Raw genomic sequence first — 57,671 nt, 5'->3', positions numbered from 1 at the left:
GTATTGTTTGTTAGCTTCTATATTGGCTATATTTTTCTGCTTACTGAGAATTTATATACAACAATTACTGCCCATTTTGTCGTAGATTTCCTTCTGGGAGCAGTTATCCGTTTTAAAAAGTGAGGTGCACAACATGCGGGAAGAAACGAAGAATCACGAAGATCAAGCAGAAGAACTGCGTAAATTATTTAATGAAGTGGAGAGTCAGGGGGAAGATAATCGTCCACTCATAGAAGACACAGAAATAAAAGAGGAAGGGAAACAGGACCGGGATGTGGATATATTGAATTTGCCACCACGCAAAGAAGTGCATGGTGGCAAAAATACCGGTACCAGGTTTAAAGTAAGCCGGGCGTCACTCCGGCTGGTAACAGTTATTGTTATTCTATTTCTTGTCATTGCTGGGGCATACTATTTATGGGGGCCTGAGCTTTCCGAAATCATTAATGGTCTGTAGGTTTTTATTCCAAAATAAAAGGTGTCTAGTAACAGACACCCTTCAGACTTCAGAATATTTTTTTCTTATCCCGTTCCTCCTTCAGAATTTCCACAGCTTCCCTGAAACGGAGTGAATGGACTACTTCTCGTTCGCGCAGGTATTTGAGGCCGTCGTTAAGTTCAGGGTCATCTGACAGATTAATGATCCATTGATAGGTGGCACGGGCTTTTTCTTCGGCGGCAATGTCTTCATAAAGATCAGCAATTGGGTCGCCTTTTGCTTGAATATATTCAGCCGTCCATGGATTCCCGGCTGCATTATGATAGAATAATGCATTGTCATGGTTTGCATAATGGGCACCTAGCCCAGCAGCATCCATTTGTTCAGCAGTAGCATCTTTTGTGAGTTTGTAAACCATTGTGGCAATCATTTCCAAATGAGCGAATTCTTCCGTTCCGATGTCTGTCAGAAGCCCAATGACTTTATCTGGAATGGTATACCGCTGGTTTAAGTACCGGAGTGCTGCAGCAAGCTCTCCGTCCGCACCGCCGTATTGTTCTATCAGAAATTTGGCAAGGTGAGGGTTACACTCACGGACTCTCACCGGGTATTCAAGTTTCTTTTCGTAATACCACAAATTATCTCCTCCTCTAGAAACAGGTATTTCCTGCCATTAAACCTGCCATGGCCATGGGGTGTCATCCCAGTTCCATGGATAATTGGAATAACTCCGTCCATATTGCATGAGCGGACCGAACTTTTTCTCGAATTTTACTTTCAGTTCTTTACTTTGCTTTGCGAATAAATTAAATTGTTCGATTGCATCATAATCTTGAGGATGGGTGTCTAAATAAAGGGTCAGTTCAACTAACACGAAATCGACTGCCTGTATTTCTTCCATCAACTGATAATATTCCTTTGGAACGGTTTTAGGCATCCTCATCACCTCTTTTAGATGGGGCGGGATATGGACTGAAGAGAAGAGGCCATAGAGTTCCACGGTACAGGGCTTCCTTTGGCCTGTACTGCTCGAGTCCCTGGGGCTGAAAGTTAACGTATAATTCTGGTGGAGTACTATAGCTTTTCACCCTAATAGGGGGGCAGGGGTCATATGGGCTTACATACGGCTCCCAGTATTTATATTGTGTAAACATAAAATCCTCCTTCCAATAAAGATATACACTCCTTTCATGCTTATGAGTCTTATTGGATGTCCTATTCGGCAATTTTAGGGAAAGTTTTCTTTTAATCAAGGTTAAATTGATATACCGTAGACTCGGATGAACATCCGCATAGGGTATTTGCGAGAGGAAGATCGGTAAATGGTTTATTTATTTTTTGTTTTAGTACTGTTATCATTGGTATTACTCTTATATATGGTGTTTAAAGCCCATCACGATAAAATTGGTCATCATCGGATTACGAGTGAAAAGATTGATAAAGAATTCAGCCTGTTTTTTATTTCCGATGTTCATCGCCGTAAGATAAAAACTGAAACTCTGGAGCAGATACCTCAGGATATTAGTTTTGTGGTAATTGGTGGGGATCTGACAGAAAGCGGTGTACCTTCAGCAAGGACAAGGGAGAATATTCGCAAGCTGAAACGCTGGGGGGCGCCGATTATTTTTATCTGGGGCAATAATGATTATGACGGTGATCCTAATGAATTGTACAGTCTTTTGCAGGAAGAGGATGTAACCATTCTTGCCAATCGTAACTGTGCAATCCCAGTTAATGGTAACAAAATAAGTCTTATTGGACTGGATTGCTGTCATCGTAGTGAAGCGCTGTTTGATGTCGCAAGTGAGGGTGCTGAAGGTACATATAAAATTTTGCTTACGCATGCACCGAGCGCATTTTATGAACTAGACAGGGAAGAACAGGACAAGGTAGATATGGTACTAGCAGGACATACTCACGGTGGACAAATCCGCATTTTAGGGTTCGGCTTTTTTAAACGTGGTGGTTTGGAGAGAATAGGCAATACAGACGTCCTTGTCAGCGAAGGGTATGGTTATACAAGACTTCCTATGCGCCTTGGGACGAATGCTGAATGTCAGATAATTACGTTCGGGAATAAAATGTAATGTTCAACAATCATCGTTGCGGCATATAGTATAGTAAAGAAAATTGTTAAGAATACAAATTAATAACACGATCAGTACACCGAGTTAATGTTTTTTAAAATCGGGTATATAAAGGAGGATGCTTTATGCGAATTGAACGAGTGTCCGATAACCAATTTACAATTTTTCTGACATTTGATGATCTGATCGACCGCGGCTTTACAAAAGAAGATTTGTGGAGTGACGCGGGAAATGTCAGAAATTTGTTCAGTGAAATGATGTATGAAGCAAGTTCGGAACTTGATTTTGAATTGGAAGGTGTCCTGCTCGTACAGGTTCATTTGATGCAGGCACAGGGAATGCATGTTATTGTTACACAAAAAACAGAAACTTCAAGTTGGGATGAGGATTTCATTGAGATGAAAGTAACATTGGATGAAAGCAAAGAACTGATTTTCTCGTTCGTGGAATTTGAGGATGTCATTCGGGTTTCCTCCAGCCTGGCCGCAATAGGAGTGGATGGTGGGCAGGTATTTTATATGAACAACTGCTACTATATGCTGTTCCATGAAAATGAACTCGGTTTACTAAATAAGGAAAATCTTATAGCTGTTATGTCTGAGTTTTCCTCGCCTAGTATCATTACTTCCTACCGGCTTAAAGAATACGGAAAAATTATCATGAGGGAAAATGCTGTTAGCCAGATTATAGAATACTTCTATCATTAAGGCTAATCCCCTTGCGCCCGGCAGCTGTTGTTTAACAAGTCAGATTTTGTGTAATATCAATACAAAACGGCTGCTCAGGCCGCAAATTATTTCCGCTTCACCTTTCTGGAGAAAATAAATTTATATTATTGCATATTTATCACGAAGGTGTATACTAATTGCTGAGTACTGCTATAATAAAAATATTTTTTGGATAATCTAGGAGGTAAATTCATGGTAGCCGACAAAGCAGCAGATTCTACCAAAGAAGAAAATAACAAAATGGATGTGTTGAGTTCAACACGAACTGTTGTAAAAAACGCCCTTGAGAAATTGGGTTACCCTGACGAAGTGTTTGAATTACTGAAAGAGCCCGTTCGCATGATGACTGTACGAATTCCTGTCAGGATGGATGATGGTTCCATAAAAGTCTTCACAGGATATCGTGCTCAACATAATGATGCAGTTGGCCCGACTAAAGGAGGCATCCGGTTCCATCCGGATGTAACGGAGAAGGAAGTTAAAGCCCTGTCTATTTGGATGAGTCTGAAAGCAGGTATTGTTGACTTGCCATACGGTGGGGGTAAAGGCGGAATTGTGTGTGACCCGCGTGAAATGTCATTCCGTGAACTGGAAGGTGTGAGCCGCGGTTATGTCCGTGCAATTAGCCAAATCGTTGGTCCTACTAAAGATATTCCTGCTCCTGACGTATTTACAAATTCACAGATTATGGCTTGGATGATGGATGAATACAGCCGTATTGACGAATTCAATAATCCAGGATTCATAACAGGGAAACCGATTGTACTGGGTGGTTCACATGGAAGAGAATCTGCAACTGCAAAAGGTGTAACTATTTGTATTAATGAAGCTGCCAAAAAGAAAGGGATCAATGTAAAAGGTGCAAGGGTGGTTGTACAGGGGTTTGGTAATGCGGGAAGCTTCCTGTCTAAATTTTTGTATGATGCCGGCGCAAAAGTTGTAGGCATTTCCGATGCTTACGGTGGTTTGTATGATCCAGAAGGTTTAGATATTGATTACCTGCTTGATCGTCGTGACAGCTTTGGAACAGTAACAAAACTGTTTGATAGCACTATTTCAAATCAGGAATTACTTGAACTGGACTGTGATATTCTTGTACCGGCTGCAGTAGAGAATCAGATAACGGAGGAAAATGCTCACAAGATTAAGGCAAGTATTGTGGTGGAAGCGGCTAATGGACCTACAACATTGGAAGCAACCAAAATCCTTTCTGAGCGTGGAATCCTTCTTGTACCGGATGTAATTGCATCTGCTGGTGGTGTAACCGTATCCTATTTTGAATGGGTACAGAATAACCAGGGGTATTACTGGACGGAAGAAGAGGTTGCTGAAAAGCTTGAAGCGATTATGGTCAAATCGTTTAATAATATTTATAATACTGCAGAAACCAGGCGGGTTGATATGCGTTTAGCTGCATATATGGTTGGTGTACGCAAAATGGCTGAGGCCTCCAGATTCCGTGGCTGGGTATAAGCAGGTTAATTAATTCTAAAACGAAAAAAATGACGAAAAAACTCTTATCATGTATAGTAGGATAGGAGTTTTTTTATATGGAAAAAGGAAGTGCGAGAGTATGCAAAAAGAGAACACCATTATTGTAGGTGGTGGACCCTGTGGAATGTCGTGTGCAATCGAACTCCAGAACCTGGGTATCAAGCCGCTTATTATTGAAAAAGAAAATATAGTTAATACTGTTTATAACTTTCCTACACATCAGACGTTTTTCAGCTCAAGTGACAAACTGGAAATTGGGGATGTACCGTTTATTACGGAAAAACAAAAACCCGTCCGTAATCAGGCACTTGCATATTATCGGGCTGTTGCTGTTCGGAAAGAATTACGGATTCATACATTCGAACAAGTTTTCTCCATCTCTTCAGAGGAAGGCAAGTTCCAGGTGGAAACGGAAAAAGAAGACGGGGAAGTTGCCGAATATGAGGCGAAAAACGTAATTATTGCAACAGGTTATTATGACCAGCCTAATATGATGGGGATTCCAGGAGAGGGACTTTCTAAAGTAATGCACTATTTTAAGGAAGCGCATCCTTACTTTAATACGAATGTAGCTGTAATTGGCGGTAAGAATTCTGCTGTGGATGCGACATTGGAGCTATATAAAGCAGGAGCGCGTGTGACAGTGCTCTATCGTGGAGATAGTTATTCCAAAAGCATCAAGCCTTGGATTCTGCCTGAATTCGATTCCCTTGTTCGTAAAGAAAAAGTAAAGATGGAATTCAATGCTTCAGTAAACGAGATAACGCATGATAATCTGACATATACCGTAAATGGCGAAGTTAAACAGATTGATAATGACTTTGTGTTTGCTATGACAGGATACCGACCGGACTATAACTTCCTGAAAAGTGCAGGTGTTTCAGTTGATGAGGTAAATGGTAGACCAGACTATAATAGAGAAACTTATGAAACAAATATACCTGGCATTTATGTTGCCGGTGTGGTCGCAGCCGGTAATAACAATAACGCCATTTTTATTGAGAATGGCAGGCACCATGGCAAGATCATAGCAGAACATATAAAAAATAAGAAAAGATAACAGCTAAGCGGCTGTTATCTTTTCTTTTGCTAGTATTCGTTTTCAAATATCTGCCTCAATGTTTCCTGGTTTTCCGTTTCTTCAAGGGCAATAAGCATTTTAATCCGGGCTTTTGGTCCTGTTAATCCGTTTGAGAAAATTACGCCCAATTCCTTCAGTTGTCTACCCCCACCGTCATATCCGTACGTAGGTTGAACGATCCCCTGGTAACATCGTGATACCAATACAACAGGGATATTATCATCCAACAATTTTTTAAGAGGAGTGACAGTTGCATCTGGCAGGTTTCCCTGTCCAAGACCCTCTATTACTATCCCATCAGGCTTCGCTGAATGCAATAGGGTCAGCATCCCATCATCCATCCCCGCATAAGCTTTCAATAGAAAAACATTTTTGGTAATTTGGTTTGCCGGATGTCGGTGTTTAGTCAAAACGGTATGATGAAAGATAATCGACTCTTTAGTTATAATTCCAATCGGTCCATACTGCGGGCTTTGGAATGTGGCAATATTACTTGTTGATGTTTTTGTTACATTGCTTGCTGTATGAATTTCATCATTCATCACAACCAGGACACCTTTTTCGACCGCGTCATTTTCGATGGCCACCCGCAACGAACTGATCAGATTATAAAGTGCATCCGATCCGATTTCGTTACTGGAACGCATTGCCCCCGTGAGAATCACCGGTTTGTCCGTCTCCAGAACCAAATCAAGGAAATATGCCGTTTCTTCAAGGGTATCTGTCCCATGTGTAATTACAAATCCATCGTAATCATTAACCCGTTCCTTAATCACCCTTGCTAACTGAAGCATGTGCTGCGGAGTTATCTGCGGAGAAGGAAGTGAGAACGCAACAGTCTCCTCAATTTCCGCATAAGCAGTAAGATGAAATGATAAAGCGGATAGCGGGTGTTTTGCGGTCGTTGACACCTCACCGGTTTCTTTATTTTCAAGCATGGAAATTGTTCCGCCTGTATGTACAATCAGTATTTTTTTCATAAAATCACCCAACTTAATTTCTATTTTCATTCCTGTAACTTAATGATACGATGAAACTACCATAATTGGAAAGAGGTCCGTCTTATGATTGCAATTTTCTCGGCGGGAATAGCACCTGCTTTTGCCCTGCTTTCGTTTTTTTATTTAAAAGACAGGTTTACAGAACCAATAGCTTTAATCGTAAAAACATTCCTGTTCGGAGCTCTTCTTGTTTTTCCGATTATGTTTATTCAGTATGCATTTACTGCAGAGAATCTTACCGACAGCACATTCATTCAGTCATTCGCCCTAATTGGCTTTACGGAAGAATTTTTTAAATGGTTCATCTTTGTTTATCTCATATATAATCACACCGAGTTTGATGCGCATTATGATGGTATTGTGTATGCTGTTTCCATCAGTCTGGGTTTTGCAACTGTAGAAAATCTTCTGTACTTGCTAAGCCATGGTATCGAATATGCTTTTGTGCGAGCATTGTTTCCTGTATCGTCCCATGCCTTATTTGGTGTAATTATGGGTTATCACTTTGGTAAGGCCAAGATTAAAGAGAAACATAAGAAAAGGAACATTACGCTTGCTTTGTTATTTCCGTTTTTACTCCATGGCAGTTATGATTATATCCTGACTACAGTTACTAGTGAGTGGTTGGCCTTGTTAATCCCTTTTATGATACTACTCTGGTTTATGGGGATTAGACGAGTTAAAACCGCAAACCAGCCATTGTTAGCTGATATAGATCAAATCAGGCATAAAAAGGCCTGATTCCCTTCGTATGAATTTATACGAAGGGTTTTTAAATTTATCAGATCATACGGTTATAAGCTGGTCGCTTGTGCTTTTTTAATAGCTTGAGCCCCGATCCTCCACCTGCTTATTAAATCTTCATGAATAAAAAGGTCGTTTAGTTAAAAAATACTTGTTACATGACAATGTATAGCAGGAGGATAACTAAATGACTTATAAAAAAATGCTTCTATTCATTTTCATTATATGTTTCCTGGCAGTCGGGCTTCAAATGTCACAACAGGCAAAACCGGTTGATGCATTCAGTCCTCAGGTGATACAGCACGGCTCCACCGGAGAGGACGTTATTGAACTGCAAGCAAGGCTTCAGTATCTGGGATTCTATAATGGAGAGATTGATGGGGTTTTCGGTTGGGGAACCTACTGGGCACTTCGTAACTTCCAATACGAATTCGGCCTGAAAATAGACGGGCTGGCAGGACCTGAAACAAAACAAAAACTGGTCGATGCAAGCGAATATGATGAACAATATGTTAAACAGCAGATACGGCAAGGGAAAGACTTCACACACTATGGAGGAACAGAACGAAATAGGGGTGAAGGTCAAGCAAATCAAGGAAATCGCGGTGGAGGCAGAAATAATAATCAACCGGCCGAAGCGACACCTACTGCTGTCAATGTGCCACAGGGATTTTCTCAAAATGATATCCAGCTGATGGCAAACGCGGTCCACGGGGAAGCAAGAGGAGAATCATATGTCGGCCAAGTTGCAGTAGCGGCGGTAATTTTGAATCGTGTGGAGAACGCTTCATTTCCAAATAGTGTTGCTGGGGTTATTTTTGAACCCAGAGCGTTCACCGCTGTCGCAGATGGACAAATATGGCTTACTCCTAATGAAACAGCAAAACAGGCAGTACTAGATGCAATTAACGGCTGGGATCCTACTGGGGAAGCAATTTATTACTTCAACCCTAACACAGCGACATCGGATTGGATTTGGTCACGGCCGCAAATTAAGAAAATCGGAAAACACATATTCTGTAAATAGCAGGGAGTGATGAACATGATACGATGGATTTTAATAGGTGTTCTGACAGTAGGTATAGCTGCAACAGGTTTTTGGGGCTATCAGGAGCATCAGGAAAAAAATGCAGTTCTAATTCAAGCAGAAAACACTTATCAGCGTGCGTTCCATGAATTAACATATCATATGGATCTATTGCACGATAAAATTGGCACCTCACTGGCAATGAATTCAAGAGAACAGCTATCACCGCAGATGGTTGAAATTTGGCGACTGACATCCCAGTCGATTTCCGATGTGGGTCAATTGCCCCTGACTTTGCTGCCTTTTAACAAAACAGAGGAGTTTCTATCCGAAATAGGTGATTTTACTTACCGTACTGCGGTGAGGGATCTTGAAAAGAAACCATTGACTGATAAGGAGACCCAAAAACTAGAAGAGCTGTACAAACAGTCAGGAGAATTGAAAAGTGAACTTCGGCAGCTGCAGCATGTTGTTATGGAAGAAAATCTCCGTTGGATGGATGTACAGCTAGCCCTCGCTACACAAGATGAGCAGGCAGATAATACCATTGTCGATGGCTTTAAAACAGTTGAAAAAAAGGTTGAAGGTTATACTGAGAGTAATGTGGATTCAGCGATTATTGGCACTTCCTCCGGAGAACATCAGTATAAAGCCCTGAATGGTGAAAAGCTTAGTAAGCAGAAGGCCATTGAACGTGGCAAGGAGATGCTCAATGTAAAAAACTCGGATAATCTTACAATAACTAAAACCGGGAAAGGTGCAGAAATTCCTACGTACAGTATTTCATATGATAATGGCAATAAATCAGCATATATGGACATGTCCCAAAAGGGAGGACATCCAATTACACTTTTGGTAAACAGACCGGTCAACGAACAGAAAATCAGCTTAAACGAAGGACTTCAAAAGGCTAAAAACTATCTTGACAAGTATGGTTTTGAAGATCTGATAACTTTCCAGAGCAATCAGTATGAAAACATTGGAGTCTATTCATTTCTTGCAAGTCAGGATGACGTAAGGATTTATTCCGATGCTGTTGAAGTAAAAGTTGCACTTGATAATGGTGAACTGCTGGGCTTTACTGCAAGGAATTACTGGATGAATCATACAAAACGGGATATTCCGGAACCTAAGCTATCCCTGAAAGAAGCTAAAAATAAAGTTAATCCGGAAGTAAAGATAAATGAAAATCATATGGCGATTGTCGATAACGACCTTGGTGAAGAAGTTCTGGTATACGAATTCCTGGGCGTTCTAGGTAATGAAACATATCGTATATTCATAAACGCCATGGATGGAACCGAAGAGAAAGTCGATAAACTGGGTGGTACTGAATTGAATTTTGCTGCAGTAAATTAGGGAAGGACTAGGTCTTTCCCTTTTTTCACTTTTCTGTGATAATGGAGATACAGAGGAAATAATTGGGGGCAAAAAAAGTGAAAATCGGTACATTACTCAGCCTGGAAATCAAGGATCGCGAAAAGGGGGAAATTGTCAGGTTTCGTTGCAAAGTCGCAGAGAAAAATGAACATTATTTGTTTATCGATCATCCAATCGAGGTAAAAACCAATAAGTCTGTTTTTCTGCCTGAAGGAACACATCTTATTGCATCGTATGTCGGAAAGGATCAGTCGGTATATCAGTTTCATACGAAAATAGCAGCCCAGATAAAAATGAATGTTCCAGTTTTAGCAATACATATCCCGAATAAAGATAAAATAAAAAGAATTCAGCGCCGGGAATATGTCCGGGTTGAGACCGCTGTCGATGTGGCCATCCATTCTGTAGAACTTTCTTTTACAACAGTTACTTCAGATATAAGTGGCGGGGGAATGGCTATTATCATTCCTTCTAACAAACTAATTGAGGCAGAGGACGAAATGGATATCTGCCTGGTATTACCATTGGATTCAGGTGATTATCAGTATGTCAACGCTCTTGCCGAAGTGGTCCGGGTGAAGGAAGATAAAAGTTCTGCCAGGATAGCCTCAATGAAATTCACCAAAATTTCGAAGTATGCTCGGCAGGGGATTATTCGGTATTGTTTCGAGCGCCAGCGGGAAGCGCGCAATAAGGAATTACTGTAGCATTTGTTCCTTACAGCCAGATTAGACCATGATTTTATACTTATGTTATTATTTTTACAGGTATTTAACTTGGGCTTGGCTGAACGCCAAGTTTTTCATTTGCAGGCAAGAAAACATAAAAAATTCCTGCCTGGACATTGTCCAAAAGGGCTTTAATGTCAGGTTTTTAATATATGATGAATGGATATGAGAGGAATGGAAGATTTAAATGAGTAAACCAATCGCTATAGCAATTGATGGACCAGCTGCTGCTGGAAAAAGCACGGTAGCTAAGATTGTAGCAAGAGAACTGTCTTATATTTATATTGATACTGGAGCAATGTACCGGTCCATAACGCTGAAAGCACTCGAGAATAGGATCTCTCTTGAGGATGAGAAAATGCTTTCCGGGCTTCTCGATGATACCTCGATTGAACTTATTCAAGGAGAAGACGGCCAGCGTGTTCTGGTGGATGGTAAGGACGTCACCGATGAAATACGTACTGAAAGAGTAACAAACAATGTATCGGACGTTGCTAAACATCCAACTATTAGAAAAGAAATGGTCGGAAGGCAGCAACTTCTTGCTACGAAGCGGGGAGTAGTTATGGATGGAAGAGATATTGGGACCCACGTCATTCCTGATGCAGAGGTGAAAATTTTCCTGATTGCCACCGTGGAAGAACGGGCAAAGAGAAGGTATGAAGAAAACTTGCGAAAAGGCTTTAATCCTGACCTTGAAACGTTAAAAAAGGAAATTGAGCGGAGGGATATGATAGACTCCGAGCGCGAGGCGGCACCATTGCTGAAAGCAGAGGATGCAATCGAAATTGATACGACATCATTAACAATTGATCAGGTTGCACAAGCTATTCTTACTGAGGTTCGTAAACTGGACAAGGAATAGGGGGGAGAATATGAGTCTTTATAAATTTGCGAAGTCTGTAGTGGCTGCACTTCTCTTCCCGCTCTATCGGATTCAAGTTTTGGGAAAAGAAAATGTACCCAAGTCTGGGCCGGTCATTATCTGTACCAATCATATTTCCAACTTGGACCCGCCTGTTGTAGGAATTACTTCGCCAAGGGATATTTCGTTTATGGCCAAAGGGGAATTGTTCGACAAACCGGTTCTTGGGAGGTTATTAGTGGGTATCCGGGCATTTCCGGTAAAGCGCGGTCTTAGCGATCGGAACGCTTTGCGCAGAGGACTGGAAATTCTAGCTAATGGTGAAACGCTTGGATTATTTCCAGAAGGGACCCGCAGCAAGACAGGTGAGCTTGGAAAACCACTTTCCGGTGTCGGATTTTTTGCCCTTCGTTCCAACGCAACTGTTATTCCATGTGCGATTATCGGTCCGTATAAGCCTGGCAAAAAACTGAAGGTTGTGTATGGAGAACCGTTAAATATGGAAGCATACCGAGCAGCAAAGGCTTCTGCCAAAGACACTTCTGAAGCAATCATGGCTGAAATAGGTAATCTTATCGAAAAACATAAATCTCAGCCTGCATCACTTGACAAATAATTGTAAATATTAGAAGTTATATAAAAGAGTATATTAGTGTACTGCTGTTTGTAACTTAAGGAGGGCTATAGAATGAGTGAATCTAATGAAACACAACCATTGAATGTAGGAGATGTTATTACCGGGATTGTTATTAAAGTGGAGGAGAAGCAGGTTCTGGTGGATATTGGCTATAAGTCGGAAGGGATTTTGCCGATTAGTGAATTATCAAGCCTGCATGTTGAACAGGCAAGTGATGTTGTCAATGAAAATGACGAGGTTACTGTTAAAGTAAAGAAAATGGATGACGATGAAATTATCCTTTCTAAGAAAGATTTGGATGCAGAAGAAGCATGGGAAACACTGGAAGATAAATATAACAGTGGTGAGATTTTTGAGGCAGAGGTAAAAGAAATTGTGAAAGGCGGCCTTGTAGTCGATGTCGGCTTGCGCGGGTTCATCCCGGCTTCATTGGTTGAAACCTATTACGTAGAGGACTTTTCCGATTACAAAAATAAGACACTTACCGTTAAGGTGGTTGACCTGGACCGTGAACAAAATCGTGTGATTCTATCCCATAAAGATGTAGTGCAAGAAGAAGAGAACACTCGTAAACAGCAACTTCTTCAGACTCTTGAAGAAGGACAGGTCATTGAAGGTACCGTTCAACGGCTAACAAGCTTCGGGGTGTTCGTGGATTTAGGAGGAATTGACGGTCTGGTTCATATATCCCAGCTTGCTCACGAGCATGTCGAAAAGGCATCAGATGTAGTATCTGAAGGCGATAAAATTAAAGTTGAAATTCTTTCAGTTGACCGAGATAACGAGAGAATTTCCCTGTCTCATAAGAAAACCCTGCCTGGTCCATGGGCCAATATTGAAGAGCGTGTGTCAAAAGGAGACGTACTGGAAGGAACCGTTAAACGCCTTGTCAACTTTGGTGCGTTCGTTGAAGTATTTACTGGTGTAGAAGGCCTTGTCCATATCTCACAGATTGCCAACCGTCATATTGGAACACCCCAGGAAGTTCTTGAAGTTGGTCAGCAGGTAAAAGTTAAAGTGCTTGATGTAAGTGAAAGCGACGAACGGATGTCACTTACTATTAAGGAATTGGAACAAGAGCAGGCGGCTGCAGAGTATAAGCAATATGAAAGAGATGAGGAGCAATCCGGCTTCCAACTTGGAGACTTTATTGGTGACAAACTGAACAAATATAAAAAGTAGTTTTATTTTGAAGCGGCTGTTTCTATAAGAAGCAGCCGCTTTTTTTACAAAACAAAAGACCAATGGCTTTTAAGCAAGTTGCCTGTTTAAAAGGTAGCTTATTCAGCTATACTGCTAATGGCAGGTGATGAGGATGGCTAATGGTCTGATATTTTATTGGTTGAGTTGGATGCTGTGGATTGTAATCACATTTTTCTTGAATAAATCTTTTATCCGTACAATGGCAGCTTGTTTTACACTTGCGATGATTTTTTTGGCCGAAACGTATATAAATTTAATGTCATTAAAGATTTCTTTAAGTTATATCTTGCTCCTAGGGTTATTGATCGTTTTCCAGGCAAAAAAGAAACAATTGCTCCTCCATACTTTTACAGCATTCTCAGTGGCAGTTGGATATATGGGGACATTAATCTGGGTGAATTTCACTCCATTAAACCTGTTTTTTCCTTCAGATGCAGTGATTTTTGTCGTTCTGCTACTCCTGATTTCTAATATTATCAGCAAACCAAAAAGCAGACTGGTCGCAGGGAGTCTGGGAATCACTGTTGGGGAAATAGGATACAGCTTAATTTCAATTTATTACGGGTATAAGGATATTGTTGGGGACATGGGATTTTTTGACCTACTCACTCCTGTTGTCGGGGTTATATTCATACATACGTACATTATTGAAGCCAGACGGAAGGCAAATAAAAGCAATATTATAACCCGGCAAAAGCTAAGAAAGAACGCATAGCCTTCAGTCTATAATAATAATTGTTTATACTGCGTTCTTTTGCTAGAATTAGTAAAAGCTGGTTCGGGAACGATAAGCGAATAATCGAGACATGTACAGAGAGGATGTTCCTTTCATGAGGAAATCTGTTGTTGCAATTGTCGGAAGACCCAATGTGGGTAAATCGACCATTTTTAATAGACTTGTTGGAGAAAGAATTTCAATTGTAGAAGACGTACCTGGCGTAACACGCGACAGGATATACGCACAGGCTGAATGGCTGACCTCAACTTTCAATCTGATCGACACGGGTGGTATTGAGATAGGGGATGAGCCTTTGCTGGTGAAAATGCGGCAGCAGGCAGAAATCGCCATTGATGAAGCCGATGTGATTATTTTTCTACTTAATGGACGTGAAGGTATTACGGCAGCCGATGAAGAGGTTGCCAAAATGTTGTTTAAATCAAATAAGCCTGTAGTACTTGCAGTCAATAAGATGGACAATCCGGAAATGCGCGAAGAAATATATGAATACTATTCACTTGGGTTTGGAGAACCTTATCCTATATCAGGGTCACATGGACTTGGGCTTGGGGATATGCTGGATGCGGTAGTCAGCAAGTTTCCAACTGATGATACGGAAGAGGTTGAGGAAGATACAATCTATTTCAGCCTGATAGGACGACCCAATGTGGGGAAATCCTCGCTGGTTAATTCACTTTTGAATGAAGAACGGGTTATTGTAAGTGAGATTGAGGGAACTACACGTGATGCTATCGACACACGGTTACGAAAAGATGATCAGGATTTTGTGATTATTGACACGGCTGGGATGCGGAAACGTGGAAAGGTTTATGAATCAACCGAAAAATACAGTGTTCTCCGGGCGCTAAAGGCTATTGAGCGTTCTGATGTAGTTCTTGTCTTAATTGATGCAGAAACAGGCATCAGGGAGCAGGATAAAAAGATTGCGGGCTATGCGCACGATGCTGGCAGGGCAATTATAATCGTGGTCAATAAGTGGGATACGGTAGAATCAGATGAAAAGGCTATGAAACAGTTTGAAACCAAGGTGAGATCGCATTTTCAGTTTCTTGACTATGCCCCGGTTGTTTTCCTGTCAGCAAAAACAAAGAAACGAATTCACACATTGATTCCTGCTATTAAAGTGGCAAGTGAAAACCATGCTAAGCGAATTAAAACCAATGTATTGAATGATGTAATTATGGACGCATTAGCAGTTAACCCAACACCAACGGTAAAAGGAAGACGGCTTAAGGTCCTTTATGCAACACAAGTTAGTGTTAAGCCTCCAAGTTTTGCTGTCTTTGTGAATGATCCTGATCTTATGCATTTTTCCTATGCACGTTTTCTGGAAAACAAAATCAGGGAAGCATTTGGATTCGTTGGTACGCCAATAAAAATATTCCCGAGGAGACGCCAATAAGGAGGAAAAGAAATTGAGTAAAGTAGCAGTCTTAGGAGCCGGCAGCTGGGGGACAGCACTTAGTATTGTGCTGGCAGACAATGGCCATGATGTCCGTTTATGGACACATCGTAAAGAGCAGGCGGAAATAATCAACTCAACACATAAGAACGAGAAATACCTGGAGATTATGGTCCCGGAGCAGATTAAAGCTTTCAGCAATCTTGAAGAAGCGATTGATGATGTCACCGCCATAGTGCTGGTGGTTCCATCTAAAGCAATTCGGGAAGTCTGCAGTGAGTTGAATAAGGTACAAAAAAATAAACCGACACTTATTCATGCCTCTAAAGGAATTGAGCCAGGATCACTTAAACGCGTGTCTCAGGTAATCAGCGAGGAAATGGATGCATATTCCGAAGAGGATATTGTTGTGCTGTCCGGACCAAGTCATGCAGAGGAGGTCGGCAAACGGCAACCTACCACCGTTACTGTATCATCGCTGAATATGAGTAACGCCGAGATCGCTCAGGATCTGTTTATCAATGAGAATTTTCGTGTGTACACAAGTCCGGATATCATCGGCATTGAACTGGGCGGTGCGCTCAAAAATATTATAGCTCTCGGTGCTGGTATTTCAGATGGCTTAGGATATGGGGATAATGCAAAGGCAGCGCTAATCACCCGTGGTCTAGCTGAAATTACCAGGCTTGGTGCTTCACTCGGTGCTAATCCACTTACATTCCTTGGACTCCCGGGTGTAGGAGACCTTATTGTCACCTGTACTAGTGTTCATAGCCGTAACTGGCGTGCAGGAAATTTGCTTGGTAAGGGAAAAAAGCTTGATACGGTGCTTGAACAAATGGGAATGGTAGTTGAGGGCGTCCGTACAGCAAAAGCTGCTTATCAGTTTGCCGAGGAACAAGGGATAGAGATGCCGATCACTAACGGAATACATCAGATCCTGTTTGAGGACATGCAACCAAAGGATGTTGTCGAGCAGCTGATGAGCCGTACCAAAAAAGAAGAAATGAATGATCTTGCAATTCTAATAAGTACAAACTATGGTAAATAACACGTAAATGCTCCCCATGCATATAATATGTTGTATTAATCATGCAAGGAGGAGAGTTTGTGAGTGATAGCCAGGAAAATCTGTTTGACAAATTACAGCAACAGTCCAATGTAAGTCCTGATGAGATTTTTAAGGTTGCTGATTCGGTGAAAGACGCTGACTTCTCTGATGAAGAAACTATCAGGGGGCTGGTTCACCACTTATCCAAAATAGCGAATACACCGATATCCAGGGCGAAGGAAGATAAAATTGTTGAGTCGATTTTGAATAACAACATGCCAATGGATATGCAATCGCTTAATCAAATTTTTAAAAAGTGACCGAATCTGGGCAAGTGAGGATACATTAATACGGATGTTTGCATAAACTGAATCGCACAAGCATTCATGGATAGATCTGCTGTGGGTATTATTTAGTCACCCCGGAATGGAGCCAGCCCCCTCCATTCCGGATTTTTGATTTTCAACAAAATTCTTTACATAAATTGTGGAGCTCTATAACCCTCGTAGTTGATGTAAAAACTGCAAAATAACTCGTAGCTTCGCTCCGGAAATACCTTCCGCTTTCATCACTCCGGGTGCAAGCACGACATCTGCTCATAAATTCGCAGTGTCTCCTTTGCCGCCTGGCAACGCTTCAACTGCCTCGGAACAAAACCACTTCCTGCGGGATTTTCAGCTGTTGCTTCGATGACCAGGACGTTCTAGTACCGACATTGGTCACAGGACGTAACTGTTTTTAGCCGGTGATCCGCTGGAGTCAACTTCCCTAGCGTAAGCAATACGCGTAGACTCCTGCGGAAAAACGAGCCTAAGAGACCCCACAGGGAGCGGTTTTTGCGACCGAGGAGGCTCGTGGGGAGTCCGCGGAAAGCGAAGTGTATTGCTGAAGCGAAGCTTAAGCTATTCCTAAAGCCATTTGTTCACAGTCTATACATTTTTTGTCCAAAACGAATTTTTTTAATAAAACAGTCTTCAAACAAGAAAGAATTGACAAGCGTTTGTTCCATTTTTGTCAAAGTTCGTTCGAAAATGGTATGTTATAATACGTAGAGCGTAAGTACGGAAAATAGGAGTGAACAGAATGTCGGAATCAATGCTTAAGATGTACATATCATTCGGTGGCATGGCTTTACTGTTGGTGGCTATCGGGCTAATTTTACTTAGTAGATATAAACTGAAGGGAATCTTTGCCGGAATTGTAGCAGTATTGGCCTATCTATCGCTGTTTACAGGTGGACTAATTATCTTATATATAGTTTTCAGCGGCCCGACCGCTTAGGAGGCAACATGATGAAAAACAGATTTATAAAATCTTTTGTTCTTTTAATTTTAGTGACTTTACTTAGTGGCTGTCTTTATCCTGAAAATCAGCTTTCCAAAAATAAAGTGCCAAATGAAGTACAACTAAAACAAATGCAGTCAGCAATAGATACATATCAGAAAGAAACCCAAGGTCTTCTTCCTATCAAGACAAAACCCCAGGGTACACCTATCTTCCAGAAATACCTGGTTGATTTTAATGCACTAAAGGAACGAAACCTCATTTCCTCAATCCCAGGAACTGCATATGAGAATGGCGGGGTTTATCAGTACACTATCATTAAACCTGAAGAAGATCCCACTGTTAAGTTGCTTGACCTGCGTGTTACAGATGCATTAAGGGAAGTTAATGTGAGACTTGAAATGTACCGTAATGAACATCTCTATCCACCTTTTGGTGAAGAAATAACGGACGATGTGTATACAGTGGACTATAAAAAACTTGGGTATGAAGCCCCTCCACATGTAGTTAGCCCTTATTCGCAGAAAAATCTTCCGTTTGTTATGGATACCAACGGGAAGCTCTATGTGGATTATCGGATAGATTTAACCAATGCACTGAAGGAGTACGAGCATAACTATAAATCAGGCGATGATATACGTTATTTACTTACGGAAAACACGCCTTTTGTACCAGCATATTCACTACCTTATACTATAAAAGACGGTGAACCGGTTTTTATGAAGCAAAATTAATATCATATTTAATCCCTTGTAACATATATTGTGTTGCAAGGGATTTTTTTGCATATATCATGCATCTGAGCGGGCAATAGAAAGTTATATACGAATATTTTCTTTTAGTCATAATTTGAGTCATATTTTGATAGGACAACATCATAGACTTGTAATGTCAATTATTCGTAGTATGTTCATCATTATCTGGAATAGGAGATCGGGAGGGGATCGTTTGGAAAGAGTGGATATTTTCAAAGATATTTCGAAACGGACGAATGGGGATATTTATTTAGGGATTGTAGGTGCTGTCCGAACCGGTAAATCAACTTTCATAAAGCGTTTTATGGAATTGGTTGTACTGCCGAATATCGAGGATGAAAGCGAACGGGGAAGAGCACATGATGAATTGCCGCAGAGCGCTGCAGGCAAAACAATCATGACAACTGAACCTAAGTTCATCCCAAATCAGGCTGTATCGGTTCATGTGGATGAAGGGCTCGATGTAAATGTACGTCTGGTGGATTGTGTAGGATATGCTGTAGATGGGGCAAAAGGGTTTGAGGATGAGAACGGCCCCCGAATGATTAACACACCATGGTATGAGGATCCGATTCCATTCCATGATGCAGCAGAGATTGGCACACGCAAAGTAATCCAGGAGCATTCAACTATCGGAGTAGTCGTGACCACCGACGGCACAATCGGCGAGATTGAACGTGCCGATTACCGTGATGCTGAAGCCAAAGTTGTTGAGGAGCTAAAAGAAGTTGGAAAGCCATTTATAATGGTGGTCAACTCGGTTCGGCCGACGAGCCAGGAAACTGAGCTTTTGCGGCAGGAGTTAACGGAGGAGTACGATATACCAGTACTGGCAATGAGTATTGAGAATATGACCGAGCATGACGTTTACAATGTACTGCGAGAGTCTTTATACGAATTTCCGGTACTTGAAGTAAATGTAAACCTTCCAAGCTGGGTGATGGTACTGAAAGAAGATCACTGGCTTCGGAAGAGTTACCAGGAAGCAATTCAGTCAACTGTTAAGGATATCAGGCGGCTGCGGGATGTTGACCACATAGTTGGAAATTTCTCCGAATATGAGTACATCGAAAGTGCAAATCTTGCTGGTATGGAGATGGGTGAAGGGGTTGCAGAGATTGACCTTCACGCACCTGACTATCTGTACGATGAAGTGCTAAAAGAAATTGTCGGAGAAGAAATCCGAGGCAAAGACCATTTGCTCGAACTCATGCAGGACTTTGCTCATGCCAAGAAGGAGTACGATCAGGTGGCCAGTGCTATTCAGATGGTTAAACAGACTGGTTATGGAATCGCTGCACCATCACTGGAGGATATGGCGCTTGATGAGCCAGAAATTATCCGACAGGGATCTAGATTCGGTGTTCGTCTTAAAGCAGTAGCGCCATCCATTCATATGATTAGAGTTGAGGTCGAGTCAGAGTTTGCACCTATTATCGGAACTGAAAAACAGAGCGAAGAACTTGTCCGTTACCTGATGCAGGACTTTGAAGAGGACCCACTGTCAATTTGGGAGTCCGATATCTTTGGAAGGTCTTTAAGTTCCATTGTACGAGAAGGGATTCAGGCAAAAATTGCCCTAATGCCAGAGAATGCCCGATATAAATTAAAAGATACACTAGAGCGGATTATCAACGAAGGCTCCGGTGGTTTAATAGCAATTATTCTATAGCAGCTGAAACTAGTTGCTATTTTTTTTGCTTTTTTTCTTTGCAACAGCAGGATTTTGAAGTCCTATGTCGTATATCTTTTAGAAAGGTGTTATACTTAGCGGTCTGGCAACGATTTGACCGGGATATGGTATATTTTTTCCTGGCGGGTCCAGTTTTGGATAAAAGATGGGAAAAAATAGCTAAATCTCTAATAAAATCCTTTAAAATAGGCAATTATTGTTGAAATTTGTTTCAATCTCGGTTAATATAAGCCTTGTCATCATGAATCTGGTGGCACTAAGTATAAATACTTGGAAATTGGTAACAAATGTAACTAACTTTAGTTTGTACCAATGAATTTTTGGGAGGAGGTGAATGTCATGAACAAAACAGACCTAATTAATGCAGTTGCTGAAAAGAGTGAGCTATCTAAAAAGGATGCCACAAAAGCAGTAGATGCAGTATTCGATTCTGTCATGGATTCACTTAAAAATGGTGAAAAAGTACAGTTGATCGGATTCGGAAACTTTGAAGTGCGTGAGCGTTCAGAGCGTAAAGGCCGTAATCCACAAACTGGAGAAGAAATCAAAATTCCAGCAAGCAAAGTTCCTGCTTTTAAACCAGGAAAGGCCCTAAAAGATAGTGTTAAATAATTTTTACATAGGGCAAAAAAAGGGCACGTTAAATACGTGTCCTTTTTTCTTTGTTTCATTTATGAATTATGATAATTGAGGAGGGATATCATGAGTCAAAACGATTTTTTTGTAATTAAAGCACTCGAAGACGGGGTTAATGTCATTGGTCTTACCCGGGGGACAGACACACGTTTTCATCATTCGGAGAAATTGGACAAGAATGAGGTAATGATTGCTCAGTTTACAGAGCACACTTCAGCTGTTAAAGTCAGAGGAAAAGCAACCATTCAAACAGGTCATGGAGAAATGACAACAGAGTAAGTGCAGATTGTTCGCTTCCGCACAACCGCCTGGATAACATTTTTTTATGGAACGAAACAATAGTATGCTATAATGACTATATTATTCAGGAATGTATGAAAGGGTACAGGTGGTTCTTTTGCTGACATCCAGTTTAGATACGGATCAATTAAGAAAATTAATTGAGAAGAAGATGCATAACTCCTATATTGAAAAATATGTTCATATACCGCAGATTGATGATAATAAGCTAAAACTGGTGACCCTCCTGTTAAAAGAGACAGCTAAATCTGTGCCAGAATATAATAGTAATATTGTGTCAGCAATGCTGGTACAATTGGCGCTGGATACGCATGATTTGGTACCTAGCACGAACACTAGAGAGAAGACAGCTTCCGATATGAAGACGAAGCAGTTGTCTGTATTGGCAGGAGATTACTATAGTGGACTCTACTATCTCCTTCTCGCAGAGACAGAAGACATAGAAATGGTACATATTCTGGCTGGAGCGATTAAGGAAATAAATGAGTATAAGATGCAATTATATTATCTGGAGAAGGGTTCACCTTCTGAGTTTTTGAAACTTGTAAAAAACATCGAGTCCCTTTTGTTTGTCCGGGTTGCAGCGTATGCAGATGCAGCAGTAATCAGTGAGGTTGTAGCGGAATGGCTATTATTAAATAAGCTGAAGAAAGAGCGGACGCATCTGACAGGCAAAGGTGTATCGGCCTTTTTCTCTGTATGGTCTGAAAAACTTTCAATTGAAGACGCTGATGATTTTTTACATATAATGGATAATAGTATTGATAAGACTATTAAGTCTTTGACAACCTTACTGGACAACATCCCGCAAGAACATAATACAGTCCGGAAGTTAATCGAGGAAACACTGGAATAAGACGGAAATTAAGACATAACAGCTGTGGAAGAAGGGTAACAAAATGCAGGAGCAATCAAAAGAAGAGCGTGTACATAACGTATTTCAAAAGATATATGATAACTATGATTCGATGAATTCCATCATATCTTTTCAAAGACATAAAGCCTGGCGAAAAGATGTCATGCATCGGATGAGTGTCCAACCTGGATCCGCCGCACTGGATGTTTGTTGTGGCACTGGTGACTGGTCCATTGCGCTTGCAGAATCCACCGGTCCATCAGGTGAAGTGGTTGGACTTGATTTCAGTGATAATATGCTTTCAGTTGCTGAAGAAAAGAATGAAGTCCTGAAATATGAACACTTACGTTTTGTTCAGGGAAATGCAATGGAACTTCCATTTGATGATAACTCCTTCGATCATGTGACAATCGGGTTCGGTCTCCGCAATGTTCCGGATTATATGGAAGTGCTAAAAGAGATGCACCGGGTCGTAAAGCCTGGGGGAAAAGTAGTATGCCTTGAAACTTCTCAGCCAACCATGATTGGATTCAGGCAAGGATATTATTTTTATTTCCGGTTTATTATGCCTTTACTGGGCAGATTTTTTGCTAAAAGCTACAAAGAATATGCATGGTTACATGAGTCTGCAAAGGACTTTCCTGATAAAAATAGGCTTAAGAGCATGTTTTTTGCTGCAGGTTTCGATGCTGTAGAGGTGAAAAGTTATACTGGAGGCGTGGCGGCAATGCATATGGGTATTAAAAGGAAATTCTAGACTAACTGAATCAGGAAATTATAGTAAAAGGTGACATGCATGAAACTTACGAAAACATATGGTTATTTAAAAAAAGAATTGGATATCATAGAGCATGCCTTGAACAACGCCATCCAGGCCGACCACGATGTTCTGCGACAGGCTTCCACACAGCTGCTACGGGCAGGGGGGAAGAGAATCCGCCCTGTTTTTGTATTGTTAAGCGGCCAGTTTGGAAATTCTGATGTTAACCGGATTAAAACAGTAGCCGTTTCTCTGGAATTAATTCATATGGCATCACTTGTCCATGATGATGTGATCGATAATGCTGAGTTGCGCCGCGGTAAACCCACCATTAAAAAGCTATATGGAAATCGGGTGGCAATGTATACAGGCGACTATATTTTAGCTCGCGCACTAGAAAACATCACCACGATTGACAAGCCTTCTGCTCACCGTGTGCTTTCCAGGACAATGGTTCAGGTTGCAAAGGGTGAAATAGAGCAGATCAGGGATAAATATAACTGGAATCAGAATTTGCGTAACTACCTACGGAGAATAAAACGAAAAACAGCCCTGCTTATCGCTACAAGTTGCAAGCTGGGAGCAATAGCTGCTGATGTGCCGAATGATGAGGCTGAAAAGCTATTCAAGTATGGGTACTATATAGGCATGTCTTATCAGATTATCGATGATATTCTGGATTTCACTTCGTCTGAAACTGTGCTTGGTAAACCTGCAGGGAATGATTTGCTTCAGGGGAATGTCACATTGCCGGTGCTGATTGCGATGCAGGACGAGAGTTTCCGCAAGCTGCTGGAGGAGACATTCAAGGACCCGGAAAAGGTTTCCGAATCGGAAATGGCCCAATTGCTGGGCGAATTGAAAAAAACAGGAGCTATTGCAGAATCTTATCGAATTAGTGACCTTTACCTGGAAAAAGCTTTAAATTCCCTGAATTCACTCCCTAATCAGAAAGCTAAACAGACATTACAGACAATTGCTAAGTATATCGGGAAAAGACGTTCCTAGATTATTTGTTATTTTGGTAAAAATTTGTTAAGATTTGAACGGTTACAGATAAATACATAATGAAGAGGTGTAAAAGATGGAGAAAACATTTTTAATGGTAAAACCTGACGGTGTTCAACGTAATTTGGTAGGAGAAATCGTTAGTCTTTTTGAGCGTAAAGGATTTAAACTTGCGGGTGCCAAACTTATGCAGATTCCTAATGATCTTGCAGAAAATCATTATGGGGAGCATAAAGAACGTCCATTCTTTGGCGAACTGGTGGAATTTATTACTTCCGGTCCTGTATTCGCAATGGTTTGGGAAGGTGAAAATGTTATTGCCACCGCACGTGAAATGATGGGTAAAACCAATCCACAAGATGCTGCCCCAGGCACAATTCGCGGTGATTACGGTGTAACAGTTGGCAAAAACGTAATTCACGGTTCTGATTCCCCTGAAAGTGCTGAGAGGGAAATTAATCTGTTCTTTGATGAAAGCGATGTATTATCTTATTCCAAGCAGGATAGTTCCTGGATTTATTAATAGACTAAGCCTCCGTTCTGACGGAGGTTTTTTACATAGAGAGAGGCGTTAATCAATGTCTGAGGAGTATCTTGATTTTATAGCAAAAGTCCGTGAAAAATCTGGAATCGATTTAAGTTCCTATAAAGAGGCGCAAATGAAGCGTCGGCTTACTTCACTCCGGGACAAACGTGGTTTTACGAGTTTTCGGGATTATTTTTTGGCGATTAACCGGGACAAACTGCTATTCGAGGAGTTTATGGACCGCCTTACGATTAATGTGTCCGGATTCTATCGTAATTCGAAGCGATGGGAGGTACTTAAGGATGAAGTAATTCCACATCTGCTTCGATCCAGAACAAAACTTTCGATTTGGAGCGCAGCCTGTTCTTCAGGTGAAGAACCATACAGCGTTGCGTTACTGATGAAGGAACACTTTCCAACGGTCGACTTTCAAGTTATGGCAACTGATATTGATAGTACTATACTTCAGAAGGCTGAGAGAGGGATTTACCGGGGCGAATCACTGAAGGAGCTCCCAGAGAATTTGAAGTTAAAGTATTTCAGAATGCAGAATGGGCTGTATTATATTAACGAAACTGTCAAGAACCATATTAATTATAAGCGGCATAATCTGCTTGCAGATAGGTACCCTAGGAATGTCGATTTGATTATTTGCCGAAATGTACTGATTTACTTTACCGATCAGGCTAAAAATGAGATCTATCATCGCTTCTCGGAATCTCTCCGTTCAGATGGAGTGTTGTTTGTAGGGAGTACTGAGCAAATTTTTACACCGAATAATTATAACCTTTCATTAGTTGATACATTCTTTTATAGAAAAACTAGCCTATAATAAGTTTGTTGCCTTCAACAGGCGTACGTTTTACAGTAAGGCTCTTTTCTTAAATTTTGTTGCTCTTTAACCCTAGTAGTTGATTAAAATTGCGATGTAACAGTCAGCGTAGCTTCGCTCCAGAAATACATTTCGTTTTCCGCGGGCACGGCTTCAGTCTCCTCGCGGAAAATCACCGCTGCGGGTTCTTCAGACGCGTGCTGTTCCCGCAGGAGTCTCCATGTATTTCCTACGCTGGTATTCTTATTTTGCTATTACGCTAGAATAATACATCGTTATGGTTGATTGGAGCATAGGACAGTCGACTCCGGCGGGTCACCAGCTAAAAACGGTCACGTCCTGTAGCCAACACCGGTACTAGAACGTCATGTTCGTAGAAGCAATAGCTGAAAATCCCGCAGGAAGTGGTCTTCCTCCGAGGAAGTTGAAGAGTTGTCCGGCGGCAAAGGAGACACTGCGAAAGTATGAGCAGATGTCGCACTTGTTCCCGGAGTGGTGAAAGTGACTGCCTGAAGCGGAGTTCAACATCGCTGTAACATCGCAGTCAATATTTTTTACCATAAACAGCGCTTTTTTAAAAAACAGTCTAAAAAAATCAAAGTCCAGTTTTCCAAATTTATTTTTATACAAAATTTTTGTATAAAATACAACACAATTAAATTAAGTTATGATATAGTTATTAAAAAATTCTGGGATGGAAATGGAGGAAGTGTAATGCGGTACTTAACAGCAGGTGAATCACACGGTAAACAATTAACTACAATTATTGAAGGTGTTCCATCAAATATGCCTCTCTTAAAAGAGGATATCAATAATTCCTTATTGCGGAGGCAGAAAGGACACGGCCGAGGAAAACGCATGCAAATAGAAAAAGATCTTGCTGAAATTACCAGCGGCGTTCGCCATGGCTATACACTTGGCTCACCTATTTCATTAGTTATACATAATGACGATTTTAAACATTGGACAGACATTATGGGAGAAGATCCATTAGAAGAAGAAAAGAAAATCCGCCGCACTGTATCCCGTCCAAGGCCTGGACATGCAGATTTGAATGGTGCGCTAAAATATGGACATCGTGATATGCGGAATGTGCTGGAACGTTCATCGGCCCGGGAAACTGCAGCACGAGTTGCGGCAGGAGCAGTCGCTAAAACCCTACTGAAACATCTTGGAATAGAGGTAGCGGGTTATGTAAAAGAAATAGCCGGAATTGTGGCTAAAGAAGATAACTCACTTTCAATACAGGAGAGAGTTTCAGTATCCGAAGACTCACCAGTACGTACACTTGATAAAGACGTGGAGAAAGACATGATGGATGCAATCGATAAAGCTAAAAAAGACGGCGATTCTATTGGTGGTGTAGTAGAAGTTTACGTCGAAGGTATGCCTGCTGGAGTAGGCTCGTATGTACACTATGACCGGAAACTAGACAGTAGAATCGCTGGGAGTGTAATGAGTATCAACGCTTTTAAGGGAGTGGAATTTGGTCTTGGTTTCGAAGCCGCCCGCCGAAATGGTAGCGAAGTTCATGACGAAATTGCCTGGAGTGAAACGGATGGTTACTATCGCAAAACGAATCGCCTCGGGGGATTTGAGGGTGGCATGACAACCGGAATGCCACTAGTTGTTAAAGGGGTCATGAAACCTATTCCAACATTGTACAAGCCACTTCAGAGTGTTGATATAGAGACGAAGGAACCATTTAATGCAAGTATCGAGCGTTCGGACTCCTGCGCGGTGCCAGCTGCATCAGTCGTTATGGAACACGTTGTTGCTTTTGAACTTGCCAAGGCAATCACAGAACAGTTCCCAAGTGACCAGTTTCCCAAGCTTAAAGAAGCGATAGATGTGTACCGTGAAGAAATAAGGTGCTTTTAATGAATGTAACGAAAGTCAGGTCCTCCACCAATACTTATAAGGTATATATAGGAGAGGGCCTTCTCGAAGATCTGAAAAGCTATCTGCCTAAAAAATATACATCAATTATGATTGTTACAGACTCGATGGCCGGCAGTTATTATCTGGATAAAGCAAAGAAGGGTCTGGCTGGGGAGAAAGTAGTTGCAACAACCATCCCGGCAGGGGAAAAGTCAAAAAGCATTCAGACCTTTTACAACCTTCATACCGACGCACTTAACTATGGACTTGATCGTCAATCGTTAATTCTAGCGCTTGGTGGAGGGGTTGTTGGAGACCTTGCCGGGTTTGTTGCAGCAACCTATATGCGGGGGATTGACTTTATCCAGGTTCCAACCACCATTCTTGCCCATGACAGCAGTGTTGGGGGGAAGGTGGCCATTAACCATGAACAGGGGAAAAATATGATCGGCAGCTTTTATCCGCCGATTAATGTCGTGTACGATGTGTCGACACTCTTTACTCTTGAAAGAAAAGAAATTCGCTCCGGATATGCGGAAATTGCCAAAGAGGCATTAATTGCTGACCGTATTTTTTTCCAATCGCTTATGGAAATAGATTTATTTGATTTATCCAATGATCAGCTCGCATCTCAAATCGGCAGAGGAGTTGAGATTAAGGCTTCCATTGTGGAGGCGGATGAACGGGAATCGGGAGTAAGAAAACATTTGAATTTTGGACATACGCTTGGCCATGCCCTTGAATCGATGCTTGGTTATGGAGAATGGACACACGGAGAACTTGTAGCAATTGGTATGCTGTTTGCACTCCGGGTCAGTGAGGATGTTTTCGGAACGACTCTGCCATATACCCAACTTCATTCATGGCTTCGAAAAAACGACTATCCGTTGAACCTCCCGGATTTTGAGGTTCAACAAATAATAGAGAAAATGAAAATCGATAAAAAGACCATCGGCCGTTCGATTCAGATGGTTCTTCTCAGGGATGTTGGAGCCCCTGTAACAGTGCAAGTGGATGATAACGACATGGTAAGGTATCTTAAATCATTTATGAACGATTTAAAAAAGATATAAACAGGTAAATAAAGTCGGGGGGAGTAAGAAATGGATGGAAAACAAGTACTAAATGAATTAACTCCATATAAGCCTGGGAAACAAATAGAGGAAGTAAAGAAGGCGTACGGATTAACCCGTATTGTAAAGCTAGCATCTAATGAGAATCCATTTGGTTACTCATCTTCGGTAAAGCAATTTTTAAAAGAATTAGACCCGTCACTGGAGATTTATCCTGATGGATATACGACAGAATTACGGGAAGCAATGGCCGAAAAATTGAATATTAAGGAAACACAGCTTATTTTCGGAAGCGGGTCAGACGAAATTGTACAAATGATCGGACGAGCTTTTCTCTATCCTGGTGTAAATACGGTGATGGCCACGCCAACATTTCCACAGTATAAGCATAATGCTTTAGTGGAAGGAGCCGAAATAAGAGAAGTTTCGACAGTTAATGGCTATCATGACCTCAAGGCAATGCTTGGAGCAATTGATGAGCAAACGAAAGTAGTATGGCTATGCTCACCAAACAATCCTACTGGTTCTTTGATTCCTCGCGAGGATTTTTACTCATTTATGAAGAAGTGTCCAAAACATGTGCTTGTTGTTCTGGATGAGGCATATTACGAGTATGTGGAGAATGGAAAGGACCCGAACATACTGAAATCTTTCACGTGTTATGAAAATCTGATTGTGCTTCGAACATTTTCAAAGGCATATGGTCTTGCTGGTTTGCGCGTAGGTTATGGGTTTGCGAATGAAAATATCATCTCAAAGCTAGACGTAGTCAGGGGCCCGTTTAACACCTCGTCAATAGCCCAAAAGGCCGCTGTAAAATCACTGTATGACGACGATTTTATTAGCCAGTCGGTTGACAGAAATAAGGCGATAAAAGCAGATTTTCAGGAATTCTTAGATTCGATCGGTTGGCATTACTATGAATCAGAAACGAATTTTTTACTTGTGTCGACACCTGTAAGCGGTACTGAAGTCTTCCAGCATCTATTGGAAAATGGTTTTATTGTTCGACCTGGGGAACTACTTGGAATACCGCGGACAGTCCGTATTACACTTGGAAACGAAAATGATATGGAACAAATCAAGGAGATTTTGCACCAGTTTCATGTAAAAGTGAGCAGGGAGAAATAGTATGGAAAAAACGGTTTTTATTATTGGACTTGGATTAATTGGAGGGTCTCTTGCAAAAAGTATCAGAGAAACCGGCGAGTGCCATATCGTTGGGTTTGATACTAACCAGGACACACTTGAGTTTGCACGGATGAATGAGATTATACATGAAATAGCCATAGATATTCCACAGGCTGCCAAACGTGCAGATTTGATTATCCTGGGCACACCTATTACAGAGACAGTTAGATTGATAAAAGAACTTGACCAGTTACCATTAAATCATGATGTAATTGTTACAGATGTTTCGTCAGTGAAACGACCGGTTCTGGAGGCTGCTAATACAATTTCAAATAAGCACATCAAATTTATCGGTGGCCACCCAATGGCAGGCTCACATAAAAAAGGTATAAAAGCCGCTAAAGGTCATTTGTTTGAAAATGCTATTTATGTTTTAACGCCAGCAGAGCAGTGTGATGATAAACATGTTGGTATACTGAAAAATACATTGAAAGAAACGAAGAGCAACTTTGTTCTGCTCCACGTAACGGAACATGATGAAATGACCGGCGTTGTATCCCATTTTCCGCATTTGGTCGCATCTGCGCTTGTCCATCAGGCTAAAAAATGGCAGGATACACACCCGTATATCCCAAAACTCGCAGCTGGCGGTTTTCGTGATATTACCCGTATAGCTTCTAGTAATCCAGATTTATGGCAGGACATTTTCCATCATAATAGAGAGAAAATGATTCAGCTTATTGATGACTGGATCACGGAAATGTCCCAGCTGAAATTGTTTCTCAGGCAAGAAAATACATTTGGACTGACCTCTTATCTTCAGCAGGCTAAAGATTATCGAGATGGCTTGGGTGTTTCGAAAAAAGGGGCGATTCCATCTTTCTACGATATCTATGTCGATATCCGTGACCAGCCTGGGGCGATTGCTGCGGTTGCTGGTATCTTGGCTGAGAACGAGATAAGTGTATCCAATATGCAGATACTGGAAATCCGTGAAGGAATTACAGGGGTACTCCGGCTCAGTGTTCCTACCAAAAAGGAACAGGACAGCAGCTATCAAATACTATCAGCAAAAGGTTACGAATTGATGATGGAGAAATAAAGAATTCCTTAAAAGGAAGTGAGCCAATTGAAAGATATGAAACTAAAACCGGCAAAAGGTCCGGTTCATGGGGAATTGGATATCCCGGGAGATAAATCGGTTTCCCATCGGGGGGTTATCCTAGGGTCACTTGCAGAAGGGACCACCAAAGTTACAAACTTTCTGACCGGTGAAGATTGTATGCGTACGGTCAACGCATTTAAATTAATGGGTGTTGAGATTAAGGAGAACGGCACGGAACTTACTATTACGAGTAAAGGATATAAGCATTTTAACGAACCCGTTGAACCTATTTATTTTGGTAACTCAGGAACAACCGCACGTTTAATGCTTGGCGTATTAGCCGGACTGCCTCTTTTTACAATGGCTTATGGGGATGCCTCACTGACCCGAAGACCGATGGACCGCGTTATTAAACCTTTATCTGAGATGGGAGCCAGTATCACCGGTCGTAAGAATAATACATATTTGCCACTATCCGTAAGTGGCGGATCCTTGAAGGGGATTAATTACACACTCCCCGTAAAAAGCGCTCAAGTGAAATCAGCAATTCTACTTGCTGGTATACTGGCAGAAGGAGAAACTGAGGTAATTGAGCCTACTCCTACCAGGAACCATTCGGAAAATATGCTTGAAGCATTTGGAGCGAATATTTCAAGACACAATACGAAAATCACTGTTTCCAAAAGTTCATTGAAGGCAACTGATGTGTTCGTACCTGGTGATATCTCATCTGCGGCATTCTTTATGGTTGCCGCAGCCATAAAGCCCGGCAGCAGCCTGACATTAAAAAATGTAGGTCTCAATCAAACAAGGACCGGAATTATCGATGTTCTGATTGAAATGGGGGCCTCTGTGACCATTTCTAATCAAGCTACCATCAGTGGTGAACTAATTGGAGATATAACCGTTAAATACGGCGAGCTGAAGGGCGCGACTATCAATGGCGACATTGTCCCCCGTTTAATTGATGAGCTTCCTGTAATTGCTTTGCTGGCCACTCAGGCTGAGGGTGAGACAGTTATCAGTGATGCCGGAGAATTAAGGTTGAAGGAAACTGATCGAATAGAGGCCGTCGTGGATGGACTAACACGACTCGGAGCTAATGTGGAAGCAACGGAGGACGGGATGATTATTAAAGGTAAATCTTTATTGCATGGTGGTCAGGTTAAATCGTACTATGATCATAGAATTGCAATGATGCATGCAATTGCATCACTCGTTTCTGATGAAGAAATTATAATTGATGATGTATCCTCGGTGGCTATTTCATACCCGGACTTCTTTAAGGATTTGGCCCATATAATTTCTGAATAAAGGATCTGTAACTTTACAGATTCTTTTTTGCTAATATAAATAGGTGGGTTTGGAAGGTTGCATTCCAGCTATAAAGGTCTTAAAATGAGCAAACGGTTCGATTATGAACTGTTCTTTTGGTAGTAAAAATAAAATCACCAATCCGTTTTTCGGTATAATGGTAGTTTTTGCATATAGTAAGGATACAGCAGAAAGGATGATAGAATGGACGCCGCCATAATGGAAGCTGTAAAATTAATGGAGAGCAAGCAAGCTGAAAAGGCAATTCAGGTGTTGGATAATTATTTGCCTACAGCGGATGCAGAAGATAAATATACGATAGCTGAACTGTATATTCAATGGGGCTATTTGTCAGAAGCAAGTATGGTTCTCGAGGAACTGATGCAACAGTTTCCAAAAGAGAGTGAGCTTAAGACAATGCTTGCTGATATTTATATTGAACAGGAGAACGATGAAGAGGCAATCGAACTATTGAATGAAGTCGAGGAGGATGACCCGGCATACGTCCAGACACTGATTCAGTTGGCAGATCTTTATCAGGCACAGGGGCTTTTCGAAGTAGCCGAACAAAAACTTCTTCAGGCAAAACAAATTGAGCCAAACGAGCCAATTATCGATTTCGCACTTGGTGAATTATTATTTTCCACCGGTTCTTACTTAAGGGCAATCACGTACTATGAAAAAATTCTGCCAGTGGCTAAAGAGATTGCAAATGTGTCGATAAATGACCGCTTGGCTGAAGCATATGCCGCTTCAGGTGAATATGAGAAAGCCCTCGATATTTTTCAGGATGTTGATAGTGAAGACCCTGATACATTATTTAAATATGGTTTCACCGCACTACATGCCGGCCGGCGTGACATCGCTATAAAGGCGTGGAAACATGTGATTGAACAGGATACTTACTATCATACAGCTTACTATCAGCTCGCAAAAGCTTATGAGGATGAAGAAATGCCTCAGGAAGCATACGATACGGCAATAAAGGGAATCAAAGTGGACGAGTTTAATAAGGAACTGTACTTTTTTGCCGGCTCCATGGCACACCAGCTCGAGAATGATGAGGAAAGCGAGCGACTGGTACGGGAGGCTATCTCGCTAGACCCTGATTATAAAGAGGCTCTTCTGTTTTTGATAGAATTGTTCAAGAAAACTAATCAGCATGAGGATATTATCGAGTTGATTAATGAAATTAAAAATAGTGGTGCTAGTGATCCACTGTACGATTGGGAACTGGCCCGGGCATATAATGAAAATGAATCCTATGAATATGCATTAAACTCCTATAAGGAAGCATATAATAGCTTAAATCAGGATAGTGACTTCCTGAAAGAATATGGATATTTTCTAACTGAAGAAGGGAGGATTGACGAAGCTGTTTCCGTGTTTGAACGTTATTTAACTTTACAACCGCTAGATTCAGATATTGAGGAGTTTGTCAGCCGATTAAAGTTATCACAAGATACCTGAAGTACCAAATATGGATATCCGGGGAGGTTAATAACCCAAATGAATACTCCTATTTCCGTCCAGGACAAAAAAAGCTTTATTCAATGGTTTCTTAATCATTATCAGTTGAAGAAGCGTGAGAGTGTATGGATATTAAATTATCTGGTTAACCATAAAAAGCTGCTGGAAAATGTACATTTTGTCCGGGAAGCGAAATTTTGTCCGCGGGGAATAATAATGTCCAGCCACTGTTCCGAAGAGGTTCCGTTTCGCTTTTACAAAAAACAACTTGTGACTACCGATGCTGAGAAGTCATTTCACGATATACGGATGAATCAGAATGAAGACTTATATATTCAACTGAACTTCAGCAAAGCAAATCAGAATGTTCTATATGCAGCTGTGCTTGTGGAGAACCCCTTCATCCCCGATGAGTATTTTATTACCCAAAAGGATCAAGAGCGTGCAAGGATGCTTTTGGAACAGTCGTTATTTAAATTTCAGCAGGAAAATCTGCGCCGAATGATAGATCGGTCGCTTGATGAAAAAGACCAGCGGGCATTCACCAGATTGACCGAAGAGCTACATAGACTTGAAGAGAATGGAATTAATCAACCTAATTTACAAATGTAATAGGTTGATTTTTTTTGATTATATAAGATAAGATTTAATTTACCGGATCATTTTTCAGCTTTGAAGTATAGACAGAGGGGCAGGGAGTATACTATGAAATGGATTGAGAAAGACTTGGAGCAATACATAAAGGCCAAAGAATATGTTGATACCGTAATTGTTCCGCTGCTTCCTTTTCAATTGTCCACCGATACAGCGATGGGAAAGGATGCTGTACAACGGGAAGCGCTTGTTGTTTTTTTGCAGGAACTTGAAAAAGAGCTTACAGGAAGAGTAATGGTGACACCTGAGTACAATTATCTGAAGTCAGCAGCGAAAGAACAGGAAATAGAACGTATGCATACATGGATAAGGGAGCTGCAGTCTCAGCCTTTCCACCATATTTTCTATATCACCAACGATTCTTCCTGGAAAAAGAAAGAACAATCTATCGAAGGAACCTTGCTTTGGATGCCTGGAAGTACTAAGGGTTCAGTCAAGTCCAAGGAAATGCAGGCCGTAATTCAGGGGCAAGTGGAACAGGTCAGTGAGCTGATTAAATCATACTGGCAGGAAAGTGAAGAAGTATAAAACTGTTTTAAGATTGTCTGAATAATGAACTTATCCGGGAAAACAGAATATTTATTGACCCCACAAACAGTTTGCGCTATCATGGTAATGTCCTAGTAATCTGATTAAAATATAATTGTCCGTGAAAAATGTATAGAGGGGGGAAAATCATGAGCGAAGAAAAGCAGCAAGTATCCCGTCGTCAGTTCTTGAATTACACACTTACAGGTGTGGGTGGTTTTATGGCAGCTGGAATGCTTGTTCCCATGTTACGTATGGCAGTTGACCCGGTATTGCAGGAATCCAGCGCAGGTGAACTTGCTAACGTCGGCCTGGCCGTGGAAGAGATCACGAACGAACCACAGCGCGTTGACTGGAAAATCAAACAGGTTGATGGCTGGTATGAATCGGAAGTTGGAAAATCTGCATGGGTCTATAAAAACGATAACGGCGATATTGTAGCACTTTCCCCGATTTGTAAGCACCTTGGTTGTGTTGTTTCATGGGAAGGCAGTGAACAATATCCGGACAAGTTCTACTGTCCATGTCATGGAGGCTTGTATTACAAGAGTGGCGTAAACGTTCCTAACACACCACCACTTGCTCCGCTGGACGTATACGAGCATAAAGTAAAAAATGGGATGTTATTCCTTGGTGATGCACATCCACAAGGGGAGGCGTAATAAGAGATGCTACAAAAGATATACGATTGGATCGATGATCGCGTAGATATTACGCCTTTATGGCGAGATATTGCCGATCATGAGGTACCTGAACACGTTAATCCTGCCCACCATTTTTCTGCTTTTGTCTATTGCTTCGGCGGATTGACATTTTTCGTGGTAGTGATCCAGATTTTGTCAGGTATGTTTCTAACGATGTATTATGTTCCTGATATCGAAAACGCCTGGAAATCAGTTTATTACCTGCAGACAGAGGTTGCCCATGGACAAATAGTACGGGGCATGCATCACTGGGGTGCCAGTGTTGTTATTGTCATGTTGTTACTACATACGTTGCGGGTGTTTTTCCAGGGTGCGTACAAAAAGCCGCGCGAATTGAACTGGATGATTGGTGTACTGATATTCTTTACTATGCTTGGTCTTGGTTTTACAGGTTACCTGTTGCCTTGGGATAACAAAGCATACTTTGCGACACAGGTTGGTCTTGAAATTGCCCTGCAGGTTCCGTTCGTTGGGGAAGAAATTAAGACACTGCTAGCAGGTGACGAGAAGATTGTCGGTGCACAGACACTGACACGTTTCTTTGCAATTCATGTGTTCTTCTTACCGGCAGCATTGTTCGGACTGATGGCCGCACACTTTATGCTGATTCGTAAGCAAGGTATTTCAGGACCGTTATAATGAGAAGGAGGTAACGCTGTGCATAAGGGTAAAGGAATGAAGTTTGTCGGTGATTCCCGGATTTCCGCCGAACGAAAACCTAATATACCAAAAGATTATTCCGAGTATCCTGGCAGAACAGAGGCTTTCTGGCCCAACTTCTTATTAAAAGAGTGGTTGGCAGGTTCCGTGTTTTTAGTTGGATTTCTCTGTTTGACAGCAGCCCACCCATCACCACTGGAAGGGATGGCTGATCCAACTAATGCAAGTTATATACCTCTGCCAGACTGGTACTTTTTATTCTTATATGAACTTTTAAAATATGACTTTGCAAGTGGACCGTATATTCTGCTTGGTATCCTGGTAATCCCGGGACTGGCGTTTGGTGCACTGCTTCTGGCACCGTTTCTGGACAAAGGGCCAGGACGTCGCCCGCATCAGCGTCCCGTAGCAGTAGGAATGATGCTTCTAGCACTTGCTTCTGTTATCTGGCTGACATATGAATCTGCATCACATGTTAACTGGGAGCAGCGCGCTGAGGCTAATAAACCGGTTCCACCTTCAGCGGTTGAAATCGATAAAGAGTCAGAGGGTTATGCTCTTTACGAGAATAACTGCATGAGTTGTCACGGTGCAGAACTCCAGGGCGGAGCAGCAGCACCTTCATTGATTGGAATTGATAAAAGCGCTGAAGAAATTGCTACAATCGCCCGTGAAGGTATCGGAAGCATGCCGGCGGATCAATTCAAAGGCAGCGATGAAGAACTTGAGAAACTTGTACAATTCATTGTATCTGTAAATGATCAAGCAAAATAATTTGTGTTTATATAAAAACACCTTTGCCAACACAATTGGTGAAGGTGTTTTTGTTTATTCGTGAAGGGAGGATGCCAGAACTGAATATGATTAGATATATATTAACCGACAAGACTTTTTTGATTGGTCTGTTTATCATCAATTTATTGGGAACTCTTTACGGTTATTATTGGTATCGCTTTCAGCTTGCTGATACACCCGATATTTTTCTTATTTTTGTACCTGACAGTCCCACAGCCAGTCTGTTTTTTACCATATTTCTACTGTTTTTCATCTTTGGGAAACATGTGCCTTATATAGAGGCTTTGGCAATTATTACCCTTTTTAAGTATGGGATTTGGGCAGTTGTTATGAATCTGTTTACCCTTATAGTGGATGGGTATATTGGTTGGGTTGGTTATATGCTGATGATTTCACATGGCGCTATGGCTGTTCAGGGATTATTGTACGCGCCATATTATAGAATTAAGATGCGACATATTATGTTTGCGGCTGTTTGGACACTACATAATGACGTGATTGACTATGTGTTTGAAATGATGCCTACCTATTCTTCATTAAATCGTTATATGGATGAGATTGGCTACTTTACATTCTGGCTAAGTATCTTGTCGATTCTCATTGCATATAAACTGACCGTAAGGCAGGTAAATTCGATTCAATGACTGTTATATATTGAAGATTCCTCACATACATTAGTGGAAGAGAATGTTATGTGAGTGGGGTGATCTCTATGCGTTTTACATCGGCTGGAAAATTCATTTTATTGACTGTCATAGGGGTTTACATCAGTTTCAGGATCTTGCCAATAATAGTACTGGCAGACTTTAAAAATTCTGCGGTATTGTTAACTGAAGCAAACACAGGTACAGAAATGGCACCATTTTATTGGATGGTTATTATTGTAGGTGGATGTATTGCAGCAACATTGACATATGTAAGCTGGAGAAAATATAGAGGAGAAAAAAAGAAACAAATGAATAAAGATTCAAATAGTTGACTTCAGACTGATTTTTGACTAAAATTGACCATAGAGAAACATATATTATAATGTTGGAGGAATGAACATGCTGGGAGGACTTGGTGGATATATTATATATATCGCACTGTTGATGATTATACCTCTTTGGGCTCAATCAAAGGTGAAAAGCACGTATAAGAAATATTCAAAAGTTGGAACATCATCCAGTTTAACCGGGGCTGAGGTCGCCCGTAAAATAATGAATGATAATGGAATTTACGATGTAGACGTTCAGATGACCAGAGGCGTATTGTCGGATCACTATGACCCACGCAAGAAAGTACTAAGGCTTTCAGAAGGCGTATATCACGGTAAATCAATGGCATCTTCAGCCATTGCTGCCCACGAAGTAGGACATGCTATTCAGGATGCGACCGATTATGCATTTCTTCGGTTCAGACATGCTTTGGTTCCGGCAGCTACTACAGGATCCAATCTTTCATTTTTCCTGATTCTTGCCGGTATCCTTTTTTCTATGCCGGGTATGCTGCTGTTCGGAATTATCTTTATGTCAGCCGCAGTGTTGTTCCAGCTTGTAACGCTACCCGTGGAATTCGATGCTTCGAACCGGGCAATGGCCCAGTTGGTATCGACAGGGGTTATCAAGAATAATGAAGAGCGTCAAACGAAGAAAGTATTGAATGCTGCAGCATTGACATATGTTGCCGCAGCACTGGTAGCAGTTGCTGAGCTAGTGCGTTTTATCCTTATTTACTTTGCTGCAGGTGATGATTAAAGATTAAGAAGGGGTTGTCCCTTAAGTCTAAATGGACTTAAGGAGACAACCCTTTTTTTGCAAGGTAAGAAAGTATATAATTTTGGCCCTATAAAATTTTTTGCCAGCAAGAGCCACGTCCAGCTACAGCGCCCATCACTTAGTGCACTTCCGGACTCTTCTTACGATAAAGTAGACTTGCCGATTGGTGGAGCCAGAGGCATAGTCGCACTTATACCCTTGTGGTGAAAGTCAACATCAATTCGCTTTGCTCATTGTGTTTCCTTTATCTCATACGACTCCGTCCAGGTCATACGGTGATAAGCAGGGCGCTTGCGCTTTTGTTCATTCTGCTCTTTGCTGTTTTATAAAACATTATTGATTATGCCACAAAAACTATAAACTCTGAACAAATGGCTTTAGGTATAGCTTAAGCTTCGCTCCAGAAATACACTTCGCTTTCCGCGGACTCCCCACGAGCCTCCTCGGTCACAAAAACCGCTCCCTGTGGGGGCTCTTAGGCTCGTTTTTCCGCAGGAGCCTACGCGTATTGCTTCCGCTAATATGAGTTTGATTGTAGCGTAGGGAAGTCGACTCCAGCGGAAAAAGCAACAGCTGAAAATCCCGCAGGAAGTGCTTTCCTTCCGAGGAAGTTGAAGCGTTGCCCGGCGGCAAAGGAAACACTGTGAAAGCTTTAGCTTGAACAGATGTTGGACTTGCACCCGGAGTGGTGAAAGCGACTGCCCGGAGCGGAAATCAATAAGCTGCTACTTGGGAAACTAAGCTGTTAGTTCGCAGTTTTTATCAACTGCGAAGTTAAAGAGCAACAAAATTTATGAAAATCTTTCTCAGTGAGAATCACGCCACGCTAATTAAGTAATGAATTTAGTTTGTTGGTATAATTGTAGCTCATGTAAGAAGATAGGTTCACTATAGTATATATTGCTAATATCATTCAATCGGATTTTTATTTTCATCAAGAGTGAATCCTTCTCCCACTACATCATGGACGGAGCTTACTGCTACAAATGCATGGGGATCAATTGCATCAATAAGGTTTTTCAGTCGCACAATTTCATTCCTACCCACAATGCAATATAGGACGTCACGTTTTTCACCGGTAAAACTTCCCCGGCCTGATAACACGGTTACACCGCGGTCCATATCTTTTATGATTTTATTTGCTATTGCATCACTGTGGCTCGAAATTATTGTTGCACCACGGGCAGAATACGCACCTTCCTGGATAAAATCAATTACCCTTGCACCGATATATACGGCTACCAGAGTATACATTCCTTCTACCAATTCCAGTATGGTGAACACCGAAGTTGCAATCACCACAAAGTCGAAAAGAAACATTGTCTTTCCCATACTCCAACCGACATATTTATGGACAAGTCGGGCAATAATGTCCACACCGCCTGTGGTACCTCCGTAGCGGAAAATTATTCCCAAGCCAACACCAATAAATACCCCCGCGAATAGGGCAACGAGTGTCATGTCGTTTTGCAGATATGTAGGGTATGGATCGAGTTGGAAAATATACAAAAATAATGACACAGCGAGTGTTCCGATAACTGTATAAAGAAAAGTATTACGACCGAGAAATTTCCATCCAATGAAGAAGACCGGAATGTTCAAAAGAATATTTGTAATTGCGGGATCCCATCCCCATAAAAAGTAAAGCAAAAGGGTGATACCTGTGAATCCACCTTCACCAAGATTATTTTGCATATTAAAATGTACAATACCGAATGAGAAAATGGCCGATCCGAGCAAGATAAAAATAATGTTCTTAATTTTAAGGCCAAAGAGCATCTTAATCCCCTCCTAATTCTTTTCTAATCTGTTTTGTTTAATCATAGTTTTACTACACAAATTTCTCTTTAAGCATTTATACTCTTAAGGCTAAACAGTTTAAAAAATTTGTCAAACAAGAGCCATTTAGCTAACATTAAAGGAGATTATTAAAGTTGAGGGAGCAATAGATATGTCTGCATCTGATCAAACATACACAACACGGGATATACAGAAGCGGGTTGATAATTATATTTCCCAGTTTAAAGAAGGTTATTTCTCACCATTGAGTCTGATGGCCAGACTGACAGAGGAAACAGGTGAACTGGCTCGCGAAGTGAATCATTATTATGGTGAAAAACCAAAGAAAAAAACAGAAGAGGAAAAATCGGTTGAAGATGAGCTTGGTGACGTGATATTTGTACTTACATGTTTCGCAAATTCACTGGATATCAATTTATCTCATGCTTTTGAGCGATCAATGAATAAAATTGAAACAAGAGACAAAGACCGATGGACACGTAAAGAGCAGTAGCTTGAGTCCACATAATAGGAGGATATACAGTTATGACAGTTAAAGTAGTTATCGCAGGCCCCCGAGGTAAAATGGGGAGAGAAGCGATAAATATGGTAACGAGTGAGAAAACATTTGAGCTTGTTGCATGTATAGATCGAAAAAATAATGGAAAAAAACTATCTGACATGGAAGGGTTGCCCGACTTATACGTTCCTGTATTTGATAATCCGGAAGTGTGTTTTGAAGAAGTCCAGGCTGATGTTTTTGTGGATTTAACCAATCCCGAGGCAGGTTTTCGGAATACCAGACTGGCACTTAAGCATAGTATTCGTGCTGTGGTAGGAACATCAGGCTTCACCCCGGAACAGATTAAAGAACTTGAGGATATATCTGAGGTGAATCGTATAGGTTGCATAATTGCACCAAATTTTGCGGTTGGGGCTGTATTGATGATGCAATTTGCCCAAATGGCTGCTAAATATTTACCCGATGTGGAGATAATTGAAAAACATCATGATCAGAAGTTGGATGCTCCATCTGGTTCAGCAGTCAAGACGGCAGAAATGATTAAAGATACCCGTGAAAGTAAAAAGCAGGGAAATCCGGATGAGAAAGAGACCATGGCAGGTGCCAGAGGTGCTGAGACAGACGGAATCCGAATTCACAGTGTCCGGCTGCCAGGTCTGGTGGCACACCAGGAAGTTCTTTTTGGAGGACCTGGACAGACATTGACGGTAAAACATGATTCCTATAACCGGCAATCTTTTATGGACGGGGTTAAACTTTCAATCAATAAAGTAATGGATCTCGATAGACTGGTCTATGGGCTCGAAAATATATTGGAATAGGCGGGATGCCAATGAATATCGCATTAATTGCTCATGATAAGAAAAAACAGGAGATTATTAACTTCTCTGTTGCCTACGAACATATTCTGAAGAAACATCAGCTTTATGCAACAGGAACGACAGGAAAGAAAATAGCTGAAGCAACAGGCTTGCATATCCACCGGTTTCAGTCAGGACCGCTTGGAGGAGATCAGCAGATAGGGGCAAAAATTGCAAATAACGAAATGGATATGGTCATTTTTTTCCGGGATCCATTAACCGCCCAGCCGCATGAACCGGATGTCAGCGCCCTGATGCGGCTCTGCGATGTTCACTTGATTCCTCTTGCTACAAATCTGGCAGCAGCTGAAATTTCTATCCGTGCATTGGATGATGGTGATTTTGAGTGGCGAGAGATTATTAAAGAATACAAATGAGGGAAAAAGCTATGAAAAAAATCGGAATAACTTGTTATCCCACCGTGGGCGGTTCGGGGATTATTGCAACAGAGCTGGGAATGCTGATGGCTAAGCAAGGTCATCAGATTCATTTTATTACTTCCAGCCTTCCATTTCGCCTGAACGGTGTTCATCCTAATATTTATTATCATGAAGTGGAAATGAACCATTATCCAGTGTTTCAGTATCCTCCGTTTGATCTTGCTCTCGCCAATAAGATGGCTGAAGTCATTGACCAGGAAAAGCTTGATATCCTTCATGTCCATTATGCTATGCCTCATGCCATCTGCGCGATTTTAGCAAAAGATATTGCCAAACATGACGTTAAGATAGTGACAACCCTCCATGGAACGGATATTACCGTGCTTGGTTATGATCAATCCCTCAAGAAAATGATCCAGCACGGCATTGAGAAGTCAGACGCAGTCACCGCTGTCTCTGAAAGTCTCGTTCAACAAACGCGGGATATGCTTGGCATTACCAGAGGTATTAATGTAATTTATAATTTTGTTAACGAGGAACAGTATGAGCGGAGAGAACTTCCGGAAATCAAGCGGGAATATGGCATTGAACCTGGTGAAAAAGTACTTATTCATATTTCCAATTTCCGCAAAGTTAAGCGGGTTCAGGACGTAATCTATTCTTTTCAGAAAGTACAGGAAAAGATTAAGTCAAAGCTTTTGCTCGTCGGCGATGGTCCTGAATATTCTCAAGCTTACCAGCTGGTTGTAGACCTTGGGCTGACAGATAAAGTTCTGTTTCTCGGAAAACAAAAAAATGTACGGGATCTCTTGTCTATTTCCGATCTTAAACTGTTAATGTCTGAAAAAGAGAGTTTTGGCCTAGTGCTTCTTGAGGCAATGTCCTGCAAAGTACCGTGTATTGGTACCGATGTAGGAGGGATTCCCGAAGTTATTCGGCATAATGAGACTGGATATATCATTGAACTGGGCAATATTGAACAGGCTGCCACATATGCTGTCAAGTTACTGTCTGACCAGAAATTACTAGAAAAATTTTCCCGGAATTCGTGGAAACATGCACGTGAACATTTTTATTCCCAGGATATTGTCCAACAATACACAAAGCTGTATGAACAAATTCTTCCAGGGAACTCCGAGATGGAAAATGGTGATACGGATGTTACAAACAAAACCTTTTGCTGATGCTGTGAAAGTAGTCGAGCAAATTGAAAACAGTGGGTACGAAGCTTTCTTTGTGGGCGGATGTGTTAGGGATTTCCTCTTGGACCGGGAACTGGGTGATATTGATATTGCTACTTCCGCACGGCCTGAAGTAATTCAACAGATTTTTAAAAGAGTCATCCCTGTAGGTATTCAGCATGGTACTGTGATAGTTCAGTCCGCCGGAGGGTCCTACGAAGTAACAACATACAGGGTTGATGGAGATTATACAGATCAGCGCCATCCAGATTCGGTACATTTTATCCAGACAATTGACGGCGATTTAGAACGTCGGGATTTCACTATTAACGCACTTGCCATGGATCGGTACGGTGAGATTATTGACTTGTTCGACGGCAGAAAAGACATCGAACGAAAAGTGATTCGGACTGTTGGCAATGGCTATGACCGATTTATGGAAGATCCGCTCCGAATTATACGGGCATTGCGGTTCTCGAGCCAATTGGGTTTTACTATAAGTGAAAATACCCTCCGTGCCATAAAATATGTAAAAAAAGAAATTGAAAATATAGCTGTAGAACGAATCGGCAATGAACTTGCAAAATTATTTGCCGGTGAGCATTCAGAAACTGGAATAAAGTATTTAAGGGAAACAAAAGTATATGAACATCTTCCGGTTATGATAGAATATCCCTATATCATAAATAAATTACCGTCAGACCTTCAGCCTTTAAAGTCTTTCGGCGCTGTGATTGCCTTATTTCATCTCTTGGAATCTGCAATTAGTATTAAACAGTGGGTCAGCGAGTGGAAGTTGTCCAACAAAATTAAACAAGAGGCCATCCAGCTGTATGAGGGACTTATGCATTATGAGGAACGAGGACTCGACTTTTGGACAGTTTATTGTCTGCCTAAACATCTTTATGAGGACTTTACACGTCTTGTAAACTGCTTATTTAGCCCTGACAGCAACTTAGCTGCTGATGATTTAATTGAAATAAACGAAAAACTGCCAATTGAATCATCCAGGGGCCTGGAGGTATCCGGCCATGATATTCGCGAAATCTTCCCTGAAGCAGAAAAAGGACCTTGGATTCGGGAAACCCTTATAGCAGTAGAAAAGCAGGTTGTAGCCGGAAAGCTCGAAAATAATAAAAAAGTTTTAAGGGATTGGATAAAATGGAATCCACACGCAACAGATTAATCGAATTACTTGAGAAAAATCATCAACGGTATATCTCGGGCCAGTCTCTCTCAGAAATATTAAATATATCCAGAAGTGCTATTTGGAAACACATGAAAGAGCTCGAAAAAGACGGATACGAAATAGAAGGTGTATCAAAGAAGGGATATCGCATTGTCAAATCCCCGGATAAGGTCAGCGAGAACACTATCCAGTGGGGCCTGAAAACAAGCTGGCTTGGAAAAACCATCATACATAAACCTACAACTCCTACAACCCAGGAGGTTGCACACCAGGCAGCACGGGAAGGGGCACCACATGGTACTGTGGTTATCGCGGACGAACAGACAGCAGGCAAGGGAAGAATGGCGAGGCCATGGCAATCAACTAAAAATAAGGGGATTTGGATGAGTATTCTGCTGAATCCTGATATTTTACCGGTAATGGCCCCCCAGTTGACTTTACTGTCTGCCACAGTCCTTGCTGAATCATTATCGCAACTAACTTCAGCGGAACCAAAAATAAAATGGCCAAATGACATCTTCATTCAACATAGGAAAACGGCAGGAATTCTAACTGAAATGCAGGCTGAACAAGATCAGATTCAGTATGTGGTAATCGGTATCGGCCTGAATGTGAATCAGACCGAAGATGACTTTCAGGAAGCGTTACAATCTACGGCAACATCGTTGAAGATTGAAACAGGTAAGAACTGGAGTATTAAATATATAATCCAGCATATTTTAAAAAACTTTGAATGCGCTTATGACTCCTTTTTGGAAGAGGGCTTTCCCGCCGTTAAAGAAAAATGGGAGAGCTATGGGTACCGAATAGGTGAGCAGATTCGTATCCGTACCCGTCACAAGGAATGGGAAGCAACCTTTCTAGGAATAGCCGAGGACGGGGCACTGCTATCCCGTACCGAGAATGATGGTGTCAGGAAAATTTATTCTGCTGAAATTGAGTGGTTTACAAAGGGGGAAACTAATAATGCTGGGAAGACGCGATTTGCAGAAGATGAAAGCTGAGAGGGAAAAAATCTCAATGGTTACTGCATACGATTATCCATCTGCTAAGCAGGCCCAAGAGGCGGGTGTGGATATGATTCTTGTAGGTGATTCGCTTGGTATGGTCATGCTCGGTTATGAATCCACTGTCAACGTTACTGTGGAGGATATGATTCATCATGGAAAGGCTGTTAGACGCGGTGCAAAAGATACATTCACAGTAGTTGATATGCCTTTTATGTCATATCACGTTACCTTGGAAGATTCTATGAAAAATGCTAAAAAGATTTTCCAGGAAACAAGTGCCCAGGCAATAAAACTTGAGGGAGCAACCGAGGAAATTGTTTTGCTGACCGAAAAACTTACTGCAGCAGGGATACCGGTTGTGGCTCATCTTGGACTTACTCCGCAATCTGTTAACGTGCTTGGTGGATACAAAGTTCAGGGAAAGGACCGGGAGGCTGGTACCAAGTTGCTTAACGATGCAAAGCAGTTAGATGACGCTGGTGCTATTGCAGTCGTGCTTGAATGTGTACCTAAAGAACTTGCCGCGATTGTAACTGATTCATTGACCATTCCAACAATCGGAATTGGAGCAGGAGTGGAATGTGACGGACAGGTTCTTGTGTATCATGATATTCTTCAATACGGTGTTGATCGTCTTCCTAAATTCGTGAAGCCATATGCCGACTACAATCAGGCAGGTAAAGCGGCATTGGAATTGTATGTCAGTGAGGTTAAGAGCGAGTCTTTCCCACTTGATGAGCACTCCTTTCATATCAAATCACGTGACGCACTACCGAGTGAGAAGGAATAATTTCATGGAGATTATTCGTTCAGTTAAGGAAATGCAAAATAAGATGAAAGAACTGGCTTCGCAGGAAACGATCGGATTTGTACCTACAATGGGCTATTTTCATGAAGGTCATCTTGCTCTAATGACTGAAGCTGTAAGCGAAAACAGCATAGCAATCACCAGTATATTTGTGAATCCACTACAGTTTGGGCCAAACGAGGACTTTGATAAATATCCGCGCGACGAAAAACGAGATTTACGGTTGGCTGAAGAAACTGGTATCGACATCGTGTTTGCTCCTGAGCAGAAAGATATGTATCCTGTTGAAATGACGGTTGCTATGTCTATGACAAATCGGGTTGACACACTCTGCGGTCGCTCACGTCCTGGTCATTTTGATGGAGTCGGAACTGTTTTAACCAAGTTATTCAATATAATCAGTCCCGACAGAGTGTATTTTGGTCTAAAGGATGCCCAGCAAGTCGCAATTGTGGATGCCCTCATCGAAGATCTTAATTTTCCCGTGGAACTTATTGCTCTTCCTACCGTGCGTGAGCCAGACGGGCTTGCTAAAAGCAGCAGGAATGTCAATCTGAAAACAAAAGAGCGCAAGGAGGCCGTATGGCTCTCACGAGCACTTGAAACAGGACGTCAGATGGCAGTTGACGGTCAACAGAATCCTGCTATTATTGTAAAAGAGGTGACGGATCTGATTAAAAACCATACATCCGGAACCACTGATTATGTCGAGTTATTGAGTTACCCGAATCTTGAACCAGTGCATTCAATCGATCAACAAGTTATATTGGCCGTGGCAGTGAAGTTTTCAGGGGCCAGATTGATTGATAACCTGATATTTGATGCAGATGGTAACTTGATCAGGCGATTAAGGTAGGGGGAAACGAACATGTTCTGCACCATGATGAAAGCAAAGATACACCGGGCAAAAGTAACAGAAGCAAACCTGGAATACGTCGGAAGCATTACAATCGATCAGGATATTCTGGATGAGGTTGATATTTTGCCCCATGAAAAAGTACAAATTGTCAATAATAATAATGGTGCCCGACTTGAAACGTATGTGATTCCGGGTGAACGGGGAACAGGAGTCATATGTTTGAACGGGGCTGCTGCACGACTGGTCCAACCAGGAGATATAGTTATTATTGTCGCCTATGCACTTGTGCCCCAAAGTGACCTTGAAGGATTTAAGCCAAAAGTGGCAATAATGGATTCTCATACTAATCAGGTTAAGCAGCTCCTAGAGCAGGAACCGCCACTTACCAGGGTATAATACATTTTGGCTAAGGGGTAAAACTCTTATCAGTTAGTTGATAGGAGTTTTTCTATCATTTCAGGAAGTAAGGTGGAATTATGCGTAACAAATATGTTGTGATTGACCTGGAAACCACCGGTCATTCTTCAGGTGCTCACGATAAAATTATTGAGGCAGGAATTGTTGTCATCGAAGATAATGAAATAGTAAAGGAATTCTCCTCTTTTTTTAATCCGGATATCCCGATTCCACCATTTGTTTCCAACCTTACTGGTATTACTGATGAGGATGTCAGGGAAGCTCCCATCTTTTCAGAGCGGGCTTCTGAAATTCTTTCCTTTTTTGAGGATGGTTATTTAGTAGCGCACAATGTACCGTTTGATATGGGCTTTCTTAATGCTGAATTGGAGTCGAATGGGTTCATTCCAATCCAGAATCCGGTTATTGATACCGTGGAACTGGCAAGGGTTCTCTTTCCGCAAGCACCAAGCTTTAAACTAGGACAGCTTGCTGAACACCTTGGAATCAGACATGAAGATCCACACAGAGCTCTGTCTGATGCAGAAGTAACAGCTAAATTATTTTTGCAGTTAATAAAGAAACTCGAAAAGCTTCCATATGAGACCATCAATCATTTACTAAAATTGGAAAGTAACCTGAAATCTGATTTATATCAGATATTGAAAGAGCGTGAGCAACACCTTGCCTTCTCTCCTTATGAGGACAAAAATATTGATACATATAAAGGTTTAGCTTTCAAGCCGATAGAGGATATTCCAGTTACCAGGGAGAATGCCGAAATATCCTTCGGTGATTTTTTGGATGATATATATGAAAAGAATGGAAAACTGCATCAAAAATTGATTAATTACGAGAAACGAGCCGGACAGCGTGAAATGTCGGAAACTGTATATGATGCAATACAAACAGGTAAACATGCTTTAATTGAGGCAGAGACAGGCACAGGAAAGTCATTAGCTTATTTGCTGCCAGCAGTATATGATGCAGTTAAGTCACATAAACGGATATTAATCAGCACGTATACTACACAATTGCAATCTCAATTAATTGAAGAAGAAATACCAATGCTCCGAGGTCTGGTTTCCTTTCCGTTTAACGCGGCAATTCTAAAGGGGATGCAGCATTATATAAGTTTACAGAAGTTTGAGCGGACACTTTCTTCGAATCAGGGGGACAACTACGATACCGTATTAACCAAAGCGATGATTCTTGTTTGGCTGACTGAAACGGAAACAGGTGACATTGATGAAATTCAGCTTCCATCAAGTGGCTACCTGTTTTATAAACGGGTTTCAACCGATGCAGAAGACTATTCTGATCCTTCCTCCCCATGGTTTGCGCGCTCCTACTATCAACAAGCGCGGAGAAAAGCACAGCAGGCAGACATCATCATTACCAATCATGCGTTACTTTGTTTGGATTTATTCAGTGGCTATCAGCTTCTTCCGTCATATGAAAAAGTAATCATCGATGAAGCACATCATCTTGAAGAAACGGCGTCCAAACATTATGGGCTCAAACTTGACTATGTGCATATCCAATACACGCTTTCACAGGTAGGTTCATCCTCTGAGGGAGGGTGGCTTGGCAAATTATTGGCACAGGATGTTATCGATGCTTCAAGATTTAAGAACGAGAAATGGGATGAACTTTTTGCTAAGGCTAGATATGAGGCTGATGATCTTTTTCGTCAGCTGTTCCAGTATGTAGTAAAACAGCAGCAAAACAACAAATCCCTAAGCGACATTGGAAGAGTCCAGTATCGTTTTGAAAATGAAAAAGAGGACAAAAGTCAGTGGAATACCATCCTTGAAATGGCTTCACGGTTGATGTATTATCTTGGAGACTTAGTCCAGATTTTGTCAGTGTCCAAGGAGTTCAGCCTTGGTTTAAATAGCGAGCGTGAAACAGAACCTAAGGATATAACCAGAATTACAATTGCACTTCAGGCAATTATTGACAGTCTCGATCAGCTTTTCTTATTAAACGATGAAACGAATGATGTTAAGTGGATTGAAATCGAAGCGTACGGGGCGAAAAACGCCGTATACCTGTACCGGGAACCGACTGAAGTATCCTCCTTGCTGGCAGATGACTTTTTCAGTAGGAAACGAAGTGTTATTCTGACAAGTGCAACCCTGACCATGAAGAATTCTTTCTCATTTATTCAAAACAGGCTTGGTCTTGTTCCAGATGAAATAATTACGAGGAAAATTGAATCACCTTTTACCTATAGGAACCAGGTGCAGTTAATGGTACCCAGCGATTTTCCCGATATTAGGAAAGGGAACCAGGAAGAGTTCATTTATTCAACATGTGAGGCAATCCTGTCTCTAGCTCAAATAACTAATGGAAGAATGCTCGTTTTATTTACTTCTTACGATATGTTAAAGAAATCATACAACCTATTGAGGGAAATCATGGACACCAACAAATATATGCTTATCGCCCAAGGTGTTTCCAGTGGCAGCAGATCAAGGTTGAAAAAAAACTTTCAAACGTTTGATCAGTCAATACTTCTTGGGACAAGTTCTTTTTGGGAAGGAGTTGACATTCCCGGTGAAGATTTGTCTTGTCTTGTAATAGTACGACTGCCGTTCCAGCCACCCAATCATCCGATTTATGAAGCTAAATCGAATCAGTTTAAGGAAAAAGGTAAGAATGCTTTCTTTGAATTATCATTACCTGAGGCGGTTATTCGGTTTAAACAAGGATTTGGGCGGCTGATCAGATCCTCTGCTGACCGCGGAATTGTATTCGTATGTGATGCCCGTATTATTCAGGCACGATATGGTAAGTTCTTCACTGGATCTATTCCAGACGTGCCGATTACCTATGAGCCAACGAAAATATTGATGGATAAAGCCGAAGAATGGTTTTAAAAAATATACTGATGCACTGGGTCAATGCATCAGTATGATGGTATGGGTTAGGGGTATTGTAGTTGAAATAAATAAAGTTAAACAATTTTATTCACATGCTTGTTATACTGGTATGGTACACCATGATATTTATTTTCAACGTTACTTATAGTGTTAGCAATGCACGTTGTACTATAAGTAGTAAAATTTGATAAAACAAGAAGCAAAATAATGGAGGGGAAATGATGGGTAATCAAATTGAAACGCTGACGAAGCTCAAGATAAGTTATTCATCGGATTTATACAAAATTGTCGACTGTTTAAACCGGACACTTAAAGGAGAGGATCTGATGTTTGGCTTAGCATTGGATGAGGATAATGATGAACAGGCAATATTCACGATTTACCGTACCTGATTGGCTCAAGTGGGCAGTTGCCATCGTATTTCTCCTGCTGGTTTCTTGTTTGAGTTATAGTGTATATTTGTATAATGAAATTCAACAACAAAAAACTGCGCCATTTGACCAAGTGACAAAGGAAGTGTTAAGAACAACTGACCTGGTTAATATTGAGAGTATAGAACGTTTCCATGGTGATCATGCTTATTATGTAGTATTTGGTACAACAAATGATAATAAGGAAAAAGCCATTTTTTATCCGTTTACTGAGAAGAAGGAAGAGGTCATCTCTATCAGTACATCTGAAATTATGCAGGAGGGAAGCATTCAGTCACAATGGGAAGAGCAATGCAGTAATTGTAAACTGATTGATATTACTCCTGCCATAATCGGCGAGGACAGTCAACCCGCTTGGGAGCTGACATACACTGACAGTTCTGGGCGTTATGTTATCGACTATTGGTCAATGGATGATGGTACCCGAATTGAGATGATCGGTTTTAAGCAAATGTTTAATTAGAAAGGCAGGGAGCACAATGGACTTAGCAAACAGAGTAAAGACATTAACGCCGTCATCCACACTCGCGATTACGGCTAAAGCAAAAGAATTAAAAAGTCAGGGCTATGATGTGATAGGTCTTGGAGTAGGCGAACCTGATTTCAATACTCCAGAGTTTATAATCGAAGCAGCTGCTGATGCAATGAAACAGGGGCAAACAAAATATACACCTGCGGGAGGAATTCCGGAACTTAAAAAAGCAATTGCCAAAAAGTTTGATTCCGATAATGATTTAACATATTCAGCTTCTGAAATAATTGTAACTACAGGAGCTAAACATGCTTTATATACACTTTTTCAGGTATTGCTTAATGACGGTGATGAAGTGATTGTACCCGCACCTTACTGGGTAAGCTATCCTGAACAGGTTAAGCTGGCAGGCGGTAAACCTGTGATGGTGCAGGCGGATGAGAAAAACAGTTTTAAGCTGACACCAGAACAGCTTAAAGATTCGATCACTTCAAAAACGAAAGCAGTCATTATTAATTCACCAAGTAATCCGACCGGCATGATGTATACTGAAGATGAATTAAAAAAACTTGGTGAAGTATGTCTTAACCATAACATTTTAATTATCTCTGATGAAATTTACGAAAAACTGATTTATACGAACGATAAACATGTTTCAATTGCTTCTTTTTCTGATCAGTTGAAAGATCAAACCGTTATAATTAATGGCGTGTCAAAGTCGCACGCGATGACCGGATGGAGAATTGGCTATGCAGCAGGACCCGAAAAAATAATCAAAGCAATGACAAGTCTTGCTTCGCATTCCACTTCAAATCCCACTTCAATTGCTCAGTATGCGGCACTTGCAGCATATCAGGCAGATGGAGATGCAAATAAAGAAATGCGTAAGGTGTTCAGTGAGCGGCTTGAATTATTGTATAGCTTGTTAAATGATATTCCTGGTATACAATGTATTAAGCCTAAAGGAGCATTTTATCTTTTCCCGAATGTATCTGAAGCTGCTGAAAGTAATGGTTTTGATTCTGTCGATGAATGGGTTAAAGCTTTACTTGAGGAAGAAAAGGTTGCATTGGTGCCGGGGTCAGGTTTTGGCTCACCTGATAATGTACGACTCTCCTACGCAACATCAACAGAGGCATTGCAGGAAGCAGCTAAACGAATTAAACGATTTGTAGTAAATCACCAATCATAATGCAATGGAGGTAATTGTTTTGAAAACAACAATAGCACAAGTGCCGGAATTTGAAGGCCAAGAGGTCAAAATTGGAGCATGGCTCGCAAATAAACGTTCAAGCGGAAAAATCGCATTTCTGCAATTAAGAGATGGAACTGGCTTTATTCAGGCAGTGGTTGCCAAAAATGATGTAACAGAAGAGACATTTCAGCTTGCAAAGAACATGACACAAGAATCATCCATGTACATAACGGGAAAAATTGTGGAAGACAAACGGTCACCATTTGGTTACGAAATGCAGGTCAGTGATATTGAGCTGATTCAGGAAGCAGTAGATTACCCGATTACACCAAAAGAGCATGGAACTGAATTCCTGATGGACCACCGGCATCTATGGCTGCGATCTAAGCGTCAGCACGCTGTTATGAAGGTTAGAAATGAAATTATCCGTGCAACATACCAATTTTATAATGATAAAGGTTATGTAAAAATTGATCCGCCAATCCTTACGGGGTCTTCAGCAGAAGGTACTACAGAGCTGTTCCACACACAGTATTTTGAAGAAGAGGCATATCTCTCACAAAGCGGACAGTTATATATGGAAGCAGCAGCTATGGCATATGGAAAAGTATTTTCATTTGGCCCAACCTTCAGAGCTGAAAAATCAAAGACACGGAGACATTTAATCGAATTCTGGATGATTGAACCAGAAATGGCTTTTGTGGACCATGATGAAAGTTTGGAAATTCAGGAACAATATGTAAGCTTTGTTGTACAGTCTGTATTGGAAAACTGTAAACTTGAGCTTGAAACGCTAGAACGAGATACGTCCAAGCTGGAGGCAATCAAAGCACCGTTTCCACGTATTTCCTATGATGATGCAATTGAACTGCTTAAAGAAAAAGGGTTCACAGATATCGAGTGGGGAGAGGACTTTGGCGCTCCGCATGAAACTGCCATCGCAGAAAGCTTTGATAAACCGGTGTTTATTACAAACTATCCGGCTGATATTAAAGCATTCTATATGAAACCTGATCCGGAAAGACCTGAAGTCGTTCTATGTGCCGATTTAATCGCTCCTGAAGGATATGGAGAGATTATCGGAGGCTCCCAACGGATTGATGATCTTGAGCTAATGAAACAGCGTTATGAAGAACACAATCTCACCGGTGAAGCGTATAAATGGTATCTCGAACTACGGCAATTTGGAAGTGTACCACATTCCGGATTTGGACTTGGTCTAGAACGTACCGTTGCATGGCTATCCGGTGTGGAACATGTGAGGGAAACGATTCCGTTCCCAAGACTGCTAAACCGCCTATATCCATAAGACTTAAAAAATCCCTTGCAAAACAGCAGGGGATTTTAAAATTTTTTTAATCTAAACATGCTATACTGGGATTGAGGTGTTTATTTCATGAAAAAGTCCATTTCATTTCAGGATATTTTATTGAATCAAGTGCAGATACCAAAACGTTTGTTAGAAAAATACTCATCCATGGGCCTGAATGAAACGGAAGTGATGGTCGTTCTCCAACTTTTCCGTTTTATCCAGGAGAACAATGAATTTCCAACACCGTATGACCTGGCATCTTGTTTAACCATAGATGAAAAAGGCTGTTCGGATATACTTCGGAAGCTTATTCAAAAAAACCTTCTATCGATTGAGCAGTGGGAAAATGAAAATAATGTCTTATCGGAAGTATACAGTCTTAATCCTCTGTGGGAGAAGCTATTTCACGAGAAAGAGGAAAAAAAAGATTATCCTGAAGATGGAACGATTTTTATCTTGTTTGAACAGGAATTCGGCCGTCCACTCTCTCCATTTGAAATTGAAATGATCAATACCTGGCTGGATGAGGATGAAGTATTGCCGGCGCTCATTAAAGCTGCGTTAAGGGAATCGGTTCTGATGGGTAAACTCAATTTTAAATATATCGACCGGATTATCAGAGAATGGAAAAGGAAAGGTATCAAAACAGTGGAACAAGCCAGACAGGCTAGCAAGTCATTCCACAATAATAAAGCTTCTGTTACACAGGAAGCGAATAAAGAGAGAGATACTTCCTTTTATTATAATTGGCTTGAAGGGGATGATTAGTAAAAATGCTTAATAAAAAGCAGGTGAATTATTGCCTGGAAGTAATGAAAGAAATGTTTCCTCATGCTGAATGTGAGTTACGGCATTCCAATCCATTTGAATTGGTTATAGCTGTCCTTCTTTCAGCACAATGTACAGATAACCTGGTTAATAAAGTCACTAGATCATTGTTTGAGAAATATAAAACCCCACAAGATTACCTTGCAGTTCCGTTGGAGGAGCTACAACATGATATTAAGTCTATCGGGCTGTACCGAAATAAGGCTAAAAATATTCGCAAGCTATGCCAGATGTTAATTGACGAATATGGGGGAGAGGTACCTCAGTCAAAAACCGAGCTAATGAAACTTGCCGGAGTGGGGAGGAAGACGGCCAATGTGGTTGCATCCGTGGCATTCAGGGAACCGGCGATAGCAGTAGACACCCATGTCGAACGGGTATCCAAACGACTTGGGATTTGCAGATGGAAGGATTCCGTATTAGAAGTGGAAGAAACTTTAATGAAAAAAGTACCGAAAGATGAGTGGGCTGATACACATCACCGTATGATTTTCTTCGGGCGGTATCACTGTAAAGCAAGAAACCCCCAATGTCCAGAATGTCCGCTGCTGGATTTATGCCGGGAAGGACAGAAAAGAATGAAGAAAGCAAAGGCGACAGGTTAATTGGAATACAAAGGAGGCAGCCGCACGGCTGCCTCCTTTTTAAGTTAGTTTTCGGTATTTTGGTTATCGGTATTGTTGGTACTTTGGGCATTTCCATCACTTTGGCCATCGCCACCGCCGCCAGTGTCGCTGTCACCTTGACCTTCACCACTGCCGCCAGTGTCACCATCACCTTGGCCATCTCCATTGCCACCGGTGTCTCCTTCTCCTTCACCGCCGCCATTTCCACCGTCTTCATCGTTTCCGCCGGTGTCACCGCCGCCCGGTACCTTAGCTGAAGTACTTTTTCCCGGACCGGTGTTTCCATCTTGGCCAGTAGGGGTCACGGTTATCGTGTAGGTGGCACCAGGTTCTAAATTACCTTCAATAACAATACCTTCCGTATTAACTGTCTGTTCTTTAAGCTTATTTCCATCACGGCTGACCACAACTACATATTTTGCTGATTGGTCATCATAACTCCAGGAAACATCGATTTTGGACTCAGTGGCGGCGGCTTTTAAATTGCCAACGGGTGGCAAATTACCGTCACCGTTACCGTCTCCTTCATTTTCCTCATCCTCGTCATTTTCACCGGGAACTTTAACAGTAGTTGTAACAGGTTCACTTGCATTTGCTTCTGTTTCCTCACTTACAGCCACAACCTGAATCTCGTATTCGGCCCCGGGTTCCACATTGGAAATTTCAAGGGACGTTTCATTGGTGGAGGATAGCGACTGCATTTGACCTCCATTTACACTTGCACTTACTTCAAAGGTAATATCCTCTGCCGAGCCATATTTCCACGCAACCTCAATACTGTTTGCATCTTTATTATATTCAGCCTTCAAGTCTTTTACAGGATCCAGTTGCTTATATTTCTCGGATGTCTCAGACGGCACGTTTCCTTTAACAAATAGTTCTGTGACAATCTTGGACTCCGGTGTATTCTCACTTGGCAGTTTGGCTGGTTTTGTCCCTTCTTCAACAGCCACCTCCACAACTGAATCAGGTTTTTGGAAGTCCGGTGTTTCAATGTCTTTGGAAAGTTCCTGCATCGTGTACCGGAATAAGTCTTGAGCTATTTTGGTATCCGGGAGTACGACTTTTTGATCGTCATAACCAGTCCAGGTTGAGATTGTATAGTTGGTAGTGTACCCACTGAACCACGAATCCGGACTGCCATCTTTCCCTTCAAGGTTGGTTGTTCCTGTTTTTCCTGCCAGTGGTAGACCAGGAACATCTGCTGCTTTACCAGTACCTTCGTTAACTGCCGTTTTTAACATGTCAGTAATCATATATGCAGTATAATCAGACATCACTGCTTCTGGTTCAGGTTTGAGATTAACTTCTCTTCCGCTGTCTGGGAATACGACTTTTGTTACAGCATAAGGTTCATTATATATTCCTTCATTGGCGAATGCCCGGTAAGCTCCGGCAAGCTCCATTGGAGATGCTCCTGAACTTGATCCTCCAATCGCGTCAGTCAGCGATATGTTGTCATTATTAAAAGTGATACCGATACTCTCTGCAAATTTTTGAGCAGTACCATAGCCTACTTCTTCAAGTGTTTTTGCTGCTGGAACGTTTAATGATTCACGTAGAGCAAAACGCATGGACACCCAGCCATAGTAATGGCCATTGCCTACCCAGGTATGGATTTTCTGGTCACTGCCTTTAATTTCATATGGACCATCATCATTCAATTGATGGTACGTGGACCACTGCTGATTTTCAATTGCCGGTCCATAGGCGATAACTGGTTTAAAAGTGGAGCCTGGTTGTCTGCTAATGTCGGTGGCATAGTTAAAGTCACCTGACTCCATTCCATTGCGATCTCCGCCTATTGCCCGAATAGCGCCTGTTTTAGAGTCTAGAACAACCATGCCAGCTTTCATATTGACTTCATTTCCTTTAGAATCCGTTACAGGGCCGGGATAATTAATAGGGTTATCCTCTTTATTTGATAATAAGAATTCAACATATTCCTGTGCTTTTGTATCAATTGTTGTATAAATTTTTAAACCATCTGTGTAAATATCTGCACCATCAAGCTTCTGTTTAACCTCTTTTTGAACTCGCTGCAAGAAGGCCTCGTATGGTGTTGGATCTTCCTGAGACTTACTCAGAAGAGAAGGGATGTCAACTTTTTTTGCTTCGGCTGCTTGTTCTTCGGTTATTTTGCCATGTTGCACCATTAAACTTAATACAATATTCATCCGCTCTTTCATAAGCTCGGGGTTTTTGAATGGGTTGTACGCCGATGGACGCTGTGGCAACCCAGCAAGAATTGCTGCTTCAGGCAAAGTCAGTTTACTTAAGTCGGTTTTGCCGAAGTAAACTTCTGCGGCTTTGGCAACGCCATAAGCGCCACTACCGTAATAAATCTTATTTAAATACATTTCCAATATTTGTTTTTTTGTATATTCCTGTTCGAGTTGTAAGGCCAGCCACATTTCCTGTACTTTGAGGCTGATCTTCTTTTCCGGGGACAGAAATGACTTCTCGACTAATTGCTGCGTAATCGTACTGGCACCCTCTGACCCAAATCCTTGTGTTATATTGGCGATTACTGCTCCGCCAATACGCCAGATATCTACACCTGGATGCTCGAAAAACCTTGAGTCCTCGGTAGCGATAACAGCATC

The 57,671-nt window shown here is 41.4% G+C and carries 63 protein-coding genes (2 of these 63 running past the window's edge); 57 read left to right on the top strand and 6 right to left on the bottom strand.

Annotation, left to right across the window (positions count from 1 at the left end):
- A protein-coding gene (locus ACFO3D_RS04230; protein WP_390293367.1) for a CPBP family intramembrane glutamic endopeptidase crosses the window boundary here: on the top strand, window positions 1-123 show its 3' end. It extends 447 nt beyond the left edge of the window; the window shows 123 of its 570 coding nt (coding positions 448-570); its start codon lies off the left edge, out of view; it ends in the stop codon at window positions 121-123.
- 10 nt (window positions 124-133) lie between these two features.
- The gene (locus ACFO3D_RS04225; protein ID WP_390293366.1) at window positions 134-457 is read left to right on the top strand and encodes a hypothetical protein; all 324 of its coding nucleotides are present in this window, start codon (window positions 134-136) and stop codon (window positions 455-457) included.
- Between the two features lie 49 nt (window positions 458-506).
- On the opposite strand, the gene ACFO3D_RS04220 is transcribed toward ACFO3D_RS04225, so the two are convergent.
- From ACFO3D_RS04220 to ACFO3D_RS04210, 3 genes are read right to left on the bottom strand one after another with little or no spacing between them, the layout of a single operon-like run.
- The gene (locus ACFO3D_RS04220) at window positions 507-1,076 is read right to left on the bottom strand and encodes a manganese catalase family protein (RefSeq protein WP_390293365.1); all 570 of its coding nucleotides are present in this window, start codon (window positions 1,074-1,076) and stop codon (window positions 507-509) included.
- Window positions 1,077-1,112: 36 nt separating this feature from the next.
- Window positions 1,113-1,376, bottom strand: coding sequence for a spore coat protein CotJB (locus ACFO3D_RS04215; RefSeq protein ID WP_390293364.1), 264 nt, complete (start codon window positions 1,374-1,376; stop codon window positions 1,113-1,115).
- Window positions 1,369-1,593 carry a spore coat associated protein CotJA gene (locus ACFO3D_RS04210; protein WP_390293363.1) on the bottom strand — a complete coding sequence of 75 codons (225 nt, stop codon included), beginning with the start codon at window positions 1,591-1,593 and terminating at the stop codon, window positions 1,369-1,371. Before ACFO3D_RS04210 ends, ACFO3D_RS04215 begins: the two co-directional genes overlap by 8 nt.
- 168 nt (window positions 1,594-1,761) lie before the next feature.
- Between ACFO3D_RS04210 and ACFO3D_RS04205 the strand changes: the two genes are divergently transcribed.
- The 4 genes from ACFO3D_RS04205 to ACFO3D_RS04190 all read left to right on the top strand — a co-directional run bounded on the left by ACFO3D_RS04205 (window position 1,762) and on the right by ACFO3D_RS04190 (window position 5,808).
- Window positions 1,762-2,526: a metallophosphoesterase gene (locus ACFO3D_RS04205; RefSeq protein WP_390293362.1), complete on the top strand. Its 765-nt coding sequence runs from the start codon at window positions 1,762-1,764 to the stop codon at window positions 2,524-2,526.
- 125 nt (window positions 2,527-2,651) lie between these two features.
- A complete protein-coding gene (locus tag ACFO3D_RS04200) occupies window positions 2,652-3,233 on the top strand; it encodes a genetic competence negative regulator (RefSeq protein WP_390293361.1) in 582 nt (193 codons plus the stop codon).
- Between the two features lie 261 nt (window positions 3,234-3,494).
- Complete coding sequence (locus ACFO3D_RS04195) at window positions 3,495-4,727, top strand: Glu/Leu/Phe/Val family dehydrogenase (RefSeq protein ID WP_390293414.1); 1,233 nt, start codon at window positions 3,495-3,497, stop codon at window positions 4,725-4,727.
- A 100-nt stretch (window positions 4,728-4,827) separates the two neighbouring features.
- Complete coding sequence (locus ACFO3D_RS04190; protein WP_390293360.1) at window positions 4,828-5,808, top strand: YpdA family putative bacillithiol disulfide reductase; 981 nt, start codon at window positions 4,828-4,830, stop codon at window positions 5,806-5,808.
- Between the two features lie 29 nt (window positions 5,809-5,837).
- On the opposite strand, the gene ACFO3D_RS04185 is transcribed toward ACFO3D_RS04190, so the two are convergent.
- A complete protein-coding gene (locus ACFO3D_RS04185; RefSeq protein ID WP_390293359.1) occupies window positions 5,838-6,809 on the bottom strand; it encodes an asparaginase in 972 nt (323 codons plus the stop codon).
- An 84-nt stretch (window positions 6,810-6,893) separates the two neighbouring features.
- Here ACFO3D_RS04185 and prsW point away from each other — a divergent pair, with 84 nt between their 5' ends.
- The 35 genes from prsW (at window position 6,894) to ACFO3D_RS04010 (ending at window position 38,307) form a co-directional block, all read left to right on the top strand.
- Entirely contained in the window at window positions 6,894-7,571 is a 678-nt protein-coding gene (gene prsW, locus ACFO3D_RS04180) for a glutamic-type intramembrane protease PrsW (protein ID WP_390293358.1), read from the top strand.
- Window positions 7,572-7,761: 190 nt separating this feature from the next.
- Window positions 7,762-8,601, top strand: a complete 840-nt coding sequence (gene sleB, locus ACFO3D_RS04175; RefSeq protein ID WP_390293357.1) for a spore cortex-lytic enzyme — start codon at window positions 7,762-7,764, stop codon at window positions 8,599-8,601.
- Window positions 8,602-8,616: 15 nt separating this feature from the next.
- Window positions 8,617-9,960, top strand: a complete 1,344-nt coding sequence (ypeB, locus tag ACFO3D_RS04170; RefSeq protein ID WP_390293356.1) for a germination protein YpeB — start codon at window positions 8,617-8,619, stop codon at window positions 9,958-9,960.
- 77 nt (window positions 9,961-10,037) lie between these two features.
- Window positions 10,038-10,688: a flagellar brake protein gene (locus ACFO3D_RS04165; protein ID WP_390293355.1), complete on the top strand. Its 651-nt coding sequence runs from the start codon at window positions 10,038-10,040 to the stop codon at window positions 10,686-10,688.
- Between the two features lie 208 nt (window positions 10,689-10,896).
- Complete coding sequence (gene cmk, locus ACFO3D_RS04160) at window positions 10,897-11,574, top strand: (d)CMP kinase (protein ID WP_390293354.1); 678 nt, start codon at window positions 10,897-10,899, stop codon at window positions 11,572-11,574.
- A gap of 10 nt (window positions 11,575-11,584) precedes the next feature.
- A complete protein-coding gene (locus ACFO3D_RS04155; RefSeq protein WP_390293353.1) occupies window positions 11,585-12,190 on the top strand; it encodes a lysophospholipid acyltransferase family protein in 606 nt (201 codons plus the stop codon).
- A gap of 72 nt (window positions 12,191-12,262) precedes the next feature.
- Window positions 12,263-13,393, top strand: a complete 1,131-nt coding sequence (gene rpsA / locus ACFO3D_RS04150) for a 30S ribosomal protein S1 (RefSeq protein ID WP_390293352.1) — start codon at window positions 12,263-12,265, stop codon at window positions 13,391-13,393.
- A 133-nt stretch (window positions 13,394-13,526) separates the two neighbouring features.
- A complete protein-coding gene (locus ACFO3D_RS04145; protein WP_390293351.1) occupies window positions 13,527-14,129 on the top strand; it encodes a YphA family membrane protein in 603 nt (200 codons plus the stop codon).
- Window positions 14,130-14,244: 115 nt separating this feature from the next.
- Window positions 14,245-15,555, top strand: coding sequence for a ribosome biogenesis GTPase Der (gene der, locus ACFO3D_RS04140; RefSeq protein ID WP_390293350.1), 1,311 nt, complete (start codon window positions 14,245-14,247; stop codon window positions 15,553-15,555).
- 13 nt (window positions 15,556-15,568) lie between these two features.
- The gene (locus ACFO3D_RS04135) at window positions 15,569-16,606 is read left to right on the top strand and encodes an NAD(P)H-dependent glycerol-3-phosphate dehydrogenase (RefSeq protein WP_390293349.1); all 1,038 of its coding nucleotides are present in this window, start codon (window positions 15,569-15,571) and stop codon (window positions 16,604-16,606) included.
- A gap of 59 nt (window positions 16,607-16,665) precedes the next feature.
- Complete coding sequence (locus tag ACFO3D_RS04130; protein WP_390293348.1) at window positions 16,666-16,926, top strand: stage VI sporulation protein F; 261 nt, start codon at window positions 16,666-16,668, stop codon at window positions 16,924-16,926.
- Between the two features lie 763 nt (window positions 16,927-17,689).
- A complete protein-coding gene (locus ACFO3D_RS04125) occupies window positions 17,690-17,887 on the top strand; it encodes a DUF2768 domain-containing protein (protein ID WP_390293347.1) in 198 nt (65 codons plus the stop codon).
- An 11-nt stretch (window positions 17,888-17,898) separates the two neighbouring features.
- Window positions 17,899-18,624, top strand: a complete 726-nt coding sequence (locus ACFO3D_RS04120; RefSeq protein WP_390293346.1) for a hypothetical protein — start codon at window positions 17,899-17,901, stop codon at window positions 18,622-18,624.
- Window positions 18,625-18,838: 214 nt separating this feature from the next.
- The gene (spoIVA, locus tag ACFO3D_RS04115) at window positions 18,839-20,317 is read left to right on the top strand and encodes a stage IV sporulation protein A (protein ID WP_390293345.1); all 1,479 of its coding nucleotides are present in this window, start codon (window positions 18,839-18,841) and stop codon (window positions 20,315-20,317) included.
- A gap of 360 nt (window positions 20,318-20,677) precedes the next feature.
- A complete protein-coding gene (locus tag ACFO3D_RS04110) occupies window positions 20,678-20,950 on the top strand; it encodes an HU family DNA-binding protein (protein ID WP_390293344.1) in 273 nt (90 codons plus the stop codon).
- A gap of 90 nt (window positions 20,951-21,040) precedes the next feature.
- Window positions 21,041-21,253: a trp RNA-binding attenuation protein MtrB gene (mtrB, locus tag ACFO3D_RS04105; RefSeq protein WP_390293343.1), complete on the top strand. Its 213-nt coding sequence runs from the start codon at window positions 21,041-21,043 to the stop codon at window positions 21,251-21,253.
- 118 nt (window positions 21,254-21,371) lie between these two features.
- The gene (locus ACFO3D_RS04100; RefSeq protein ID WP_390293342.1) at window positions 21,372-22,130 is read left to right on the top strand and encodes a heptaprenyl diphosphate synthase component 1; all 759 of its coding nucleotides are present in this window, start codon (window positions 21,372-21,374) and stop codon (window positions 22,128-22,130) included.
- A gap of 43 nt (window positions 22,131-22,173) precedes the next feature.
- Window positions 22,174-22,887 (top strand): demethylmenaquinone methyltransferase, encoded by a 714-nt coding sequence (locus tag ACFO3D_RS04095; RefSeq protein WP_390293341.1) that lies wholly within the window; start codon window positions 22,174-22,176, stop codon window positions 22,885-22,887.
- A gap of 39 nt (window positions 22,888-22,926) precedes the next feature.
- The gene (gene hepT, locus ACFO3D_RS04090; RefSeq protein ID WP_390293340.1) at window positions 22,927-23,898 is read left to right on the top strand and encodes a heptaprenyl diphosphate synthase component II; all 972 of its coding nucleotides are present in this window, start codon (window positions 22,927-22,929) and stop codon (window positions 23,896-23,898) included.
- A gap of 76 nt (window positions 23,899-23,974) precedes the next feature.
- The gene (gene ndk / locus ACFO3D_RS04085; RefSeq protein ID WP_390293339.1) at window positions 23,975-24,421 is read left to right on the top strand and encodes a nucleoside-diphosphate kinase; all 447 of its coding nucleotides are present in this window, start codon (window positions 23,975-23,977) and stop codon (window positions 24,419-24,421) included.
- A gap of 55 nt (window positions 24,422-24,476) precedes the next feature.
- Window positions 24,477-25,256: a CheR family methyltransferase gene (locus ACFO3D_RS04080; RefSeq protein WP_390293338.1), complete on the top strand. Its 780-nt coding sequence runs from the start codon at window positions 24,477-24,479 to the stop codon at window positions 25,254-25,256.
- Between the two features lie 714 nt (window positions 25,257-25,970).
- Window positions 25,971-27,137: a chorismate synthase gene (gene aroC, locus ACFO3D_RS04075; protein WP_390293337.1), complete on the top strand. Its 1,167-nt coding sequence runs from the start codon at window positions 25,971-25,973 to the stop codon at window positions 27,135-27,137.
- The gene (gene aroB, locus ACFO3D_RS04070) at window positions 27,137-28,210 is read left to right on the top strand and encodes a 3-dehydroquinate synthase (RefSeq protein WP_390293335.1); all 1,074 of its coding nucleotides are present in this window, start codon (window positions 27,137-27,139) and stop codon (window positions 28,208-28,210) included. Before aroC ends, aroB begins: the two co-directional genes overlap by 1 nt.
- 30 nt (window positions 28,211-28,240) lie before the next feature.
- Window positions 28,241-29,341 carry a histidinol-phosphate transaminase gene (gene hisC / locus ACFO3D_RS04065; RefSeq protein WP_390293334.1) on the top strand — a complete coding sequence of 367 codons (1,101 nt, stop codon included), beginning with the start codon at window positions 28,241-28,243 and terminating at the stop codon, window positions 29,339-29,341.
- Between the two features lies 1 nt (window position 29,342).
- Window positions 29,343-30,443 carry a prephenate dehydrogenase gene (locus ACFO3D_RS04060; protein WP_390293332.1) on the top strand — a complete coding sequence of 367 codons (1,101 nt, stop codon included), beginning with the start codon at window positions 29,343-29,345 and terminating at the stop codon, window positions 30,441-30,443.
- 27 nt (window positions 30,444-30,470) lie between these two features.
- Window positions 30,471-31,760, top strand: coding sequence for a 3-phosphoshikimate 1-carboxyvinyltransferase (gene aroA, locus ACFO3D_RS04055; RefSeq protein WP_390293330.1), 1,290 nt, complete (start codon window positions 30,471-30,473; stop codon window positions 31,758-31,760).
- A 219-nt stretch (window positions 31,761-31,979) separates the two neighbouring features.
- Window positions 31,980-33,230: a tetratricopeptide repeat protein gene (locus tag ACFO3D_RS04050; RefSeq protein WP_390293328.1), complete on the top strand. Its 1,251-nt coding sequence runs from the start codon at window positions 31,980-31,982 to the stop codon at window positions 33,228-33,230.
- Between the two features lie 39 nt (window positions 33,231-33,269).
- Window positions 33,270-33,842 carry a ReoY family proteolytic degradation factor gene (locus tag ACFO3D_RS04045; RefSeq protein WP_390293327.1) on the top strand — a complete coding sequence of 191 codons (573 nt, stop codon included), beginning with the start codon at window positions 33,270-33,272 and terminating at the stop codon, window positions 33,840-33,842.
- Window positions 33,843-33,935: 93 nt separating this feature from the next.
- A complete protein-coding gene (locus ACFO3D_RS04040; RefSeq protein WP_390293325.1) occupies window positions 33,936-34,412 on the top strand; it encodes a DUF2487 family protein in 477 nt (158 codons plus the stop codon).
- 149 nt (window positions 34,413-34,561) lie between these two features.
- Window positions 34,562-35,074, top strand: a complete 513-nt coding sequence (locus tag ACFO3D_RS04035; RefSeq protein WP_390293324.1) for a QcrA and Rieske domain-containing protein — start codon at window positions 34,562-34,564, stop codon at window positions 35,072-35,074.
- A 6-nt stretch (window positions 35,075-35,080) separates the two neighbouring features.
- Window positions 35,081-35,755: a menaquinol-cytochrome c reductase cytochrome b subunit gene (gene qcrB, locus ACFO3D_RS04030; RefSeq protein WP_390293322.1), complete on the top strand. Its 675-nt coding sequence runs from the start codon at window positions 35,081-35,083 to the stop codon at window positions 35,753-35,755.
- Window positions 35,756-35,773: 18 nt separating this feature from the next.
- On the top strand, window positions 35,774-36,550 hold the full coding sequence (locus tag ACFO3D_RS04025; RefSeq protein WP_390293320.1) for a menaquinol-cytochrome c reductase cytochrome b/c subunit: 777 nt from the start codon (window positions 35,774-35,776) through the stop codon (window positions 36,548-36,550).
- Window positions 36,551-36,636: 86 nt separating this feature from the next.
- Window positions 36,637-37,215 carry a lipoprotein heptaprenylglyceryl N-acetyltransferase LhaT gene (gene lhaT / locus ACFO3D_RS04020; protein ID WP_390293413.1) on the top strand — a complete coding sequence of 193 codons (579 nt, stop codon included), beginning with the start codon at window positions 36,637-36,639 and terminating at the stop codon, window positions 37,213-37,215.
- Window positions 37,216-37,283: 68 nt separating this feature from the next.
- Window positions 37,284-37,550: a sporulation protein YpjB gene (locus tag ACFO3D_RS04015; protein ID WP_390293319.1), complete on the top strand. Its 267-nt coding sequence runs from the start codon at window positions 37,284-37,286 to the stop codon at window positions 37,548-37,550.
- Window positions 37,551-37,617: 67 nt separating this feature from the next.
- The gene (locus ACFO3D_RS04010) at window positions 37,618-38,307 is read left to right on the top strand and encodes a zinc metallopeptidase (protein ID WP_390293318.1); all 690 of its coding nucleotides are present in this window, start codon (window positions 37,618-37,620) and stop codon (window positions 38,305-38,307) included.
- A 930-nt stretch (window positions 38,308-39,237) separates the two neighbouring features.
- On the opposite strand, the gene ACFO3D_RS04005 is transcribed toward ACFO3D_RS04010, so the two are convergent.
- A complete protein-coding gene (locus tag ACFO3D_RS04005) occupies window positions 39,238-40,107 on the bottom strand; it encodes a YitT family protein (protein ID WP_390293317.1) in 870 nt (289 codons plus the stop codon).
- Window positions 40,108-40,279: 172 nt separating this feature from the next.
- On the opposite strand from ACFO3D_RS04005, the gene ACFO3D_RS04000 reads away from it, so the two are divergent.
- The 16 genes from ACFO3D_RS04000 to nth all read left to right on the top strand — a co-directional run bounded on the left by ACFO3D_RS04000 (window position 40,280) and on the right by nth (window position 55,044).
- Entirely contained in the window at window positions 40,280-40,621 is a 342-nt protein-coding gene (locus ACFO3D_RS04000; RefSeq protein ID WP_390293316.1) for a nucleotide pyrophosphohydrolase, read from the top strand.
- Window positions 40,622-40,653: 32 nt separating this feature from the next.
- A complete protein-coding gene (gene dapB, locus ACFO3D_RS03995; protein WP_390293315.1) occupies window positions 40,654-41,451 on the top strand; it encodes a 4-hydroxy-tetrahydrodipicolinate reductase in 798 nt (265 codons plus the stop codon).
- A gap of 11 nt (window positions 41,452-41,462) precedes the next feature.
- Window positions 41,463-41,867 carry a methylglyoxal synthase gene (gene mgsA, locus ACFO3D_RS03990; RefSeq protein ID WP_390293314.1) on the top strand — a complete coding sequence of 135 codons (405 nt, stop codon included), beginning with the start codon at window positions 41,463-41,465 and terminating at the stop codon, window positions 41,865-41,867.
- A gap of 11 nt (window positions 41,868-41,878) precedes the next feature.
- Window positions 41,879-43,054: an N-acetyl-alpha-D-glucosaminyl L-malate synthase BshA gene (gene bshA / locus ACFO3D_RS03985; RefSeq protein WP_390293313.1), complete on the top strand. Its 1,176-nt coding sequence runs from the start codon at window positions 41,879-41,881 to the stop codon at window positions 43,052-43,054.
- A complete protein-coding gene (locus ACFO3D_RS03980) occupies window positions 43,029-44,237 on the top strand; it encodes a CCA tRNA nucleotidyltransferase (RefSeq protein ID WP_390293312.1) in 1,209 nt (402 codons plus the stop codon). Before bshA ends, ACFO3D_RS03980 begins: the two co-directional genes overlap by 26 nt.
- On the top strand, window positions 44,213-45,244 hold the full coding sequence (locus tag ACFO3D_RS03975; protein WP_390293311.1) for a biotin--[acetyl-CoA-carboxylase] ligase: 1,032 nt from the start codon (window positions 44,213-44,215) through the stop codon (window positions 45,242-45,244). Before ACFO3D_RS03980 ends, ACFO3D_RS03975 begins: the two co-directional genes overlap by 25 nt.
- Window positions 45,207-46,040, top strand: a complete 834-nt coding sequence (panB, locus tag ACFO3D_RS03970; protein WP_390293310.1) for a 3-methyl-2-oxobutanoate hydroxymethyltransferase — start codon at window positions 45,207-45,209, stop codon at window positions 46,038-46,040. The genes ACFO3D_RS03975 and panB overlap by 38 nt, the downstream gene beginning before the upstream one ends.
- Window positions 46,041-46,044: 4 nt before the next feature.
- A complete protein-coding gene (gene panC / locus ACFO3D_RS03965; RefSeq protein ID WP_390293309.1) occupies window positions 46,045-46,914 on the top strand; it encodes a pantoate--beta-alanine ligase in 870 nt (289 codons plus the stop codon).
- A 12-nt stretch (window positions 46,915-46,926) separates the two neighbouring features.
- On the top strand, window positions 46,927-47,313 hold the full coding sequence (gene panD / locus ACFO3D_RS03960; RefSeq protein ID WP_390293308.1) for an aspartate 1-decarboxylase: 387 nt from the start codon (window positions 46,927-46,929) through the stop codon (window positions 47,311-47,313).
- Between the two features lie 80 nt (window positions 47,314-47,393).
- Window positions 47,394-50,198, top strand: coding sequence for an ATP-dependent DNA helicase DinG (gene dinG / locus ACFO3D_RS03955; protein WP_390293306.1), 2,805 nt, complete (start codon window positions 47,394-47,396; stop codon window positions 50,196-50,198).
- Between the two features lie 224 nt (window positions 50,199-50,422).
- On the top strand, window positions 50,423-50,593 hold the full coding sequence (locus ACFO3D_RS03950; protein ID WP_390293305.1) for a YpmA family protein: 171 nt from the start codon (window positions 50,423-50,425) through the stop codon (window positions 50,591-50,593).
- On the top strand, window positions 50,559-51,095 hold the full coding sequence (locus ACFO3D_RS03945; protein WP_390293304.1) for a cell wall elongation regulator TseB-like domain-containing protein: 537 nt from the start codon (window positions 50,559-50,561) through the stop codon (window positions 51,093-51,095). Before ACFO3D_RS03950 ends, ACFO3D_RS03945 begins: the two co-directional genes overlap by 35 nt.
- Window positions 51,096-51,111: 16 nt before the next feature.
- Window positions 51,112-52,296 carry a pyridoxal phosphate-dependent aminotransferase gene (locus ACFO3D_RS03940; protein WP_390293303.1) on the top strand — a complete coding sequence of 395 codons (1,185 nt, stop codon included), beginning with the start codon at window positions 51,112-51,114 and terminating at the stop codon, window positions 52,294-52,296.
- A 19-nt stretch (window positions 52,297-52,315) separates the two neighbouring features.
- Entirely contained in the window at window positions 52,316-53,608 is a 1,293-nt protein-coding gene (asnS, locus tag ACFO3D_RS03935) for an asparagine--tRNA ligase (RefSeq protein WP_390293302.1), read from the top strand.
- Window positions 53,609-53,695: 87 nt separating this feature from the next.
- Window positions 53,696-54,379, top strand: a complete 684-nt coding sequence (locus ACFO3D_RS03930) for a DnaD domain-containing protein (protein WP_390293301.1) — start codon at window positions 53,696-53,698, stop codon at window positions 54,377-54,379.
- A 5-nt stretch (window positions 54,380-54,384) separates the two neighbouring features.
- On the top strand, window positions 54,385-55,044 hold the full coding sequence (nth, locus tag ACFO3D_RS03925) for an endonuclease III (protein WP_390293300.1): 660 nt from the start codon (window positions 54,385-54,387) through the stop codon (window positions 55,042-55,044).
- A 44-nt stretch (window positions 55,045-55,088) separates the two neighbouring features.
- Here the strand turns inward: nth and ACFO3D_RS03920 are convergent, their stop codons facing one another.
- Window positions 55,089-57,671: the 3' portion of a PBP1A family penicillin-binding protein gene (locus ACFO3D_RS03920; protein WP_390293299.1), read on the bottom strand. It continues 291 nt past the right edge of the window; 2,583 of the gene's 2,874 nt are visible here — the last part of the coding sequence; the start codon falls outside the window, past its right edge; its stop codon occupies window positions 55,089-55,091.

It is taken from the genome of Virgibacillus kekensis, assembly GCF_042654125.1.
Classification (GTDB): Bacteria; Bacillota; Bacilli; order Bacillales; family Amphibacillaceae; genus Lentibacillus; species Lentibacillus kekensis.
This window is presented reverse-complemented; position numbering and strand designations above follow the sequence as displayed.

Bases quoted from the DNA above. Each gene is read 5' to 3' on its own strand.
- lhaT (WP_390293413.1), top strand. From the start codon at position 36,637: ATGATTAGATATATATTAACCGACAAGACTTTTTTGATTGGTCTGTTT.
- prsW (WP_390293358.1), top strand. From the start codon at position 6,894: ATGATTGCAATTTTCTCGGCGGGAATAGCACCTGCTTTTGCCCTGCTT.
- ACFO3D_RS04225 (WP_390293366.1), top strand. From the start codon at position 134: ATGCGGGAAGAAACGAAGAATCACGAAGATCAAGCAGAAGAACTGCGT.
- aroB (WP_390293335.1), top strand. From the start codon at position 27,137: ATGAATGTAACGAAAGTCAGGTCCTCCACCAATACTTATAAGGTATAT.
- ACFO3D_RS04010 (WP_390293318.1), top strand. From the start codon at position 37,618: ATGCTGGGAGGACTTGGTGGATATATTATATATATCGCACTGTTGATG.
- dinG (WP_390293306.1), top strand. From the start codon at position 47,394: ATGCGTAACAAATATGTTGTGATTGACCTGGAAACCACCGGTCATTCT.
- ACFO3D_RS04080 (WP_390293338.1), top strand. From the start codon at position 24,477: ATGTCTGAGGAGTATCTTGATTTTATAGCAAAAGTCCGTGAAAAATCT.
- ACFO3D_RS04125 (WP_390293347.1), top strand. From the start codon at position 17,690: ATGTCGGAATCAATGCTTAAGATGTACATATCATTCGGTGGCATGGCT.
- ACFO3D_RS03975 (WP_390293311.1), top strand. From the start codon at position 44,213: ATGGAATCCACACGCAACAGATTAATCGAATTACTTGAGAAAAATCAT.
- ACFO3D_RS04190 (WP_390293360.1), top strand. From the start codon at position 4,828: ATGCAAAAAGAGAACACCATTATTGTAGGTGGTGGACCCTGTGGAATG.
- ACFO3D_RS04155 (WP_390293353.1), top strand. From the start codon at position 11,585: ATGAGTCTTTATAAATTTGCGAAGTCTGTAGTGGCTGCACTTCTCTTC.
- ACFO3D_RS04195 (WP_390293414.1), top strand. From the start codon at position 3,495: ATGGATGTGTTGAGTTCAACACGAACTGTTGTAAAAAACGCCCTTGAG.
- ACFO3D_RS04120 (WP_390293346.1), top strand. From the start codon at position 17,899: ATGAAAAACAGATTTATAAAATCTTTTGTTCTTTTAATTTTAGTGACT.
- ACFO3D_RS04205 (WP_390293362.1), top strand. From the start codon at position 1,762: ATGGTTTATTTATTTTTTGTTTTAGTACTGTTATCATTGGTATTACTC.
- ypeB (WP_390293356.1), top strand. From the start codon at position 8,617: ATGATACGATGGATTTTAATAGGTGTTCTGACAGTAGGTATAGCTGCA.
- ACFO3D_RS04000 (WP_390293316.1), top strand. From the start codon at position 40,280: ATGTCTGCATCTGATCAAACATACACAACACGGGATATACAGAAGCGG.
- ACFO3D_RS04110 (WP_390293344.1), top strand. From the start codon at position 20,678: ATGAACAAAACAGACCTAATTAATGCAGTTGCTGAAAAGAGTGAGCTA.
- ACFO3D_RS04215 (WP_390293364.1), bottom strand. From the start codon at position 1,376: ATGCCTAAAACCGTTCCAAAGGAATATTATCAGTTGATGGAAGAAATA.
- panC (WP_390293309.1), top strand. From the start codon at position 46,045: ATGGAGATTATTCGTTCAGTTAAGGAAATGCAAAATAAGATGAAAGAA.
- ACFO3D_RS04210 (WP_390293363.1), bottom strand. From the start codon at position 1,593: ATGTTTACACAATATAAATACTGGGAGCCGTATGTAAGCCCATATGAC.
- ACFO3D_RS04095 (WP_390293341.1), top strand. From the start codon at position 22,174: ATGCAGGAGCAATCAAAAGAAGAGCGTGTACATAACGTATTTCAAAAG.
- sleB (WP_390293357.1), top strand. From the start codon at position 7,762: ATGACTTATAAAAAAATGCTTCTATTCATTTTCATTATATGTTTCCTG.
- panD (WP_390293308.1), top strand. From the start codon at position 46,927: ATGTTCTGCACCATGATGAAAGCAAAGATACACCGGGCAAAAGTAACA.
- ACFO3D_RS03980 (WP_390293312.1), top strand. From the start codon at position 43,029: ATGTTACAAACAAAACCTTTTGCTGATGCTGTGAAAGTAGTCGAGCAA.
- ACFO3D_RS03950 (WP_390293305.1), top strand. From the start codon at position 50,423: ATGGGTAATCAAATTGAAACGCTGACGAAGCTCAAGATAAGTTATTCA.
- cmk (WP_390293354.1), top strand. From the start codon at position 10,897: ATGAGTAAACCAATCGCTATAGCAATTGATGGACCAGCTGCTGCTGGA.
- hisC (WP_390293334.1), top strand. From the start codon at position 28,241: ATGGATGGAAAACAAGTACTAAATGAATTAACTCCATATAAGCCTGGG.
- ACFO3D_RS03940 (WP_390293303.1), top strand. From the start codon at position 51,112: ATGGACTTAGCAAACAGAGTAAAGACATTAACGCCGTCATCCACACTC.
- bshA (WP_390293313.1), top strand. From the start codon at position 41,879: ATGAAAAAAATCGGAATAACTTGTTATCCCACCGTGGGCGGTTCGGGG.
- ACFO3D_RS04185 (WP_390293359.1), bottom strand. From the start codon at position 6,809: ATGAAAAAAATACTGATTGTACATACAGGCGGAACAATTTCCATGCTT.
- mtrB (WP_390293343.1), top strand. From the start codon at position 21,041: ATGAGTCAAAACGATTTTTTTGTAATTAAAGCACTCGAAGACGGGGTT.
- ACFO3D_RS04050 (WP_390293328.1), top strand. From the start codon at position 31,980: ATGGAAGCTGTAAAATTAATGGAGAGCAAGCAAGCTGAAAAGGCAATT.
- der (WP_390293350.1), top strand. From the start codon at position 14,245: ATGAGGAAATCTGTTGTTGCAATTGTCGGAAGACCCAATGTGGGTAAA.
- ACFO3D_RS04045 (WP_390293327.1), top strand. From the start codon at position 33,270: ATGAATACTCCTATTTCCGTCCAGGACAAAAAAAGCTTTATTCAATGG.
- rpsA (WP_390293352.1), top strand. From the start codon at position 12,263: ATGAGTGAATCTAATGAAACACAACCATTGAATGTAGGAGATGTTATT.
- ACFO3D_RS04200 (WP_390293361.1), top strand. From the start codon at position 2,652: ATGCGAATTGAACGAGTGTCCGATAACCAATTTACAATTTTTCTGACA.
- nth (WP_390293300.1), top strand. From the start codon at position 54,385: ATGCTTAATAAAAAGCAGGTGAATTATTGCCTGGAAGTAATGAAAGAA.
- ACFO3D_RS04015 (WP_390293319.1), top strand. From the start codon at position 37,284: ATGCGTTTTACATCGGCTGGAAAATTCATTTTATTGACTGTCATAGGG.
- ACFO3D_RS04060 (WP_390293332.1), top strand. From the start codon at position 29,343: ATGGAAAAAACGGTTTTTATTATTGGACTTGGATTAATTGGAGGGTCT.
- dapB (WP_390293315.1), top strand. From the start codon at position 40,654: ATGACAGTTAAAGTAGTTATCGCAGGCCCCCGAGGTAAAATGGGGAGA.
- hepT (WP_390293340.1), top strand. From the start codon at position 22,927: ATGAAACTTACGAAAACATATGGTTATTTAAAAAAAGAATTGGATATC.
- panB (WP_390293310.1), top strand. From the start codon at position 45,207: ATGCTGGGAAGACGCGATTTGCAGAAGATGAAAGCTGAGAGGGAAAAA.
- ACFO3D_RS04005 (WP_390293317.1), bottom strand. From the start codon at position 40,107: ATGCTCTTTGGCCTTAAAATTAAGAACATTATTTTTATCTTGCTCGGA.
- ACFO3D_RS04145 (WP_390293351.1), top strand. From the start codon at position 13,527: ATGGCTAATGGTCTGATATTTTATTGGTTGAGTTGGATGCTGTGGATT.
- ndk (WP_390293339.1), top strand. From the start codon at position 23,975: ATGGAGAAAACATTTTTAATGGTAAAACCTGACGGTGTTCAACGTAAT.
- ACFO3D_RS03945 (WP_390293304.1), top strand. From the start codon at position 50,559: ATGAACAGGCAATATTCACGATTTACCGTACCTGATTGGCTCAAGTGG.
- ACFO3D_RS04035 (WP_390293324.1), top strand. From the start codon at position 34,562: ATGAGCGAAGAAAAGCAGCAAGTATCCCGTCGTCAGTTCTTGAATTAC.
- ACFO3D_RS04040 (WP_390293325.1), top strand. From the start codon at position 33,936: ATGAAATGGATTGAGAAAGACTTGGAGCAATACATAAAGGCCAAAGAA.
- mgsA (WP_390293314.1), top strand. From the start codon at position 41,463: ATGAATATCGCATTAATTGCTCATGATAAGAAAAAACAGGAGATTATT.
- ACFO3D_RS03930 (WP_390293301.1), top strand. From the start codon at position 53,696: ATGAAAAAGTCCATTTCATTTCAGGATATTTTATTGAATCAAGTGCAG.
- aroC (WP_390293337.1), top strand. From the start codon at position 25,971: ATGCGGTACTTAACAGCAGGTGAATCACACGGTAAACAATTAACTACA.
- qcrB (WP_390293322.1), top strand. From the start codon at position 35,081: ATGCTACAAAAGATATACGATTGGATCGATGATCGCGTAGATATTACG.